Here is a 46,675-nt window from a genome sequence, read left to right as displayed (position 1 = left end):
TGGACTATTTGTCGTCAAACGGATGCTATCTGGAAACGCCCCGCTTTCCAGGATTGTCAGCCCGCCGCCCACATGAATGCCTGACAGGCTGCTGTCTACAAATGCATCCTGCCGGATTGTTGTGACGGAATCCGGAAGAATCATTGTCCCCGTCAGCTTGCCGCATCCCTTGAAAATTCCGACGCCAATCTCCGTCAGGCCCCGATTTAGCGTAATTTCCTCAAGTTCCGTACAATCCTGAAACGCATAGCCGCCGATTTTTCGCATGGAATCCGGCAACCGGATTTCTTTTATACTGGTACAATTGCAAAATATATTACTCCCCATTTCTGCGATCCCTTCACACAGCGTAACCTCTGTGATACCAGTACAATTATCAAACGCCCCTGTATCAATGCTGCAGCTCCCCGGAATCACAATTTTCTGCAAACCTGCGCATTTTCCAAATGCATAAACTCCAATGTATTTCAGCTCCCCGGGAAGCGTCAGGTCCGTCAAAAGCGGGCAGTTATAAAATGTCATCTGCTCAATGCGTGTTATGCCGTCTGGCAGATTGATGGATTCAAGCTTTTTACAGTTCCAGAAAGCACGCGTCCCCATTCCGGCAAGCGTATCCGGAAGCGTTATTCTTGTTATATCAGAACACCATTCAAATGCATTTTCTCCAATTGTTTTAACAGTATACTCATTTCCCTCCCATGCTATTGTCTCCGGAATGGTAACTTCTCCAGAAGGCCGTGTTCCTTCCCATGTGTCCAATTGGACATATTTGTTTTCATTATCTGTAACCGTATATGTATATCCATCTTTATTAAACGCCGCTTGCTCATACCTCTCATCATTTAGCAGGATATTTTTATGTCCAATGCCGGCCATACGAGCCGCTACTACCCTGCTGGTACATTTAACGGTAACCGACTGACTGTATTTTTCCTTCTCCGCATTGGTATCCCAAAACGCCCCATTATGGATAAATGTAATACTGTCCGGCAGTGTAACGCACAATTCTTCGCTGCAGTTACGTAACATCCATATGGGTATTTCCGTCACTCCTTCCGGTATCACGATCTCTCTCACGCCTGTACATCCGAAAAACGCTGAAGACCCAATCTTATTTACCGAAACCGGAATCTGAATCTCTGTCAATTGGGTACACTCTCTCAATGCTGCTTCCGGTATAGAAGTAACGCTTTCCGGTATATCAATTTGCGCAAGGCTCCTGCAGCCCCAAAGAAAATACCCCCCTCCTAAGGAAGCCATCCCTTCCGGTAATTGTATACTGGCCAGGTTTGCGTTGTAAGCAAACACCGAACTGCCATAAGCAATATTCGGATTTGAAATGACCACGCTGGATATCTGCGTTTCACGAAAAGCCTGATCCCCTATCCGAGATACAGAATCCGGTATTTCCAATTCTCCTTTTATCTGGGAACACCAGAAAGCGCTGTTCCCAATTTCCTTTAAGTTCGGAGGCAATGTTAATTCTGCCATCTGCAGAGTGCCACAGGCTCTAAACGCCTCCTGGCCAATGCTTTCAATCGTATCCGGAAACGTAACCTTCCCCAAATATTGATATGCAAACACAGAATCCCCAATTGAGGCTACCGTGTAATCCTTCCCGCCATATGTGACAGTTTCCGGGATTCTAATTTCTTCGTTCACCTGAATCTCATTTTTCCATTCCACAAGCTGCATTTTTCCCGGTTCAATTTCCTTATAGACAACGCCATCTATCTCCACGTTTTCTGTAAGCATCCCCCCCTCCGCATGTACTTCCAACGCTGTTCCATACGGCATATTTGACGCAAACAGACAGAATACAAGCGAAAAAACAGCGAATTTTTCTCCTATCTGCATTATTTTTGAGCACAGAATCTCCAGTTTGCCTTTGCATAAATTTCCGTTCTTCATTTAAACGTTTATCCTCTTTTCCTAAAAATTTTACTTTTTCTTAAATTTTATAATATTATATATAACTGAGACCAAAAAAGTAAACTGGCCAAAAGGATAGATTTTTATTTGAATTGTTTCTACTTCCAAAACTTCCATCGGCGCCCTGTGTTTCCACCTCTCCGCTGATACTCCTGTAACGCCCAGTCCTTATCCTTCACCTCTACCGCACCGGATATCTTCAATACCTGGGGCAAATCTCCTGTGATTTCCACGCGATACGCCGGGTCTGTGGTAAGGAACACCGCACGTCTATCTCTCTGCTCTGCCGCATTTACAGGCGTCAGACACGCCCCGTCCGCGCACAGCTCACAGACGCACGGCCTTCCCTCCAGCGGGTCAAATCGCAGCGCACGGATCTTTTTCCCCTGAGGCAGCCGCAGCGTAAGCTCCAGCTTTCCATCCGCAAGCTTTGTCTTTACTTTTACCGTCTCTTCCTCAGAAAATCCATTTCCCGTGTCCACATAAAGCGTACTGTCCATCCACACCTCTTGGATACGCCGCCTCCGGATTTCCTCCAGGTTCACGCCCACCTCCGGCACCGCATAATCTGCCAGCCTGTTGGCTTTTACATATTCCTTTTCAAAATGCTCCGCCCAGGCGTGGAATAATTCCGCGTCCTCTTCTTCAATCCCATATTCTTTTAAAAATTCCTTTCTGGGAAGCTGCTCCTCAAACCACGCCGCATTGGTATAAATCTCGTTTATCGTCCTCCAGATAATAAACTCTGCCGGAACCGGAAAATCAAACGTCCACTCTCCATCTATCACAGACACAGACCCTCCGTCCCGGAAAATGTTATCCAGAATCAAATCAATGTTTGCAGGGCAGACATACGTATAATCCCCCGCCCCTTTCCGGCTTCCAAAAACGGCTGAGAACGCCTCCGTCTCTTTCTCCGATACCTCCGTCCGGTCTGTAACGCAGAAATCGTATACTTCACGCACCAGTTTTTTCACATGCCCCGGCTGGCGGTTCTGAATCGCCATGTTTGCCTCATACCCCAGGCTGTTTCCGGTAAGGTACGGATATGTGAGATTTCCCGGCTGATATGCACCTTCCAGAAGCTTTAGGGAACTTTCCTTTCTTTCCTCGTTTCCATGCATCCTCTCCAGGTGCGCCTTTGCCTGTTCTGTCAGCGCACTTTTCGTCACCCTCATTCTGCCGCCTGCCCGCTCAATTTTTGTGGCAATGGCAAAAGCATCCGCCCTGTCGCGGTTCATTTTTGCATAAAGAACCTCTGTTTCCCTCTGAATCGGCCGTTTGCTCATCTCAATCAAGAACGAATTGGCGAACCTATCCATAACGCCTTCTTTCCGAAACGTCTCCGCCATTTCCTGCTCCGGAAAAAGCTCAAAACGGTTTTCCGTAAAATTCCAATTTTTTCTGCCGTATTTCTGGCTCACCAGCGTTTCGTCCGTAAATACCTCGCATGGAAATTTATAGTCCGGATATGGGTAATAAAATTTGTAATGCTTCAGCCCGCAGGTATACATCAATTCCACCCACTCGCTTTTTGAAAACGTCCGCACCGACTCATTGCCCGGATAGCCCTTCAGCCCATCCATATATGCATTCGTATGATCCTCCGGGGCGCCTGCAAAGTATTTCAGTCCCAGACGGTTTTCGATGGCAATCAGCAGAATTCCATCCTCTTTCAGAAATCCCGCAATATAAGACAAAAAGTCCTTATAAGGTTTCTCTCCCGCCGTAAAACTCATGGCGTACTCAAACACCCCATTCAGGACAATGTAATCAAATTTCTCAGGAAAAACCATATCATTTTGATTTCCCACCATAATTTCCAGATTTTCTTTTTCGTGATTCCTGGCAAAATTAATGTCTGCCCGCCGTTTGGACAGTTCCACAGAAGTCACCTTTCTTACCCTCTCGCAGAGAAGCCCGGTAAGCGCCCCGCAGCCGCTCCCGATTTCCAGGCATGTCCCGTCTTTTCGGAAGGGATACCAGTTCAGAATATTTTCACGCACCTCTGACAGATGGTAAAGAATGGGAAATTCCACCTGTCCCAGCTCAGAAAGCTTCTTTCCTTCCTTCGCAATTTTCAAAATTTCGTCTTCAATATCTCCATCTGAATAATGGTTTTCACCGCTGTAATACTCTAAATTTAACTTTGCCATAACCACTCCTCTTACCGTAATGAAACTTCTGAATTCATATCGTAATACCCCACCGTATTTTTATCGGAAATCACGGTCAGGCTGCATACATCATAGAGCCTGTGGAACACCTGGAAGTCTCCGTCCTGATAACCGGTGCACCCCAGGGAAACCAGATATTCCCCTCCCTGCAGATCCAGACGCTGAGTAAATGTCACTTCCCGGATATCTCCCGGCTCCATCGGCGGAACCTGGACTTTCTCATAGGTTGTATTTGTCCCGGTCAGTTCAATTCCCTGCAGGTTCTTTATCGTAAAGGCAAAAATCGGCTCCTTCACTTCTTTATGAGCCTGAATTTTCATCCGCACGGAAAAAACCGTACCCTTCATAAACGTATTTGTAATCAGCCCGTTCTCATCCAACAGCGCATAGTCTATGATTTCCGCACTCTTCTCCCCATATTCAATCAGCTCCGGGTTTACCTGGATCGATTTTTTCCAATCCTTATCTTTCGAAAACTTTGTAATATCATTCGCGTCCTCGTCTGTCTCCAGTTCTGACGGTTCAAACTGATTTACCAGCACCTTCTTATAAATATCCACTGTCTCTTTGGGAGTTCCTTCAAAAATTTTCTCTCCCTTGTTCAACAGGATTGCCCTGTCGCAGTACTTGGTAATGCTGCCCAAATCATGGCTCACGAAAAGTATCGTTTTCCCCTGCTGCTTGAATTCTTCAAACTTCCGGTAGCATTTTGCCTGAAAAAACACATCCCCCACCGACAGCGCCTCGTCTACAATCAGGATTTCCGGGTTAATGTTAATTGCAACTGCAAACGCCAGCCGCACGAACATGCCGCTGGAATAAGACTTCACCGGCTGATGCACAAACTCTCCGATATCTGCAAAATCCAGAATCTCCTGCATTTTCTCGTCAATCTCATTCCTGGAGAATCCAATCATCGTGCCGTTCAGATAAATATTTTCAATCCCGGTATATTCCATATTGAAGCCAGCGCCAAGCTCCAGGAGCGCCGAAATCCTTCCGTCCACCTGAATTTCCCCGCTGCTTGGGGTAAGCACCCCGGTAATCAGCTTCAACATCGTGGACTTGCCGGAACCATTCGTCCCGATAATGCCTACCGTCTCGCCTTTCTTCACCTCGAAATTGATGTGGTTCAGCGCATAATGTTCCTGATAGCATTTTTTTCTCGTCAGACCTAGAGACTCCTTCAGCCTGTCTTTCGGATTATCATACAATTTATAAATCTTGGTAACGTCCGCCACCCGAATTGCCGTCTCACTCATGTTCCTTTCCTTCCCGCTGGTTTTGCTTTCCTAAACAGCAGGCCGCCGCTTCACTGCTTACAACACATCTGCAAAGTGTATCCGCAGCCGCCTAAAAATCCTCGTCCCAATCAAAAACATCAGAACCGTAAAGCCCCAGAAATATAATGTCAGTCCCGGACGCTCCCAGAACCAGACCTTATTGATCAACGCATCCCTATATCCATAAACAATATAATACATTGGATTTAATTTAAAAATCTTCGCTACAATTCCCGGCAGGCCAATTGACTGTAAATCCCACATAATCGGCGTTGCCCATACGCCTACCTGCAAAATGATATTGACAATCTGAAGCAAATCCCGGAAAAATACGGCAACTGCACTGGCGGCATAGCAAATTCCCGATACCAGCACAAACATACAGAATGAATAATATAGAATCTGCAGCCCGTACACACCGGGAAACTTCCCGTAACAACTATACAAGACTACCGCCACACATACAAAAAATGTATGGATAAACAATGCCGAAACTGCTTTTACCATCGGAAGAATTTCGATTTTGAATACTACTTTTTTCACCAGGTAGCTGTATTCCATCAGCACATTCGTACCTCCGGTCATCGCTTCCTGAAAATAAAACCAAGGCACCAGCCCCGCCAGCATCCACAAGATAAAAGGATACCCATGATACGCACTTGTATCCGTCTGCTTTAAACCTACCTGGAATACAAACCAGTACACCAGCACCGTCACAATCGGCTGCACCAGCGCCCACACAATTCCCAGATAGGAACCCGCAAATTTTGTTTTGAAATCATTCTTCGCCAGAGTCCGGATTAGCTTCCGCTCTGTCACTAAATTTTTAAGCATAGGACACTCCTGTAAATCATTTCCATCTTTTTGCCAGATAACCGTAGTATAGCAAAGAACTACTGATACTTCAAGACAGTTTCTTCCGGCTGTTCAGCTACTTATAAACTCCTGCTATCGCTCCGATATTTCGTGATAATCTTTATGTACACCCACATATTTATAAGCGGGGCGGATAATCTTTCCGCGGTTCACCAGCTCTTCCAAACGGTGTGCGCTCCATCCTGAAATCCTGGCAATCGCAAAAATCGGCGTAAACAGTTCCATCGGAATATCCAGCATAGTGTACACAAGCCCGCTGTAAAAATCCACATTGGCGCAAATAGGCTTAAACAAATGTCTTTTCTGGGCAATAAGTTTTGCCGCAATCCGTTCTACAGTATCATAAAGCCTGAACTCCTCTTCCATCCCCTTCTCCTGCGCAAGCCTGTAGGCATATTTTTTCAGCATGACTTCCCTGGGGTCTGAATTCGTATAGACTGCGTGTCCCATTCCATAGATTAGGCCCGCTCTGTCAAAGGCCTCTCTGTCCAGGATTTTCTGAAGGTATTCTGTCAGTTTCCCTTCATCTGCATAATCTGCGCAATTTGCTTTTAAATCCGCAAACATCTGCATGACCTTTAGATTCGCGCCCCCATGTTTGGGACCTTTCAAAGACGCCATAGACGCGGCGACTGCCGAATAAGTATCTGTTCCTGAGGAAGTCACCACATGATTTGTAAACGTACTGTTATTTCCCCCGCCATGCTCTGCATGAAGTACTAATGCTATATCCAGCACACATGCCTCCAGCTCTGTATACTGTCTGTCTTTTCGCAGCATATACAAAATATTTTCAGCAGTGGAAAGCTCTTTCTTCGGCGGTCTTACCACCAGTGTCTTATTTAATTGGAAATGCCTGTACGCATAATAGGAATAAACCGCCATCATCGGCATCTTGGCTATCAGCTGCAAAGACTGACGAAGCACATTCGGCACGGAAACATCGTCTGGATTTTCATCGTACGAGTACAGAAGCACAATGCATTTCTGCAATGCATTCATCAGGTTTTCCGGCGGGGATTTCATAATCACATCCCTTACAAAATGCCCGGAAAGCTCCCTTAAGCTTCCCAGGATTTTAATAAAGCTCTCCAGTTCTTCCGCCCCCGGCAGTTCCCCGAACAAAAGCAAATAAGTCGCCTCTTCAAACAAGAAACGCTTCTTCTTGTTCCCGTTTATCATTTTTTCCACATCATAGCCCTGAAAATACAGTTTTCCGTCAATCGGAGTTCTTACGCCTGCCCCATCCTCTTCCATGGCAACCACATCGGAAACCTCCGTGAGCCCTGTCAGCACGCCTCTTCCGTCAGAATCACGCAGTCCCCGCTTTACATCATATTTTACATATAGCCCCTGGTCGATACTCCCGGATACCATACAATTTTTCACAAGCCCGGCAAATTTTTCGTCCAGCTCAGCTCCCAGTTCCATCATTGATTCATCTCTCATAATATCCACCCCGTTTCATCCATACACATAGCAGTCCACAAAAAACATGACAAAGAAATTCCTGAAAACTCCTTTGTCCTGAGAGCTATTATATTATAGCATCCTCGAAATAGCAATCTCTTTTTGGACAGCGGCCCGCAAAACACTGTTTATTTTTTCAGTGGAAACGATTATTTTATTACCTGTTTGACTTTCACCCCTGCTTTTTTCAGTATTTTCTGATACTTTTTCAACTGCTTGGGCGGTACTTTCACCTTCAGGCTAGATTTGCTGCCTTTAAATGCCTGTTTACCTATGGAACCAAGCTTTGTTGACTTGATCGTTACTTTACCAAGTTTCTTACACCCATTAAATGCGCTCTTTCCGATTGTTGTCAGTCTTGATTTTGATGTCTTACCGATAGTAACTGCCGTAATCTTATTGCAGCCCGAAAATGCACTTGTTCCGATTGTCTTTACGCTGTCCGGCAGGATAAGCGTCTTCTTTAATGCAACACATCCTTTGAATGCGCTTGCTCCGATCGTCTTTACATTTGTTCCAATGGTCAGGTTCGTCAAATCCTTATTGTTCTGCATTGCCTTTGCCCCAATGGAGCTTACTTTATACTTTACACCGTCCGTACCCGTGACTGTATTGACCGTAACCTTTTTCGCCTTGGATTTTGCCGCTGTCAGTTCCACTTCTTCGCCGACTTTTGTTACTTTATAAGTAACTCCGCTAACCGTAAAGGTTTTGCCTTTTGCAAACGGTGCCTGGCTTTCACCGGTACCCGGTCTGCCTCCGCCTCCTGAATTGTCGCCGCTTCCCGGATTATTACCATTCCCTGAGTTACCACCGCTTCCTAAGTTATCACCACTTCCTGAGTTATCTCCGTTCCCCGAGTTATCACCATTCCCTGAATTGTCGCCGTTCCCCGAGTTATCGCCGTTCCCCGAGTTGTCGCCGCTTCCTGAGTTATCTCCGTTCCCCGAGTTGTCGCCACTCCCTGAGTTATCTCCGCTTCCTGAGTTATCTCCATTCCCCGAGTTATCACCATTGTTGTCATCACCATCATCGGGATCGGAACCGGTGGGTGGGACGTAGTTATAATGCATTGTCGCTTTTGACACTGCCGCTGCTATATCGCCTGATTTACTTATACTATTCCACTGCGCTTCAGTGCCCATATAGTATATATCACTCAGAGAACACGATGAAAATGCAGCCGTCGCTATTGATGTTACGCTGTCCGGAATTGCGACAGTGGTAAATCTGTAGCACGACGCAAAGGCTGATGCTCCTATACTTTCCGCACCTTGGGGAATTTCCACTCCGACAAGCATCTGGCAATTCTGAAACATCCCTTCACTAATACGTTCTATTTTTTTTGGCAATGTTACACGCATCAGATAATAGCATTGCGTAAACATATTGTCTCCTAGCTTTACCTGCTTGCTGCCAGGAGCAAATACCGCACTTGTCATTGCCTGACATTGAAAAAATGCGGCGGTGCCCACTTCCCCAATACTGCCGGGTAAGTCTATAGAGGTAAGGCTTGTGCATGCGAGGAACGCATTTTGGCTAATTGTTTCCACTCCTTCTGAAACGGTCACTGAACTAAGGTTCGAACATTCGCGGAATGCACTGTCACCGATGGTTTTCACACTGGAAGGAATGGTTAGGGAAATAAGCGAAGAACCTCGGAATGCGCTGTTGCCAATGATTGTCACACTGGGAGAAATCTCTCCGCTAAGAACCCCGCAATTCCAAAAAGCGCAGGAACCGATACTGGTAACACCATTCCCGATAATGACCTTCCTGATTCGGCTGCTGTTACCGCTCCACGGCTGTTCTTCGGTACTGCTGAAATCCGGCATAGCCCCTTTGCCGGAAATGGTTAATGTCCCCGCCTTTGTGAGATTCCAGCTAAGCCCTCCGTCAAGAGTTCCTGCTGCAATTGATACGTTCGCTTCCGGATCATTCGGCGGGACATATCCTTCCGGATAGCGAGTGATATAATGGCTTGTATTGCTCATCACTTCTTCCTTAGATATCGCCCGTCCCCAATGAACTTTACCTTTATGGTCTCCGATACCGATGTTTCCTTCGGCAACAATGACGCCTGCATCGTTCACTTCAAGCACGATCACGGTATGGGTATCGTTGTTTACCCTCAGGATATCTCCGACTTTTATATCTTCAAATGTAAACTTACCTGCTTCGTACATCCTGGCCGGCAGACTGCCAAACGCCTCATCGCTGAGTATAAAAGCAAAAGCTACGCAGCCTACGGCACTGATATTATGCCCATCAAGAGTTCCGCCTTTCCAACAGTAATATCCCTTCGAATCCGAATAAGGCTCATCGTCGGTCCAAGTTGTCCCCTCCCTATACCCATCCCGCTCCTTCAATGCAATCATAGCCTCATAGACTTCCGTCGGGACAGGAAGCGTATTATCACGGGCTGCCGGCCCGGATATAGATTGTTCCGCAAGAACATCCGCATGCCGCAAAGGTTCTTCCTGCCGTGCATGTACCACTGACTGGGAAGAAACACATAAACAAAGTGCTAAAGCAATTGAAATAATTCGTTTTTTCACCTTTCCAACCTCCTGATTTTAGTTTGGGAAAACTTTTTATTGATATATTTCTCCTTGTAAATATATGGTCATTCTTTTGCTTTGTCAATAGGCATAACAGGCTTCTTGTCATCCTTATATTGATATTTTTAAGTATATCCGGGAAACCTTCCAATCATTCCAATGACAAACCGGTGTCCCCTGAACCCCTGCCATTCTCTGCAGAAACTTTTTATATAGAGTTTCCGGAATACCTTTTCCTTGGCGAAAAAGACGGCATTTATTATATCGCCGCTTTTCCTACAGATGTTCAGTTTGATATGGACAATGAAGAAAACACAAACCTTTACTACAAAATACGGGAGGATATTGATACTATTTTGGAAACATTTATAATGAAGTAAAAACTTCCTGAAAAGTATTTCTCCACGAAAAGATTTTTGATAGTTCCACGCCATTCTTCAAAAGAAAATGGCGTGGATTCTTTTGTTGTCACATATTTATATTCTGTGTTATACTATGAAGTATCAAAACACGTACAAGGAGAATTTTATTTATGAAAAACACGACCTTGGTGATTATGGCTGCCGGACTCGGAAGCCGTTTTGGCAGCGGCATTAAGCAGCTTGAGCCTTTCGGCCCCAACGGCGAGATTATTATGGATTATTCCATTTATGACGCATTAGCGGCCGGCTTTAATAAGATTGTATTTATTATCCGGCGCAGCCTGGAAAAAGATTTCAAAGAAGTCATCGGAAACCGCATTGAGAAAATCGCAAATGTGGTTTATACTTACCAAGAACTTGACGATCTTCCGGCAGGCTTTACTGTTCCCGAAGGACGCACAAAGCCCTGGGGAACCGGACAAGCCATCCTGTGCTGCAAGGATATTGTAGATGAGCCTTTTATCGTAATCAATGCCGATGACTACTATGGCAAGGAAGCCTTTGTCAAACTCCATGATTACCTGATAAACCCTGCGCCCGTTTCCGAAGCGCTAAATTTCTGCATGGCCGGCTTTATTCTTGGCAATACCCTAAGCGACAATGGATCTGTGACCCGGGGAATCTGCCATGTAAATAGTAAAAAGCACCTTCTGGGCGTAAAAGAGACCCACGATATTTACAAAACAGAAAATGGCGCCGGGGTTCCTAACGGAACCGGCGGTTTCACCCCTATTGATCCTAAAAGCATCGTATCTATGAACATGTGGGGCTTCACCCCTGAGCTCTTTGATATCCTGGAAAAAGGATTTTCTAATTTTCTCTCAGATATCACCAGAGATGGGCTGAAAGCCGAATATTTGATTCCTACTGTTGTGGACTCACTCATTAAAAACGGAACTGCGCAGGTAACTATGCTGGAAACAAACGACAAATGGTTCGGTGTTACCTACCGCGAGGATAAAGAAAATGTAGTAAAATCCCTGCGCAAATTAATTGACGCCGGGATTTATCCCGAAAAGCTGTTCTAAATTCTAAACCTGCGCTTTCCAAAGAACCAGGCCTAAAACAGTGAGTTCTATGATTCTAATATAGATGAGGAGTAATTTATGAATTTGCATAAAAATTTTGGAAGACGGATTTTAATATCTCTTGTTTTTGCCCTTACTTTTCTGCCGGTTCCGGGAACCGCCCTGGCCTCACAGCCTGCGGCGCCGAAACAGTCTCATTCACTGGAAGAGACTGTTTCTTCCATAAACAGCCTCGACAAAGAGACGGCCGCTCTGTTATCTGAATCCACAGATCCCGTGCTGCCCTCTTCCGGACTTCCGGCGCTGCCTTCCTACAGAAACAGTGCGGAGTATCCTCTGGCACGTGCCAGCCTTCCCACCCGGTATGATTCCCGCAGCCTTGGACTGGTAACCCCGGTCAAGAACCAGGACCCCTGGGGTTCCTGCTGGGCTTTCGGTACGCTTTCCGCCGGGGAATCCAGCCTGATTAAGAAAAAACTGGCGGACACCAGCATTGATTTATCCGAAATGCACCTGACCTATTTCTTTTTTCAGTGCCCTGCCGATCCTCTGGGACTGACAAAAAACGATACCGTCCGCAACAACACCGGAGAAAATTTCCTTAATACCGGAGGAAACAATTTATTTACCATGTTCGCCCTTTCAAAGTGGCTGGGAGCCGCGCCGGAATCCCTGGTGCCCTATTCCAACACGTCCTCCATCAATCCGGCATATGCTTACCAGGATACGGCGCATCTGCAGAATGCCCGTTTCGTAAACACTGCAGACATGAACTCCGTTAAGAACCTGATTATGCAATATGGGGCAGTTTCCACCTCCATTTACTACCATCCGACTTTTGAAAATGAGAACGGCGCGTACCTGTTTCCGGTTTCCAATTTCTCCACGAACCACATCGTGAGCATCGTCGGCTGGGATGACAATTATTCCCGCGACAACTTTGAAGTAATTTTCCAGGGTCGGAAAATTAAACCTTCCATCAACGGAGCCTGGATTGTGAAAAACAGCTACGGTACTTCCGGCGGCGACCAGGGATATCTGTATATCTCTTATCAGGACGCCTCCTGTATGCAGACCAGCGGCGATTACCTGAGCTATGCTTTCGATATGGAACGGGCTGACAATTACGACCACAACTACCAGTATGACGGTTCTTTCGGCTCCGGCTATATTTCAGCTATGAACGGTACTTCCATCGCCAATGTTTACAAGATAAATGCAAATTCCGGAAAGAATGAACAGCTGAAAGCTGTCTCTTTCTCTCTGTTTTCCCAAAACGTGAACTACAGCATCCAGATATACAAAAATCCTTCTTCCGGCAATCCTTCTTCGGGAAGCCCGGTATTCTCCACCCCCCAGACTGGGACTACCACCTACAGCGGCTACTACACGATTCCGTTAAAAGAACAGCCTGTATTTAACCAGGGGGATACGTTTTCCGTAGTGATTACCCTGAAATCCAGCGCTGGAGGAAGCATCGATTACTTTGTAGACCAGACATCTTCCTCCAACGCTGAGCTGCAGTTCGTTTCAAACTCTTCAAAGAACCAGAGCTTTTACAAATCCGCCGCTACCGACGATGAATGGATTGACCACCACTCCCTTGGTTCCGGGAAAACTGCCCGCATCAAGGCATTTACTGTAAACACCACAAAACCCGCCACTAAAGTGGAGCTGATTACCAATACCCTGAAGCGCCCCGCCCTTTCCTACCTGAAGCGGGTGAGCAGCAGCAAAGTACGGCTGAAATGGCGCTCCGTGAAAAATGCTAAAAAATATGAAATTTACCGCAGCACGAAAAAGAACAGCGGCTATCGTAAAATTGCCACTACATCAAAGACCACATTCACCAACTCCAGACTAACGCCGGGCGCTTCCTACTACTATAAAATACGGGCACGCCGGACGATAAATGGAGCGCCTGCATACAGCAAGCACAGTTCCGCGAAATCCGTCAAGCTGACACTTTCAGCGCCGCGCCTGATTTCTGCAAAGGCCTCCGGTAAAAAGAATGTAAAAGTGAAATGGACGAAAATTTCCGGTGTCAAAGGTTATGAAGTCTTCCGCTCCACTTCCAAAAAGCGAGGGTTTAAAAAAGTCAAGACACTGGGCAAGACTTCTTTCACCGATAAGCCTTCGAAAAAACGCGCCTACTACTATAAAGTCCGGTGCTACAACACCGTGAACAAAAAGAAAGTTTACAGCGGCTTTTCCTCTGTTATGAAAAGCCGCTGACAAAGAAGAACACTAAGCGAACATTGACATGATTTCTGAATACGTTTTTAAACCGACTCTTTTATATACCTGAAAAATACCCCTCAATCACATCCAGCGTCTCCCCGATTTCCTCCTCTGTGTGCGCGTCTGACAGAAATATCGCTTCAAACTGGGACGGCGCCATATGTATTCCCTGATTGAGCATATACCGGAAGTACTCTGAAAACGCTTTTGTATCTGACTGTTTTGCCGTGGCGTAATCGGTAACGGGATGCTCCGTGAAGAACATACATCCGAGAGACGCCACAGAATTAACCTGATATTCGATTCCTTTTTTCAGGAGTATTTTCCGGATGCCGTCAAACAGCATTTCCCCTTTCCGGCACAGGCGGGTATAAATCTCCTGATCCTCCCAGAGAGTTCGAAGCTGAACAAGCCCCGCCGCCATAGCAACCGGATTCCCACTCAGGGTGCCCGCCTGATAGACCGCTCCTGCCGGGGCTACCATTTCCATAATCTCTTTTCTTCCGCCGTATGCACCCACGGGCATACCTGCCCCGATAATCTTTCCATATGTGACCAAATCCGGACGAACACCATAAAAGCCTGCCGCGCCGCAGAAACCTAAACGAAATCCCGTGATGACCTCATCAAAAATCAAAAGCGCGCCGTGAGCGTCGCACAAATCACGAAGTCCCTGCAAAAATCCCTCCTTTGGAGGAACCACACCCATGTTGGCGGCCACTGGCTCGACAATCACCGCCGCTGCCCCGTCCCTGCTCTCTTCCATAAGCTGCCTTACACTATTTAAATCATTGTAGACGGCAATCATCGTATCCTGTGTGCACCCTTTCGGTACTCCGGCGCTGTCCGGCACGCCGCTGGTCATGACGCCGCTTCCTGCGCTTACCAGCATCGCGTCCGTATGCCCGTGGTAGCAGCCCGCAAATTTGATAATTTTCGTCTTCCCTGTATAGCCTCTTGCCACACGGATAGCGCTCATAACTGCCTCTGTACCGGAATTTACCATACGGATCATCTCCACATGTGGAATCCTTTCGCAGATAAATTCCGCCATTTCCACTTCTCTTTCTGTGGCGCATCCGAAGCTTAAGCCATTTTCACTGGCACGAATCACTGCCTCCCTGATTTTCTCATGGTTATGTCCCAGAATCATAGGTCCCCAGGAACCGATGTAATCTGTGTAGGTATTTCCGTCCGCATCAAAAACCTTACATCCCTCAGCCCTCTGAATAAAACGGGGCGCTTCTTCCACAGAGCCATAAGCTCTTACCGGGCTATTCACTCCCCCCGGAATCCTTTTTACAGCTCTTTCAAACAATTCTTCTGATTTCATCATTATCCTATTCTCCCTTCCTCTATGAAACGGGCGATTTCCTTTGCAAAATAAGTAAGATAAATATCGGTTCCCGCCCGGTATGCGCCTGCTGCCATTTCACAAATGATTCTGTCTTCCTCAATATACCCAAGCCTGGCTGCGGCTTTTACCATTGCATACTCTCCGCTTACAGAATAAGCAGCCACTGGAAGCTGTACCCTTTCTTTCACTTCCCGGACAATATCAAGATAGGACATGGCAGGCTTGACCATGATAATATCCGCGCCCTCTTCCACATCCAGAAATGCTTCTTTTATCGCTTCTCTACGGTTATGGAAATCCATCTGGTAGCTCTTCCTATCGCCAAATGAAGGAGCGGAACCTGCCGCATCCCGGAAAGGCCCGTAAAAAGCAGACGCATATTTTACCGCGTAGGACATAATCGGCGTTTCTTTATGTCCGGTTTCATCCAGCAGCGTGCGGATAGCCCGCACCCTCCCATCCATCATATCGGAGGGCGCTACCATATCTGCCCCTGCCTGTACATGGGAAAGCGCTGTTTTTGCCAGAAGCTTTAAGGTTCCGTCATTCTCCACATCATGACCGCGCAGAACGCCGCAGTGTCCGTGAGAAGTATATTCGCACATGCACACATCAGTAATCAGATACATGTCACTTCCTATCTCTGCCCTTGCTCTTTCCAACGCCCGCTGAACGATTCCATCCTGCGCATAAGCCTGGCTTCCCACCTCATCTTTATCGTCGGGAATCCCAAAAAACATCACTTTATCGACTCCCGCATCCAGAAGTTCCTCCAGCGCCTTTGGAAACGTGTCAAGGCTATAGCGGTACTGTCCCGGCATCGTAGGAATTTCTTCCTTAATGTTTTCCCCTTCTTTTACAAAAATAGGATAAATCAGAGAACTTTTATCTACCCTTGTCTCCCGAACCATCTTACGCAGGATTTGGCTTCCCCTTAATCTCCTGGGTCTGATATTCATATCCATCTTCTAACACCCCTCTTTAAAATTTATTCTTTTTCTTTAACTTTATCACCAGCTCAAGCACACTGTCTATCGTTGCTTTTTCTGCCATATAAGTTTCCATGCCGTACGCGTCTGCAGCGGCTTTTGTCTGCTTTCCGATACAGGCTGCACGCACTTTCGTATAATCAAGCCCTGGTGTGGCTTCCACAAATCCTTTCACGGTCGATGCGCTTGTAAACACTGCACAGTCAATCGTTCCTGCCTCAAATTCCTCTCTCTGGTCAATGATTTCCTGTGTCTCATAAAACGTATCATACGTAGCAATATCGGAAATCTTAAGTCCCGGTTTTTTCGAAAGTTCATCAAGAATTTCTTTATTTCCGATTTTCGCCCTTGGAACCAGAATATGCTCTCCCTCCCGGCATGCCTCACGCAGCGCTTTTCCAAGAGACGCCCCGTCAAAGACTTCCGGCACTAAATCCGCATACAATCCGCGCTCCAGAAGCGCCTTTTTCGTGCCGTTTCCAATAGCGGCGATTTTCACCCCGCCCAGCTTCCGGATGTCCGTACCTGATTTTTTCATCTCCTCAAAGAAAACCTTCACCCCGGTAGGGCTGGTAAAGGCAATCCACTGGTAACGCTCCAACTGACTCAGGGCATCATACAGCGCCTCCTGCTGTTCCAGAGGTTCCGTGCGGATAGCCGGAAGCTCCAGCACTTCTGCGCCCAGGAGCCGAAGCTTGGAAACCATCGTAGAAATCAAATCCCTTGGACGTGTCACCAGCACTTTCCATCCTGCCAGTGGAAGCTTTTCATACCATGCAAACTCTTCTGCAAGGGCGCAGACCTTTCCCACTACGATAATGGCAGGCGTTTCAATCCCCCGGCGTTTTACCTCCTCTTCCAGCGTTGATACTGTCGCCACAATCCTTTTCTGTCCGGCTGTCGTTCCTTTCTGCAGAACCGCCGCCGGCATATCTTTATCCATTCCGGCTTTTACAAGAGAACCGCAAATATCTCCAAGGGCGGTTACGCCCATCAAAAAGACAAGCGTTCCTTCCGTATGTACCAGCGCCTTAAAGTTAATGTCATACGCCTGCCCCTGCCTTTTATGACCTGTAATGATATGCAAAGACGACGTAAAATCCCGGTGCGTTACCGGAATTCCATTGTATGCAGGAACAGCGATAGGCGAAGTGACTCCCGGCACGACTTCATAAGGAATCTTCTCTTGTGCCAGAAGCTCCAGTTCCTCCCCGCCCCTGCCGAACAGGAAGGGATCTCCTCCCTTCAGCCGCACGACCCGGTATCCTTTCTTTGCTTCCTCTACAAGAATCTGATTAATCTGCTCCTGGGGCATCGTATGATTGGAAGCCCTTTTTCCCACATAAATACACCTGGCTGTATCGGGAATCTTTGAAAGTACCCCATGCCCCACCAGGCTGTCATAAACAACTACTTCTGCATTTTGCAGCGTTTCCATCCCTTTTAAGGTAAACAGGCCGACGTCTCCCGGCCCGGCGCCCACCAGCCAGACTTTTCCTGTTTTCATTCTGCCTGCTCCTCCTTTCTCGCTCTGCATGTTTCCCGCAGTCTCTGCGCAAGCGCAATGCCAAGCATCTCTGCCTCCGCTGTCTTTCCGGTAACCCTGCCTTTTTTATAATTTCCGGTCTCTTCTTCATAATAGAGTCCCAAAAGGGTAAGCGTCCCCTCTTCCACTACTGCGTGTGCCGCCACCGGAGAAGAACAGCCCCCATCCAGATATTTTACAAAAGCCCTCTCTGCCAGCGCCGCGCACACTACGTCCGCATCCTGAAAGCCCTCCAGAAAAGAAATATCCTCGCCAGCCCTGCCCTGTACCGCCAGAATCCCCTGCCCCGCGGCGGGAATCATTTCTTCCGGCTCAAAATATCGGGAAATCCTGTGGGCAAGCCCCAGCCGTTTCAGTCCCGCCGCCGCCAGAACCAGGGCGCCGTATTGCCCCTCCTCCAGTTTCCTTAGCCGTGTCTGCACATTTCCCCGGACACTTTTGCATTCCATATCCGGATACAGTTCTTTTAGCTGCAGCGTCCTTCTTAAACTGGAACATCCCAGCGGCTTTTCCGGATTCAGCTCCGTTTCTCCCTCCGGCAGAACCAGAACGTCTCTTGGATCCTCTCTTTTTGAAAATGCCACAAGAGGGAGATCCTCCGGCACTTCCATGGGCATATCCTTCAAACTATGTACGGAAAGGTCACTATGTTTCTCCAAAAGAGCCTTATCCAGCTCCTTTACAAAAAGCCCCTTTCCCCCGATTTTATCCAGCGTTCGGTCCAGAATCTTATCCCCGGTCGTTTTCATGGTCAGAATTTCCACTTCCATATCCGGATGCTTCTCCAAAATAAAATCCCGCACCATCTCGCTTTGTACGACTGCCAGCCTGCTGTCCCTGCTTCCAATCACAATTTTTCTCATCGATGCCTCCCTGCCGCCTTCCCGGTTTATTATCCCTATTCCTAACGATTCAGTTACCTTCATGATTATCTTTATTCTCTATACAGCTGTTCCAGTCCTTCCACACAGTTTTTAAACGCTTCCTGTTCCAGCGAATCCCTGAGTCCAAAAATCATTTTATTCACTACTTTTGCGGCAGCCGTATCAATAGCATTTAAAAGCTTCTCCCTGTCGGCGTCCTCCATCGGGGTTTTCCGAAGAATTTTCATAATGCGCAGGTTCAGATCCTCCACAGCTTCTTTCTTAATATCCCGGATTCTGGGAATCAAATCATGACCGTCATACCAGTTGTAAAATTCCTCCTGCTGTTCCGCAAGGATCACGCCCGCTTTATCCATCGACGCCTGCATTTTAGGAGAAAGTGTGTTAATTTTAAAACTGTCTATATCATAGAGCGTGACATTCGGAAGCGTCCCTGCAGAAGGCTCGATATCCCTGGGGACTGCCAAATCAATCAAAACCATATGTCCCGGAATATCCTCTTCCTCCAAAAGCTGCCTCGTCAACGTATAATTCGGGCTTGCCGTCGCGCTGACCGCCAGATCGCACTTCGGCAGAAATTCCATTCTGTCCCCGTAGTTAATCCTGTCGCAGCCCTTCGGAATGCTCACGATACCGCTTCGGTACTGCCTCACGGTTACGGTAACATCCGCCCCCGCTTCTTTAAGTGCAAGCGCCGCCAGTTTTCCCATTTCCCCGTTCCCGATTACCATACAGGTCTTTCCCCGCAGAGAAAAACCCTGGTTTTCCAGACAATCCAGCGCCTGATGGATAACCGAAATATTTCCCCTGGAAAAACTTACTTCTGTTTTCACCCTCTTTGCGGCCGTCACTGCCATGCGAAACAGCACCTCCAGCACATTATCCGTACAATAAGCTTCCCTGGCAAGCGCCAGGGCGTCCTTCACCTGGGTAAGAATCTGATCCTCCGCCAGAATCTGAGATTTCAGCCCGCTGGCAAGGTAAAAAAGATGCTCTACCGCCTCTTTCCCTGTCCTCTGTACAAAATACTCCCGGAATTCCCCCGGAACTTTCTCTTTCTCCCGGCAGAGAAACTCATACAGGGAACCCTGCCACTCCTCCTGCGCGCTTGCCCAGATTTCCATCCGGTTGCAGGTAGACAAAATGATACATCCCAGGACGCCCTGCTCGCTTTTCAGGCGTTCCATAGCCGTGGCCGCATTCTTTTTCGTAAAGGAAAAGCCCGCCCGGATGTCCACAGAAGCCCTGTTGTAGTCAATTCCAATCATGGAAATACCCATCGTTTTCAATCTCCCATATCTTTCGTTTCTCCGTCCGCGCGCCCATACGCTTACCTGCGCCCGGATTTTGCTTTTTCCATCTTAGCATAGAATTCTTTGGGGTTCAACTATGGATACGGAATCGAGCGCCAAATCCCAGTTGACAAAACCCTCAAGTATGCTACAATGAAAAAAGAATTGAATGTATAGGGTGCCTGCACTTCTATAAAGAAGTCCGGGAGAATAGGAAAGTTGAGTGAAAAGCTCACACGGTCACGCCGCTGTATGGACGGAGCTGCATCTCATTTACGCCACTGGGAAACTGGGAAGGCGGGATGCAGCGTTGATGCCGAGTCAGAAGACCTGCCCTGTGCACGCGATTTACACAGGTTACGAACGATGGCCTTGTGTAAGAACATGCTGGCTCATAGCATTAGTTTTGTCGTGTCGGAAAACTGATGGAACCTCTTGTTCTTCTGATAGCCTGTCGGAGAAATCCTGCAGGTTTTTTTGTTTCATAGAAAAATATTTTCCTATGAAACAAAAGCGATGCGCAGCTGCGCGCGCAGAACAAAAGTATACAAAGCACACTTTTGTTCTATTCAAACTATTTTTGTAAAATCAGAAAGGAGAAGAAAATGAGTAAAAAACAGAAACAAATCATCGCTTTGGCAGGTGTTTTCGCACTCACCTTCGGCATTGTCCCCAAAGTAAACGCCATGCACGTTATGGAGGGCTACCTTCCGGGAGGATTCTGTATCGCATGGGGCGCGCTCTGCCTGCCTTTCCTTGCGGCAGGATTTCTATCTATTAAAAAAACCTTAAACGAACACAGAAACCTGATTACCCTGCTGGCTATGTCCGGTGCTTTCGTGTTCGTCATTTCCTCGCTGAAAATTCCGTCTGTGACAGGTAGCTGCTCCCACATGACAGGAACAGGTCTTGGCGCGATTTTATTCGGGCCTTCCGCAGTTTCCATTTTAGGCCTGATCGTCCTGCTCTTCCAGGCAATCCTTCTGGCGCACGGCGGGCTTACCACGATTGGAGCCAACACTTTTTCGATGGCGATTGCCGGACCTTTTGTTTCCTACGGAATTTACGTTCTGTGCAAAAAGATGAACATCAATAAAAAAGCCGGCGTCTTTCTTGCCGCTACACTCGGCGATCTGTTTACATACTGCGTAACCGCCTGCCAGATGGCGCTGGCGCACAATGCGGACACAACGTTCGGCGCGGCTCTTGGCAAATTTCTGGTCGTCTTTGCGCCGACACAGGTTCCTCTTGCCATTATTGAAGGAATCCTCACAGTCATCATCGTTATGGGACTGGAAACTTATGCAAAACCGGAGCTTCGTGCAATCGGATATATAAAGGAGGCGAAATAAAATGAAGAAAACCGTTATCGCAGCAATCATTGCCGTTCTCTTAATTGCGTTTGTGCCATTATTTGCACTGAAGGACGCCGAATTTGGCGGCTCCGACGACGCCGGAAGCCAGGTGGTAGAAGAAGTCGATTCTTCCTATGAACCGTGGGCGGCGCCTGTTCTTGAAAAGATTCTCGGCGGCGAGCTTCCGGGCGAGGTAGAAAGCCTTCTCTTCTGTGTGCAGACGGGTATCGGCGTGGGCATTATTGCCTTTGTCATGGGACGTTTTGTTGAGCGCAAGAAATGGATGAAAGAATAACCGCATTTTCCTGGTGAAAGGAGTTTCCTATGATAATCATTGACAAGCTTTGTTACAATTCCAGGCTTAGATATGAAAATGCCAGTGAAAAGTTTGCCTTTGCAATGATTACACTGTTCATTTGTGTAATGAGTCGTTCCATTGCCGTGGCATGTATTGTGTTATCCGTTACAGGGATTCTTACCGTCTGCAAGGGGGGAATCCCTGTTTCCCGTTATCTCCATTTTTTAACGGTTCCCCTGGCATTTTTACTAATGAGCACCCTTGCGATTCTGCTGCACATCCGGCGTACGCCTATGGACTTCTTCGCGGTTCCCATCGGCGGCTGGTATCTCACTTCCAGCGTACATTCTTTTTTGTATGCCTTGCAGTTGATTCTCACCGCCCTGTCAGCAGTTTCCTGCCTGTATTTTCTTTCTTTTACAACGCCAATACCGGACATTCTGGAGGTGCTGCGTAAGCTACGCTGCCCGAAGCTGCTGATTGAACTGATGCTTCTCATTTACCGTTTCATTTTTGTACTCCTGGAAACTGCCTCGGCCATCCGCACTTCCCAGGACTGCCGTCTCGGAAACCGAGATTATAAAACAGCCCTGAAATCCTTTGGTATGCTTGGCTCTATCCTGATGATACGGGCGGTCAGCCGCTCTAACCAGCTATATGACGCTATGGAAGCCAGATGCTATGACGGCTCTATTCGGGTTTTATCCGAGGACAGGCCCCCCAAGAAAAAAGTAATTGCTGCTATTATCTTATTTGACACCGCATTGTTTTTATTTGCTCTGTGGAGGAGATTTTTCTTATGAAAACCAACGATGATATTATTTTAAAAGCTGAAAATCTGTATTTTTCCTATGACGCTGAAACTTCCCATTCCTTAAACGGGCTTTCCCTGGAAATCCGGCGTGGGCAGAAGATTGCTTTTATGGGAGCAAACGGCAGCGGAAAATCAACTTTTTTCCTCTGCTGCACAGGTATCCACAAACCGCAGTCCGGAACGCTTTATTTTCACGGAAAAGAGATTTCTTATACCAAAAAAGGTCTGCTTGATTTAAGAAGCAGAGTGGGAATTGTGTTTCAGGACCCTGACCGGCAGCTTTTTTCCGCCAGCGTCTACCAGGAAATTTCTTTCGGAATCCTGAATCTTGGCGTTTCGGAAGACGAAGCCAGACAGGAAGTCGAACATGTGATTGAAACCCTGGAAATCACCCCGTTCCGCCATAAACCCACCCATGCGTTAAGCGGCGGGCAGAAAAAGCAGGTATCCATTGCAGATATCCTGGTCATGCACCCGGAAATCATCATTCTGGACGAACCTGCCGCCGCCCTGGACCCCAAACATACTACTATGGTAAATCAAATCGTAGACCAGATGACCGAGGAAGGCATCACGGTTCTGATGGCCACCCATGATGTAAACTACGCCTACCAGTGGGCGGATGAAGTCATGCTGTTTCATGAGGGAAAAGTCCTTATGCACGGAACCCCCGCCCAGGTATTCGGAAATCGTGCTGCGCTCCATGCGACCAATCTGGAGCCCCCCGCAGTTCTGGAGCTTTTTGAAAGCCTTTGCAAAAAGGGAATCCTCAAAGCTTCCCTGCCGCTTCCAAAGGATTTACATACCCTGGAGTCCTACATTGCAGATATTAAAACAAACCCACACTACGGAGGAAAGAAAACATTGTCTACAGAAACAAAAAAAGCGATTCTGGCTGTCAGTTTCGGAACCAGCCACAACGACACAAGAGAAGTCACCATTGACGCCATTGAGCGGGATATGCAGAACGCCTTTCCCGACTACAAACTGTACCGGGCATGGACCAGCAAAATGATTATTAAAAAGCTCAAAAGCCGTGACAACATCCATGTCCATACTGTAAAAGAAGCAATGGAACAAATTCTTGCAGACGGTATCACAGATGTCGTGGTACAGCCTACCCATGTCATCAATGGGATCGAAAATGATTTGATGAAGGAAGACGTCCTTTCCTTCCGTGAGAATTTTCACTCTATCTCTTTCGGAGCCCCTCTTCTTACCAGTGAACAGGACAGTCTCCGGGTCATTCAAGCTGTCATAGAAGAATTTCCTGATTTAAAGCAGGAGGAAGCGCTTGTGCTGATGGGGCACGGAACCACCCATTATGCCAATTCCATCTATGCAGCCCTGGACTACACATTCAAAGACAAAGGCCACAAAAATATCTTTCTCGGCACTGTAGAAGCTTATCCTTCCATGGAAACGCTGATGAAAATGGTAAAAGATTATAATCCGTCTAAAGTCATTCTGGCGCCTTTTATGATTGTAGCCGGAGACCACGCCAAAAACGATATGGCCGGTGATGACCCGGATTCCTGGTACAGCCAGTTTGCGGCGGCAGGCTTTGAGGTAGAAGCTGCATTAAAGGGGCTTGGCGAGTATCCCGGTATCCGCCGTCTCCTGGTGGAGCACCTGAAAGCTGCGGATTCTGAGTAAACCGGGAGGTTTTCTATTATGTTGAAAAAAATCAATGATTTTCTCGCGGGAGTGCCCATGACGGCCGCAGGCGGTATCTTTCTTGTTATCAGCCTTGCACTGTCGCTTACGGGGATAACGCTTCCGCTTGACCCCGCCTGGGGAACGGTCATAATCTGCGGCATACCGCTTGTATACCTCTCTGTCTGGCGGATCCTCTGCAACCCTGGAATCAGCAAGATTTCCTCTGCCCTGCTGATTTCTATCGCTATGGCGGCGGCAATTGCCATCGGGGATTTATTTGCCGCCGGAGAGGTCGCTTTTATTATGGCTATCGGCGCTGTTTTAGAGGAAAAGACCACCCAGCGGGCAAAGAAAGGGTTAAACAGCCTTATCCAGCTCGCCCCGCGGCAGGGACGCAGGTTATCGGACGGAAAGGAAGAAATGATTGCCGCAGAGTCCATCCTGCCGGGCGATCTCCTGCGGGTTCTTCCCGGCGAAACCATTCCTGTAGACGGTGAAATCCTCTCAGGGACGACCTCTGTTGACCAGTCTGTTATGACGGGCGAATCCCTACCCGTCGATAAAACTGTGGGGGACAGCGTTTTTGGCGGTACGATCAACCGTTTTGGAACGGTAGACATCTGTGCTTCTAAAGTCGGTGAGGACAGCTCGCTGCAAAAGCTTATCCGTATGGTAGCGGAAGCGGAAAAGAAAAAAGCGCCGATGGCGCGCATTGCCGACCGGGCGGCGAGCTGGCTTGTCCCTGTAGCTCTGTTGATAGCGATAGCCGCCTTTGCCGTCACAAAAGATATCGTCCGCGCAGTGACGGTACTCGTCGTATTCTGCCCCTGCGCGCTGGTGCTTGCCACGCCTACGGCGGTCATGGCCGCTATCGGACAGGCCACAAAGCACGGCGTTATCATCAAATCCGGCGAAGCCCTGGAAAGAATGGGCAAAGTTGATACCGTTGCCTTTGATAAAACAGGTACGCTTACGAATGGAAATCTTACCGTTAAGGACATTTCTCCTCTTTCAGATACGCTGGACGAGACAGAGCTTTTACGCATCGCCGCTTCTGCCGAACGTTATTCCGAGCATCCTCTTGCCAAAGCCATTACCGCTTATGCCAGACAGCAAAATACAGAGCTGCTCGAAGCGGCAGATTTCCGGATGCTTTCTGGGAGAGGGATATCGGCAGTTATCCGGGGAGAAAAGATATTCTGCGGCAGCGCAGCTTTTCTTAAGGAACAGCAAATCGAAATCTGCGCTATGGCAGAACAGATACTGGAACAATTCAGAACGGAAGGGAAAGCGGTCATTCTAGCGGCAGATCAAAGACGGCTGCTCGGCGCTGTAACGCTCTCTGATACGCTGCGTGATACGGCAGCGTATACGATTAAGAAGCTGCGCAAAACAGGCACGCACGCTGTTCTGCTTACCGGCGACCATAAACAGACGGCAGAATATTTTGCAAAGCAGGCTGGTATTGAAGATGTCCGCGCAGAACTTTTGCCTGAACAGAAGGTATCGGAAATCACAGCTCTCCAGGCGGCTGGACGAAAGATTTGTATGATTGGCGACGGCGTAAACGACGCTCCCGCGCTAAAGACCGCCGACGTCAGCGTCGCTATGGGCGCAATGGGCAGCGATATTTCCGTAGAAGCGGCAGATATTGCCCTGATGAGCGATGATATCTCGAAAATCCCATATCTGAAACGGCTGTCCGACGCCTGTGTGAAAACCATCAAGCTCAGCATTTTTCTGTCCCTCTGCATTAATTTCCTTGCTATCACGCTCTCAATTTTGGGACTGCTGACGCCGACCACAGGCGCGCTGGTGCACAACTGCGGCTCCTGCCTTGTCGTGCTGATCGCCGCGCTTTTGTATGACCGGAATTTTCTCTACTAAACAATAACCGCTTATCGTTATTGCGGACTTCAATACGCTCTATAAGGGAATTTACAAGAGTTAGGGTAAGCTCCTTAATCGTAAACGGTACATATATAATGCATACCTGTACAAAACTGGAGCAAACCTGTATGATAGAAACAGATTTGCTCCAGTCTTATTATTTCACTTCAGATTCCTTTTACAAAATCCCATACTTCCAAAAGATACACTCCAAGTCTGCCCGGCTGATTTTCTCCGCCAGATAATATCCCTTGACGGTTGCCTCAACCCCCTCAAAGAAAATATCAAAATTGAACTATCCGCCGGTATCATAATATTTCCGCAGTTCCGCAAAGTCACGCTGCAGCCTTTCCGGCAAATCTTCCCGAAGTTCTATGATTTATTAAATATAAAGCTCGTTGCTCTTTCTCTCTGAACAGGCTTTTTTTATTGCCAATGCCGCAATTGAAACCATGGCTGCATTTACTTTACGGGCTGATTCAGGACATTCTGTAACGCATCGCATACAAGAAATACACTTCTTACTGTCCGCCGTTTTCAGATTCGCCCTGCTGATCGCCTGCGCCGGGCAATTTTTAGCACAAATCCCACAGCCTGTACAGTGCTTGTCTGCCTTGGGAACCAGACCAGCTCCTCCTGTTTTTTTGTAGGGCCGATTACCTGGTATTTGCAGTGCAGATGTACAGCCAGCTTTCTTAAGCTTATCAAAGATTTTTTCTCCAAAACTTTGCAGTTCACGTCTATCCTGCTGGTCGGGCCTGCCAGTGGCATACTGATGCATGATAGAATGCTCCGCAACTGCCCCAACAGCAGCAACCACATGGAATCCGCTCTGCTCGGCAATATCATTCAGTTCTACGAGTGTATCTTCATATGCACGATTGCCATATACGCAAACAATGATGCAACGTGTTCCGTTTCCATAAATTCTTTTGATCCTCTCGGCTGCGAGGGCAGGTACCCGGCCACCGTAAGACGGGACAGAAATGACCGCAACGTCATCCCCGGTAAAATCAACCACAGAGAAATCGTTCTGTGCATTGGTCAGATCAATTTCATTAACAGGGATATCCCACTGCGACGTAATAGTTTCTGCAATCTTCCTGGTTCCTCCGGTTGGACTAAAAATGATTTGAATGACTTTCATGATATACCTCCTGTAACTTTTAGAACTACACCAATTATAATCATGTGGAGGTGTAATGTCAACATTTACAGGATGCCTTTTGTATGCTACACTATAAAAATCAAAAAAAGGAGGACGTTCCATGCATATCAGCACAAAATGTTCTGTTGCGGTCCATTGCCTTGTTTTCATTTATGAATATGGAAATGTAAAAAAAGTGACCAGTGAGCTATTGTCACTATCTACAGGCAGCAATCCTGTCACAATACGGAACATCCTTAGTTCCCTAAAAAAAGCCGGCGTGATATCAATAAAATCCGGGACTGGCGGTGCCGCCCTGACTGCCCCATTGCAGGAAATAACCTTATACCGGATCTGTAAAGCAATAGAGCCGGATTTTATGAAAAAACTGATTGGCATCCATGCGATGCCTTCCCCTTTCTGCCCTGTTGGGAAAAACATCCATAAAGTATTGGACTGCTCTTATCAAAAGATTCAGGATGATTTATGTAACAGTTTGCAAGCCATCACAATGGAAAACATCATTGCAGATTATCACCGGAATACACAGGATGGGTGAAAAAGCAAATAAGGAGTATTCTGTCTGCCAAACAGGAAACCCCGGAGCTATTCTCTTCCCAGCTCTGTGGCTTTCAATTTACGGTCTTATTTCCATCCCATGTGCGATTTTGTTTTTGAACACAAAGAAAGACAGCGCAAAAAACATTTCTGCCTTCTACGCTGTTTTTCCACCTTTGCAACGCCCATAAAGTTGTATTTTGATGTATTTTCAAATTACTTCCTTATGTGGCGTTAGCAAATGACAGCCCCCTTTTTACGAAAGGTTACTTCCAGTAATCTCTCTCATTGTCAATCATATACAGCAGGGCGTTACAGATACATGCCGCGATATTGCTCCCGCCCTTTCTTCCCCTGGCGACAATGTAAGGCGCGTCAGTCTCCATAATCAGCTCCTTCGACTGCACAACATTTACGAAGCCTACGGGAACTCCTATAATCAAATATGGGGAAATTTTCTTCTCTTCTACCAGTTCATAAAGCCTGATCAGAGCCGTCGGCGCGTTTCCTATGGCGAAAATCAGGGGTTTTCCCATTTTGGCCGCCTTATCCATGCTGGCAACTGCCCTGGTACTGCCCTGCTCCTTTGCTTTCGCCGCCACATCCTTGTCTGACATAAAGCAGTACACCTCGCCCCCGTATTTCGCCAGCGCTTTCTTATTAATCCCCGCCTTTGCCATCTGGGTGTCCGTCACGATACAAGCCCCGTTTTTGATTGCATCCACAGCCTTTTCCACTGCGCCCTCTGAAAAGCACAGGCTGTCCGCATACTCAAAATCTGCGCTTGTATGGATACATCTCTTTACGATTAATTCCGTTCCGGGAATCAGCTTTTTCTCTCCTAATTCTTCCGTGATAATCTCAAAGCTCCTGGTTTCTATCTCTTTTGGTTTTACATTTTCAAGCGGCGCTTTCATCTAAATCCCCTCCTCAAGAATTTCATAAATTTTCTTCATATCCAGATGCTTCCTTAAACCGTCCGCCAGCAAATCATACTGGGTTTCCTTAAACTGCGCGAAGTCCACGCCTGTCATTTCAGAAACGTCAATGCCCTTTTCCTTTCCGATGGCTTCTACTACCCTCTTCGCCACCTGCTCCCGGTCAAAAATACCGTGGACATAAGTACCGTACACATTTTTACAGAAGGCCCCGTCCTGCTTTTTCTCTCCTTTTACCCCGTCCGTGATTTCGGTAAACGGCCGCGCCCCTTCGTGCAGCCTGCTCTCTCCCATATGGATTTCGTAGCCTTCCAGCGCTGTCCCCGCCAGCGTTTCCAGCGGGCCTTCTTCCGCCTCAAAGACGCCGGTAACCCTCGTCCTCGTCTTTGCCCCCTGAAACACCGTATCCATCGGGAGAAGCCCCATGCCTCTCATCTCCCCTCCGGCTTCCACATGCTCCGGGTCTTTCAGCGTCTCTCCCAGCATCTGGTAGCCGCCGCAGATTCCAAACACAATCTTTCCGTCCGCAGCCGCTTTCAGCACCGCGGCCTCCAGCCCGTTCTGACGCATCCACTGCAAATCTTCCATCGTATTTTTCGTGCCCGGAAGAATCACCATATCCGGGTTTTTCAGCTCATACACGCTTTTTACATAGCGCACGGAAACCCCCGGAATCACTTCCAGCGCATTAAAATCCGTAAAATTGGAAATCCTCGGAACCCGGATGACGGCAATATCAATCAGTTCTACGTCCTGTTTTCCCGAAAAACGCTCCGTCAGGCTGTCCTCATCCTCCACCTGGATTTTCAGATAAGGCGCTACTCCCGCTACGGGAATTCCTGTCTTTTCCTCCAGCAGCTTCACCCCCGGCTCCAGAATAGTCTTATCCCCACGGAATTTATTAATAATCATTCCTTTTACCAGCTTTTTCTCATCTTCTTCCAGGAGCATCAGGGTTCCTACAAGCTGTGCAAACACGCCGCCCCTGTCGATGTCCCCTACCAGAAGCACCGGAGCCTTTGCCATTTTCGCCATGCCCATATTTACGATATCTTCCGCCTTCAGATTAATTTCCGCAGGGCTTCCCGCCCCTTCTATCACGATAATATCGTATTCTTTCTCCAGCTTACCGTACGCCTCCAGCACTTTGGGGACGAGCTGCTTTTTGTACTGAAAGTAATCCCTGGCGCTCATCGTGCCGAGGACTTCCCCATTTACAATCACCTGGCTTCCCACATCATTCGTTGGCTTTAATAAAATGGGATTCATCAGAACCGAGGGCTTAATGCCTGCTGCCTCTGCCTGCATGACCTGGGCTCTCCCCATCTCCAGCCCTTCTTCTGTAATAAACGAATTTAAAGCCATATTTTGGGACTTAAAAGGCGCTGCCCGGTATCCGTCCTGTTTAAAAATCCGGCACAAACCCGCCGCAATCAGGCTTTTTCCCGCATTGGACATGGTGCCCTGAATCATAATCGCTTTCGCCATAACGATGTTCCTTTCTTTCTACTCCATGATTTCATGGAGCGTCTTTAAAAGTTTTTCATTTTCCTCCCGTGTGCGCACGGCAATTCTGTAAAATCCCTCTCCAAGACCTTCATAGTTGCCGCAGTCCCGGATGGAAATCCCCCTGTCCATGCAGTCCTTCCAAAGCCCCTTTTTCGCCTTAAAAAAAATGTAGTTTGCGCTGGAACCATAAACAAAAACACCTGTTTCTTTAAGCTTTTCCAGCAGATATTCCCGCTCCCCGGCAATTTTTTCCATAGTAACCCGCACATATTCCTTCTCCTTTAAGGCTGCGATGCCTGCAGCCTGCGCCGCCACCGACACATTCCAGGGCTGCATCACTGCCCGCATCTGCGCGAGCAGCTCCCCGTTGCTGCACAAGCCGTACCCCAGACGGATTCCTGGCATCGCATATTTTTTGGTAAACGCTTTTAGCACAAACAGATTGTCATACACATCCAGCCAGGGCTTCAGCGTATACCGCTCCGGTTCCCTTACAAAGTCCACAAAGCATTCGTCCACTACAAAAAGGGCATTTGATTCCCTGCATTTATCTGCAAGCTTTCTCAAAAACTCCACCTCAGTCAGAACCCCGGTGGGATTATTAGGATTGCAGAAAAATACCATATCCACATCGCCTGTAATCTTATCCGGCAGACTTTCCTGTGGGACAAATCCCTGTTCCTCTTTTAAATAGCAATAGGCAATTTCACATCCGACAGCGCGCAGAGCCTGCTCATACTCTGCAAAAGCAGGCGCAAGCAACAGCGCTCTCCGGGGCTTTCTTGCCAGAGCCAGCCCAAAAATCAAATCTGCCGCTCCGTTTCCGCAGATAATCCCTGAAGCCGGAACTCCCTCTTCCTCTGCCAGCGCTTCCCGCAATTTCCGGCACTGTACATCAGGATAATGACAGATAAACCCTGCCGCTTCTGCCACTGCCTGTTTTACCCTCTCCGGCGTGCCATACGGGTTACAGTTTGATGAAAAGTCTATGGCGTGAGGATAGCGGTAAATATCCCCTCCGTGAATATGTAGCTTTGTCATGTCCCTTCTCCTTTAACACATGGCAATAACCGCCATGATTCCCATCCTCAGAGCTGCAAAAAGAAAAGCTCCCAGCACGGCGCTTCGATACAAAAGACAGTTCGCTCTTCTGATATCTTCATACTCTATTGGGCGGTCTGCATCTCCAATCGTCGGTTTTTCATAAAGCCTGCCAAAATACCAGGCATCTCCCGCAAGCTGTACATGCAGGGCGCCCGCCATCACTGCCTCGGTCTGGGCGGAATTGGGGCTTGCATGGTTATACCTGTCCCTGAAAAAGATTTTCCCGGCATTTTTTCCGTCAAACCCTCCCATATAAGAAACGGCAATCATCAGCCATGCAGAAATCCTGGAGGGAAGATAGTTCACCGCATCGTCAAGCTTTGCCGCATATCTCCCAAAGTTCAGATACTTTTCATTCTTATATCCCACCATAGAATCCATCGTATTCACGCTTTTATAAAAAAACATCAGAGGAGCTCCGCCGAGCGCCATATAAAACAGTGGTGCAATCACCCCGTCCGAGGTATTTTCCGCCACCGTCTCCACGGCCGCCTTCGTAACGCCCTCCGCTGTCAGGTTTTCCGTGTCCCTTCCTACAATCATCGAAACGGCGTATCTGGCTCCCTTCAGATTCCCCTCTTCCAGCTCCCTGTAGACCCGCATACTCTCCTCTTTCAGAGATTTCGCCGCTATCATCTGATAGCACCAGAAGGTTTCCAGCGCCAGTCCCAGTCCTGTGTGCACATGATACGCCCCATACAAAAGCAAAAGCGGAATCCCCCCCCCAAACACGCTGATGAGGATTACCAGAAACAATCCCGCTATCCTCTCTCCTCCCGGCGTATCCGGAAATATCTTCCGCAGCCCTTTTTCCAAAAAGGAAATCCCGTTTCCGATCACCCGTACCGGATGATACAGCCACCGGGGATCTCCTGCGGATAAATCTATCAAAAAGCCCAAAATCAGAGCCAATGCTGTCCACTTCACCATTTAAAACTGTCCTCTCTCTACCGAACGGATTTGCCTTTTTTTATCCCAAAGCCCACGCTCCAGCGTCAGTTCATAATATTCTCCGTTCTTTATCTGCCACTTGAAATACTCCCCGGATGGGACGGCAAACCTGCACAGGATACTCATAACCGTACCGCCGTGGACAACCATAGCCGTCTGACGTCTCCCCTTTGCCCACGCATCCTCCACACACTGTTCAAAACCTTTTTCACAGCGTTTCCTGAACGCTTCCTGACTCTCTCCCTGAGGAAACGGCAGAGTCCCGCCGCTGTCAATCCACGCCTGATAGCGGGCGTCTCCGGCCAGCTCCTTATAATTTTTATTTTCAAACGCCCCGAAGTCACATTCCGCCAGCAAATGATTCCTCCCGCACGGAACACCGGGATAAATCTCCCCTGCCGTTTCCAGGCACCGCCGCATCGGGCTGGTATACACATACTCCGCCGGAGGGTACTTTTTCTCCCGCAGCAGACGGATTCCCTCCCGGCATAAAGGTTCATCCGTCCGGCTTCCTATATATCTGCCCAGCATATTCCCGTATGTTTTCCCGTGGCGTATCAGAATCACCTTAAGCATCCTTGAGTACCGTCCCGATTCCGCACACCACCCGTATTACCTGGCTGCTTTTTGCCGCAATCTCGGTGCAGATGCGCCCCGCTGTTTCCCGGTACTTCCTGTCGAACGCATCTACGGGAACCACGCCGCATCCCAGCTCATTCGAAATCAGCAGAATCCGGGGATTCGAAGCCTGAAGCCTGTCCGCAAGCCCCGCAAGATCCCATTCTTCTTTCAGTCCCTTTTTCACCCATTCATGAAAATGATACATACACCTGCACTGGAAAATTTCTTCAAAGGATGCCAGCGCCCCATCCGTCATCTCCGCATCTTTCAGCCCGAACCGGAGCTTCGCATATTCCTTTTTTCCCTGAAAAGCGCCGCCTGTCACCAGCTTCATAAGTCCTGTTTCTCCTTGTCACATTCTTGTAATCATTTCTCCTGCCACGCTGGAAAACGCAATCACCAATTCGCATATCTGCGTGTGAAATCCCGCTAAATCCCCTGTAATGCCCCCAAACTCTTTCCTTGACATCTTATAATAATACAGATATTCCAAAGCAGCCCCCAGCACGGCGCAGCCCCCGATGACCGGGTTGTACCACAGCATCAGAGCGGTACAGACAACTGCATAAAAGATAGAAACTGCTTTCACACAAGTTTTCTGCGCCCCGTCGGAAAATGCCGCTGCAAGCCCGGTATTCTTTGCCATCGGAAAAGCGGCAATAGAAAATCCCGCCAGCGCCCTGGACAAGACAAACCCTATACACACCACCGGAAGCCCGGTAAGCGTCAGCTCATGATATATGCCCAGATACGCCAGAAAATACACTACAGCCGTGAGGATTGCAAATGCTCCTGCATGGGAATCCTTAAGGATTTCCAGCTTTCTCTCCCTTGACTGATACGAATGCAGAGCATCCGAGGTGTCAAGAAGCCCGTCCAGATGAATCCCGCCCGTCACCATGACAGGGATCAAAAGAAGCGCCACGGCATAAAAGGTACGGCTGTTCACAAGCCGTATCCCCCAATAGCCCCACATCCAGGAAAGCCCCCCGATGATAGCGCCAATCAGCGGAAAGAAGCACATGATATACCTCATATTTTCCTTTGTCCACTCGCTTTTCGGCATCGGTATTTTTGAATACATGGAAAAGGCAATTTTAAAACTGTTCCATAATCTTCCCATCATTCTATCCTTTCCGCACCAGGGGAATCCCGTATACCACCTCTGTCACTCTGGCGGCGAGCTTTGCGATTTCCCGGTTCATCTCTCCTAAATATGCCTGGTATCGGGTTGTCTCCGCATCGTAATCTATGCCGTCGGAAAAGATTTCATTTGTGACAATCACAAGCTGTTCCGCCTGAGCATCTACCTTCCTGATGCCTTCCAGAATCTCGGAAACCGTATCCTCCTTTGCTCCGTCCTCCCGGAACATTTCATTTGCAGTAAGGTTTGACATGCACTCCAAAAGCACACAGGCGCCCTCCGGTATTTCCACAGTTTTCAGTCCCGTATAGCACTCAATCGTCGTAAAGTTTTTCTCTGCCCGCATCCTCCGGTGCCTGTCAATCCTTCTGCGGCTCTCTTCATCAAAGGGAAACATCGTCGCGATATAAATTCTGTCCCTGTCCCCAAAATCCATAACAACCTGTTCCGCATAGGCAGACTTTCCGCTTCCGCTTCCCCCTATAATCAATGTTATCATCGGCTTCTCCTAATCCAACGGCTGATAAGCCTCCATTCCCCAGTCTCCAAAGTCATCCATGCTGTGATAAACTGCCAGCCCTGTGTCCAGAAGCGGGAAAAGATTCAGCGCGCCCGTTCCCTCGCCCAGACACATATCGCAGTGCAGAGGCGCTTCCTTTCCAAGCCGTTCCAGAAGCAGCGCGCCCGCCGGTTCCTTTGACACATGGGACGCCAGCATATAGTCCTTTGCCAGCGGGCACATTGCCGCCGCCGCCATCGCCGCCGTAGCGGAAATCACTCCGTCAATCACGACTGGAATATGGAGCGCGGCTCCTCCCAGATAGAGTCCCGCAAGGGCGGCAAGGTCAAAACCGCCTACCTTTGCCAGCACGTCCACCGCATCGTTTTTGTCCGGCTTATGAAGCGCTACCGCTTTTTTTATCACGTTGATTTTCCGCATCAGCCCCTCGGTGGAAAGCCCGGCTCCCCTCCCGGTCATCTGCTCAACCGGAAGCTCCAGAAGCACAGACGCCACCGCACTGCTGGTCGTAGTGTTTCCGATTCCCATCTCCCCGGTAGCAATCATCTGGTATCCCTTTTCCTTCATCATCTCCGCTACTTCGATTCCCGTCTCAATGGCGCGTATCGCCTGTTCCCGGCTCATGGCGGGCTCTTTTGCCATATTTTTCGTCCCATAGGCGATTTTGCGGTTCAGGATGCCAACCTCTGCGGCAACACCCACATCCACAGGAAACATATCGCACCCCACGCTTCTGCACATAATGCTGGAGGCCGCCTTTCCCGAAAGAAAATTTTCTGTTACCAGAGCTGTTATCTCCTGCCCGCTCTGTGTGACTCCTTCCTCCACCACGCCGTTATCCGCGCACATAGGAACCAGCACCCTTTTCTCCAGGCGGACGTTCGGATTTCCTGTCATCCCCGCTGCCTGCACCACCATATCCTCCAGCTTTCCCAGGCTGTGGAGCGGATGCGCAATGCCATCCCAGCGCTTTCTGCTGTACTCCATCGCCGCCTCGTCAAGAGGTACGATTTTCTCTAACGTTTCCTGCAAATTCATGTGTCTCTCCTCCTTACTTCCGCTTTTAAAACTTACGGCACGCATTTAAAAATGCTTCTGCGAGCTTCGTATTCCCATAGTAATAAAAGTGGGGAAAGCCCGCCAGCATCGTATCGGTGCTATGCATACATTCCCATCCCCGGCTGCTCTCCGGCTTCTGTGCATAGAAATCCGTCCCGCAGTTTGTCGAGTCAAAATAATGAAACTCATGGGCAGGACAGGCGCCAATCTCCTCCCCAAATACTGTCCCTTCCTTTTTGCTCGCAGAAATATATCCAAAACGGGAAAGCTTTGGCGTTTTATATGCCCTTCCATGAATAGCGCCCACACCGTTACAGGGATTTCCCTCTCCATCTTCAAACGTATCATGCAGGTACATAAAGCCTCCGCACTCTGCCATCACAGGCATTCCCTGCCCCAGCTTCTCCCTGATTTCTTCCCGGAGCGCGGCGTTTTTTTCGAGCCGCCTGCCGAAAAGTTCCGGATAGCCTCCGTACAGCAAAAGCCCGTCCAGATTTTCAGGCAGCCTGCCGTCCCTGAGCGGCGAAAACGGTATTAACTCAGCCCCCAGCTCTTTTAAGAGTTCCAGATTATCCTCATACGCAAAACAGAACGCTTCATCCCTTGCAAACCCGATGCGCACTTTTTCCTGTCCCTTTAACATGCTTTTCCCCGCTTCAGCACAGTCTGTTTCCTCATATTCTCCCGCGCTCTCCGCCAGTTCCAAAAGCCCGTCCAGATCCAATGTCCCTTCCAGAATCTGTGCCAGACGGCAGAGCTTTTCCCGAAATCCCTCCACCTCCTCAGGCATTACCAGCCCCAGATGTCTGCTCTCAATCACACACTCCTCCACCTTCGGCACATAACCGTACACCCGGATTCCCAGTTCCTCTTCTGCCATCTTTTTCACCCGTGGATAAAGCATAGGGGACATCTGATTTAAAATCACGCCCTTTATCCCGCTGTCCTTCCGAAACCGGATAAAACCTTCTATGTAAGGCAGTATGGAAACACTCATACCCTTGCAGTTTACGATCAGGACAGCGGGGGTATCCGTAACCCGCGCCAGGTCGTAAGCACTTGCCTTTGTGGTTGTCCCTCCCACTCCGTCATAATAGCCCATGACTCCTTCCATCACCGCCAGACTGCAGCCCTTACTGTTTTTCGCCAACAGATGCCTTATTGTCTTTTCATCCGCAAAAAAGGTGTCCAGATTCCGGGACTTTGTGCCGATAACTTTTGTATGGAACATCGGGTCAATGTAATCCGGCCCGCATTTAAAGGACGCCGGGGTCAGTCCGCGGTTTACAAACGCCTGGAGAATCCCACAGGTAAGCAGCGTCTTTCCGCTGCCGCTCGCGCCTGCCGCCAAAAGAAAACGGGGTATTTTCATAACTATTCCTTCTTTCCTATTCCTGCCGCCTTTTTCCTGTGCACGAAATAATCGTAATCGGGTTTTCCCCTGTCATCATGTGATAATTTCCCGCCGTTTTCGCCCTGCTGACCGCCGCCTGAACGATTTCCGTATCTTCCACAGGCAATGCTTTCAGACAGTGCAGCGTCTCTGAAACGGTCTCAAGGGCAATACAGTTTATCACTATCCTTACTTCCGGGTTTTTCTCAAGAAGCAGCTCCATGATTTCCTTCATCTTCCCCGAAGAGCCGCCGATAAACACATGGGTCGGCGGCTGCAGGCCCTCCATCGCAAAAGGCGCTTCTCCCTCCACGATTTCCAGGTTATCCGCTGCAAATTTTATCTTATTTTTCTTCAAAAGCTCCACTGCCAAAGGTTTCTTTTCGATGGCATAGACTTTTCCCTCCGGCATCCGCACCGCCATTTCCACCGCGACAGAACCCGTGCCCGCGCCGATATCGTAGCATACGGAATCCTTTTTCAGCCCCAGTTTGGAAAGAGAAACCGTCCGTATTTCCTCCTTCGTCATAGGCACCTTATCCCTGATAAATTCCCCGTCCCGGATTCCATGCGTCGCCGGAAGCTCTTCATAATCCTCATTCTCAATACACACCACGCTGAGCGTATCCGCCTGATATCCCACAAAGTCCTGCGGCTTCCCGTGAAGGATTTTTTCTTCCCGATAGGAAAGCCGCTCCCCGGTATACATGGTCACGTTTCCAAGCCCGTATTCCAAGAGTTTCTCTGCCGCAGACGCAATCCCGCCCGTGGTTCCAAGAATAGAAAATACTTTACGATGATGTTTTACAAGGGACGCCAGATTGCTTCTCCTGCCATGCGCACTGGTGATGACCGCGTCGTCCCACGGCTTCCCGATACGGCTCATAAAGTACGCCACCGACGAAATCCCACATATGATGTGTACCTGTTTTCCAAGTACCGCGAGCAGTTTCCTTGCCCCGCTGTAAAAGCCGACGTCTCCCGACAGAACCACCGCGATTTTCTCATATTCCGGATGGCACGCTATGTAATCTCTAATTTTCGCGCTGTCATACTCCTGATATGTGTCCTGCCCAGCCTCCGCACAGGCTTCCACCATCCGCTTCGCCCCTATGATTACATCTGCTTCCCGCAGAACCCTGGACGCCTCTTCCGTGCGGCTTTCCCTGCCTCCCATGCCGATTCCCACAAGAGAGACTTCAGCAGTGGACGGAATTGAAAACTTTTCACACAGCAACCTTTTACATGCATTCACGGAAATCCCTGTTTCCTTCAAAGGTCTTCCGATAATTACCGGAATACAGCCGCACTCCCTTGCCGCGTCCAGCTTTTCCTGAAAGCCCCCGGTATTTCCCGACCTCTTGGTAACCAGATATCTACAATCCAGCTGACGCAGCATCGCCGCATTTAGTTCTTTCGAAAAAGGCCCCTGCATACAGATTAAATTCCGCCCCTTAAATCCAAGCCGCGTACATTCTTCCGCCACCTGCGGAAGCGAGAGCACTCTTAAAAAGACCCTGTTCTGATAATCCGGTAAAGCCGTATACTTCGCCGCCTCCTTGCTTCCCGTGGTTACAAGAACATTGCCCTCCGTCTGTTCCAGAATGGCAGCCGCCGCCTCCACGCTGTCAGCAAAGATGCACTTCCCGTCCTCCAGATCTCCCTGATTTTCCCTCAGCACCCTCACATAAGAAGCCCCTGTCCTCTCACATGCTTTTCTTATGTTCTCCGTGACCTCGACGGCGTAGGGATGCGTAGCGTCAATCACCAGCGGAAGATTTTTTTCTCTCATCAAAAGCTCCATGCGTTCCTCATCCAGCCGCTCATGAGAAATTTCCAGGCATCCACCCTCCGGCAATAACTCCTCCCCGTATTCCGTAGCCACGCATATATATGCGGGAACCTTCCGCTTACTGAGGAACTCTGCGAGCAGCCTTCCCTCTGTTGTCCCTGCAAAAACAATTACTTTACACATGCTTCCCCCTTTTTGGGCAGCAGATCAGATAAGGCGGCCTGCTACACGCAAATTTTGTTTCAAATCCTATATCCCCTCGGAGTAACCATCTTCCCTCCGATTTCCACTGTCTGGGAATTACCGATAAATACCGTGGTGAACATATCCACCTTCGTATCCCTCAGCTCCTTTAACGTCAGAACCCTGCTCTCTTCCCCGTCTCTTCCGATGTTCCAGACAATCCCGCAGACAGTCTCCGGCGCTTTATATTCCATCATCAGCTTACATGCCTTTTCCAGATAGTCATGGCGCTTTTTGCTGGAAGGGTTGTACAGGCAGATCACAAAGTCTGCTTTGGAAGCCTCCAGAAGCCTTGCCTCGATTTTCTCCCACGGAGTCAGCAGATCGCTTAAGCTGATCAGGCAAAAATCATGAATCAGCGGCGCGCCCAGCACTGCCGCCCCGCCTGTCGCCGCAGTAACGCCGGGTATCACCTGAAGCTCTACCTCCGGATAGTTTACGCCCGTCTCATACATCAGCCCCGACATTCCGTAAACGCCCGCATCCCCGCTGCAAATCATCGAAACGTTTTTTCCCTTTTTCGCTTCCTCAAACGCCAGGATACAGCGGTCGACCTCCTTTTTCATCGGCGTCGTCATGAACTCTTTTTCGGGAAAATGTTCCCTTACCAAATCCACATACACCGTATAGCCGATAATTACATCGCTCTTCTTCAATGCTTCCGCCGCTTCTATCGTCATCTTTTCGTAGGCTCCCGGCCCGATGCCTACCACATACAATTTATTCAAATTCCACCCTCCAGTCTTTCACGGCAAGCGCAGCAGTAACGCCGTCCCGCGCATATTTTCTGCCGATTAATCTTCCTGCTTTTCCGTCTGTGCTGCTTCCCAAAACCGCTGCTCTTTCACATACATTATCCACCCCGGTCACTTTCTCCACAAATCCGGAAGCCGTAAACGTACCTTCCGCCTGCCTTAACTCTTCCGCCGTATAGGTCAAAAACGGCAGGTTTCTCTCCCTGCAGTATTCCAGGACTCCTTTTTCTTCTTTTTTCAAATCAATGCTTGCTACCTGCGCCACTGCTGCAGGAGAAACAGAAATCTCCTCACATGCCCTGCGGATTACATTTTCCACTGTTTCTTTTGGCGTTCCCTTTTTACAGCCCACGCCCACCGTGATAATTTCCGGAACCAGATAAAGCGTATTTGTAAAAAGGCGTTCCCTGTCATTAAGCGTAACGAAAATCCCAAGCTCCGGCCTTTCTTCCTGCGCTTTACAGAGACATAGTCCGCGCGGCAGTTCCCCCTCGCAGAAAAAATCTGTGCCGAAACCGACTTCTTCCCCTGCAAGCAGCGCGGCAGAAACCTCCTTTGCCAGCTTCATATCAGAAATCCGGCATCCGTTTTTCTTAGCAAAAACATCTACGGCAAATTTCCGGTTTAAATCGGTTGCCGTCGTCACAACCGGCTCGGCACCGACCAGTTCCGCAATCTCCCATGCCAGCTCATTCGCCCCTCCGAGATGCCCGGACAGAAGAGAAATCGCATAATTCCCTTTCTCATCCACAACCACAACCGCCGGGTCTGTTTTCTTGCTTTTTACGAACGGGGCGATACTCCTCACTGCAATCCCGCAGGCCCCTACAAAAACGATGGCGTCGCTGTCGGCAAATCTCTTTCCCGTCCATTCCCTTACCGATTCCGTAACAGGCTCCGAACACGTTTCCACGTTTCCCAAATCCTTCACACTCTTCTGGCATGTCGGTTCTTCTGAAGAATTCTGTACTTCCGTCCGGCATACGGATTCCTCCGCCGGATTTTGTACTTTCTCCCGGCATTCAGATTCCTCCGGCATTTCTTTTACATATTTACTCTTCCGGTAAGACTTCACCTCATAGAAACGCTCTTGTAAGTCCCCGCAGATTCTTTCTCCTAAGCAGCAGCCTGTCCGACTAAAACTAATGATTGAAATTTTCATTCTACTATATCGCTTCCCTTGCGGAATTCTGTAGTAAATCCAGGGTCGTACAGCTTCGAACGCTCATAAGAATGATGGGCGACCACATCCCCAATAATCATCAGCGCCGTTTTCGTGATATTATTTTCCTTTGCAGTCTGCGCCAATGTTTCCACGGTGCAGACAAAAGACTTTTCATCCTCCCAGGTGGCCTTATACACAATCGCCGCCGGGGTATCCGGCGCATATCCCCCGGCAATCAGCCTCCCGGAAAGCTCGTCCAGCATTCCGGCGCTCAAGAACACCACCATCGTGGCATGGTGCGCAGCAAAAGACTCAATGCTTTCCTTCTCCGGCACAGGCGTCCGTCCCGCCATACGTGTAATCACCACGCTCTGCGACACACCCGGAAGCGTATACTCCAAGTTCAGGGCTGATGCAGCGCCGCTAAAAGAACTGACGCCCGGACAGTAATCATACGCGATTCCTCTCTCATCCAATACATCCATCTGCTCCCGGATGGCTCCATAGAGACAGGGGTCTCCTGTGTGGAGACGCACTGTCATTTTCCCTTCCTTCTCTGCCTGGAACATCACCTCCAGCACTTCCTCCAGCGTCATTTTGGCGCTGTTATAAATCCGGCAGCCGCCTTTTGTCTCATCCAAAAGCACAGGATTGACCAACGAGCCTGCATAAATAATGACATCCGCTTTCTCCAAATATTTTTTTCCCCGGACGGTGATTAAGTCTGCCGCCCCGCTGCCTGCACCTACAAAATGTATCATATCGTATCCTCATTTCTTTTCTCTTTTATAACTGTTCAGTACCTTCACAGTTCCGATGCAAAAATCCATGAAAATCGTCTTTAACGATGGAATTTTTGCACTCTTGAATCATATTTTCACGGTCTCAGCAGCAAGTGCTTCGACCTGTTCTGAATCAGTTACTCTCTTTTACAATAATCAGGGAGTAATACCCCGCTGCTTCCGGGATTTCCTCTGCTGATTCGTAAATTTTTTCTGATTCCATTCCGCAGTTTTCAATCATCACCGCCTGCTGCCCGCTTTTTAAAATACTCTCTCTGACCTGTTTCATTTTCTTTCCTGTTTTCATCAGAACTTTCGTACCCGGAAGCTTTAAAATCCCCTCCAGCTCTTCCGCTTTGTAGGTAGCCGGAATCACGTGAAGCGGCTCCGCCCTCTCCACAAGCCCCATATTCAGCCTTGCCGCCACGGCACAAAAAGAAGTGATTCCGCTGACAATCTCCACCTCATATCCTCTTTCCAGAATCCTTTGATGGACATACAGATACGTGGAATACACCGTCGGATCCCCCAGCGTAAGAAAAGCTACCTGCCGTCCCTGTTTCAAATGAACTTCCACATCGTCCGCCGCCTTTTTATGGTTTTCCTCCAGCACGGCGGCGTCTTTTGTCATAGGCATGGCAACCGGCAGCAGGATTTTCTCATCCAGCCCGCCGTACACGCTTTTGGCAATCTGGTACGCCACACTATTCTCCGTATCGTTTCCCGGTACTGCAATCACTTCACTTTCCTTTATCAAACGCAGCGCCTTTAACGTGAGAAGCTCCGCATCTCCCGGTCCTACCCCTAATCCAAACAGTTTTCCACTCATCTTTCATATCTCCTTATATTTCTTTTTCCCACGGACATTGAGTCGGACAAGCGCTGTCTGGCTACGTTCGGCATGTCCCGGACTCCGGTATTCCATGCTGTTTTCTCAGAAACTGTGCCAGCTCCTGTACATTCTCCGTCTCTCCCAGATAACCATATTCATTCGAAAAAAGCACGGCTCCCAGAAGCATCCTGCCGTAAACTCTGTGATTCAGGTAATACAAAATCCTCCCTGTCATCTCCTTCATAGTTTCCGTTAAAAGCTTCTCCCTCTTTATAATTCCCAGCGCCTCATCTGTGGTAACTGTATCCAGGATTTCTTTTGCCCCTTCCAGAGAGATTCCCGCCCGCAGGGCATTGCCCGCCAGCACCTCCGCCCTGGCGTCCGCGCAGCGCGAATGCGTATTCATAATCCCCGCCGCAACCTTTGCAAACTTTCCGATATGAGAGACAAATAAAATCCCTTTAACTCCCATATCCAGCGCCATATCCAGCGTCTCTCCTACATAATTACTACATTTCATACTATCTGCAAAAGGCAGCTCCATATGCTCCTTCAAATAAGCCGCGCCGTAATTCCCCGGCGTTACCAGAAGATACTGCGCGCCATTCTCCACCTTCTGACGCATCTCCACTTCAATGCTCCGAACCAGCGCCGCCTCACTCATGGGCTCTACGATTCCGGAAGTCCCCAAAATCGAAATGCCTCCCTCAATTCCAAGCCTTGGATTAAACGTTCCGGCCGCCGTCTTCGCCCCGTCCGGCACGCTCACCGTCACGAAAAGACCTCCATCATAACCCGCCGCATCGCAGATTTCTTCCAGTTCTTTCTCTATCATGGCTCTGGGTACTTTATTAATCGCCGCGCTCCCCACAGGCTGCTCCAGTCCCTTTTTCGTAATCCTGCCTACGCCCTCTCCTCCGTCAATGCAGATACCCGGCGCATTCCTTTTTTCAACCTTTGCATAGATTTCCAGCCCGTCCGTCCTGTCCGGGTCGTCTCCCGCATCCTTTTGGACGGCACAGGAAACCCAATTCTCTCCTCTCGTCATATGCAGGATTTCCAGATTCAGCGAAATCCCTTTCGGCGTCATAAGCTCCGTATACCGACAGCTCTCGTCCAGCAGAAGCATCCTGCCCGCCGCCTTTGCCGCCCCGGCCGCACACGACCCGGTCGTATAGCCAAACCTCATTTTCTTATTATTTTTAATGCTGTAATACCCTTCCAGACCTGTATGCTTCCCGGCCATTGGGCTCCTCCCCCGCTTCTTCCTCATAGTGCGGCATGTCACAAATCATTTCCCCTGCCAACATGAATCAACAGAAAAAGAAAAATCCGCAGTCCTATAGACAACGGATTTTCATCTTATGATTTATGAAAACATCCGGTTGCCGCAGACTGCTTTCATGATTCTCTGAAAATACTATGTATCTGGCTCTACAGTAACGGACTTGCGCAGGAATTTCACCTGCTTCCATAAGTCATTTTCAGTTTCAGTTTTCTTTCACTTTTTTCATTATATGATTTCCCACTGCAAAAGTCAACGGGAAGATACGAGGAATGTTTGTAGCGGTTTGCATTTGCCCCTATTTTTGTACCGTCGATATACACCGCTAACCTTTTATCCCAAACCGCACTTCGCAGTCCTTCCGGTAAAACGATATTCCATAGCAGTCAATGTTCCTGTACCCCTCCGCGCGCAGCTCCTCCGCATATTTCTTATCGGAAATCTGCCCCAGCGCTTTCTCTGCGTCTGATTCCAAATTGTCAATCTTATCAGAAACCTTGACTTCCAAAATAAATGCCCTCCCCCGCAGCGACGGGCTTTTCACTACCAGATCCGACCGGCCGTTCCCAGTCTCCCTGTTTGATTTCACCAGGTACTTATCGCTCTGGCTTAAAATCCCAGTCAGAAAGCCGTGATAAAAATTTTCTGCGCTGTCATAGAAACTGATCACTGAAAAAAGCTGCCCGCTCAGGATTTCGCCCATTTTTTCCGCATTTCCCTCTTCCATAGAACGGTACAAATCCCGGAAATCCTGCTTTTTAACAGTCTCCCGAAACCACCCTAAAATGGTGTTCTGATAAATGGTCTTTACTTCCGCATTCGGAATCCGCGCCCGCAGGAAAATTGACAGCTCCTTAAAATACTCGCTCTCCTTCGTCAAATATCCAGTAAAATACAAAAAGTTCCACAAATTCTCCCCACTGCTGCACATATCCCCATAGGTTACTTCCTCATGCACCTGAATATCCATAGTCTTTCCCGCAAGAAGCATTTCAATCTGCTCCCTGGTTTCCATATCTGCCCTGCGGATGAGATCCTTTATAATGTCATTGGAACTGGTATTGATCCAGTATGGGCGCGGAAACGCCTGAACATCCGTCCGCAAATCATACAGGAAATTGATCACGCTCCAGGGATTATAAACCTCCGTATCGCCAAAGGTATAGCCGTCGTACCATGCTTTCATATCACCAAACCGGCTCTCCACTCCGTAATATTCCATCATCCCCAGCACTTCCGCCTCCGTGAAGCCAAAATGCTCACTGTACTGCTTATCCAGCACGGAAATCATCTTTAAATGATTCAGTCCTGTAAAAATACTCTCCTTAGAAATCCGCAGGCATCCTGTAATCACCGCCAGCTGCAGATAGTCATTTGTCTTTAATGCCGACTCAAAAAGAGAGCGGATAAAGCTGACCATTTCTTCATAAAATCCCTGAAAATATGCGTTTTCAAGTGGAACATCATACTCATCCAGTAAAATTACCGTATGCTTCCCTGTCGCTTGATAAAGGCATTTGCTCAAAAATTTCAGCGAGCCGGAATAATCATCATATCCCGCTTCTTCATTTGCCAGCTTCTGAAACATTTCTTTATCCCCGGCGTCAACCCTTTCGCTCTCCAGAATAAAACTATGTCTTTTGAATTCCTCCGCGATTTCCCTTTTCAGTTTTACGTACGCTGATTCAAAAGCAGGCTGCTTCGCTGATTTTAAGGTCAGGCTGATAACCGGATACTTCCCCATCTGCCCGGCATATTCCCCGCCCGCGTCCATAATCTTAAGCCCCTGAAAAAGCGTCCTGTTCTGCGCGTTTTTCTCCTGGTCTCCAGTGTCCTCAAAAAAATAGCGGAGCATACTGAGATTCAGCGTTTTTCCAAAGCGTCTGGGACGGGTAAATAAATTTACTTCGCATTTCAAATCTAGAAGATCTTTTACAAGCATCGTCTTGTCCACATAACAATAACCTCCCAATACCAATTTTTCAAAATTATCTACGCCAATTGGCAAAACTTTTTTCATTCAGCCACCTCCACTATAATCTGAAATACCTGCTTATCTTCCCTCTGCGCCCACTTAATTTTTATTATACTTTATCTCTCCCAAATGTACAATCATTTATCTGCAGACAAAAAAACTGGCTTCCGGTATTTTTCCGTCAGCCAGTTTTTCTATTCTTTTATGCTATCGGTTCAAAATCCGCAACTCCGTGTTTACAGAGCGGACAGATGAAATCTTCCGGAAGTTCATCTCCCTCGTACACATAACCGCACACTTTGCAGACAAAGCCTTTCTTCCCTTCTGTATCAGGTTTCGGCTTTACATTGTTCTGATAGTAGGTATATGTCATGGTTTCCTTATCGGAAAGCACTCTTGCTTCTGTCACGGCGCAGATGAACATGCCGTGCGTATCAAGGTCGATGTACTGCTCCACCTTCAGCGACATAAAGGAGTTGATATATCTCGGCAGAAAAGCAAGTCCATTATCCGAGCGCAGCGGCGTTTCGTCCGCAAATTTATCCACCGTCCTTCCGCTCTGGAAGCCGAATCTCTCAAAAACGCTGAACGGCGCGTCCACGGACAGGCAGTTCACGTTCATGCACCCTGTCTGCTTAATCACATGATGCGAATAATTCTGCTTATTAATCGTCACTGCAATCCGGTTCGGCGTGTTTGTAACCTGCGATACCGTGTTGACAATCAGCCCGTTATCCTTCTTGCCATCGTTGGACGTCACCACATACAGGCCATAACCAATATTGAAAAGCGCAGTCAGATCATTCTTATTCGCCGTCTCATCGCGCT

General features: G+C 48.5%; 39 protein-coding genes, 1 pseudogene and 1 riboswitch (1 of these 41 running past the window's edge). Of the genes and pseudogenes, 10 read left to right on the top strand and 30 right to left on the bottom strand.

Features of this window, described 5'->3' with window-relative positions; genetic code table 11:
- The 6 genes from NFR99_RS05620 to NFR99_RS05595 all read right to left on the bottom strand — a co-directional run.
- Positions 1–1,911 (bottom strand): leucine-rich repeat domain-containing protein (locus NFR99_RS05620; protein WP_251353169.1); only part of this gene is annotated, 1,911 nt, incomplete at its 3' end.
- A 119-nt stretch (positions 1,912–2,030) separates the two neighbouring features.
- On the bottom strand, positions 2,031–4,088 hold the full coding sequence (locus NFR99_RS05615; protein ID WP_251353168.1) for an SAM-dependent methyltransferase: 2,058 nt from the start codon (positions 4,086–4,088) through the stop codon (positions 2,031–2,033).
- A gap of 11 nt (positions 4,089–4,099) precedes the next feature.
- A complete protein-coding gene (locus NFR99_RS05610; protein ID WP_251353167.1) occupies positions 4,100–5,371 on the bottom strand; it encodes an ABC transporter ATP-binding protein in 1,272 nt (423 codons plus the stop codon).
- Positions 5,372–5,428: 57 nt separating this feature from the next.
- The gene (locus NFR99_RS05605) at positions 5,429–6,226 is read right to left on the bottom strand and encodes an ABC transporter permease (protein ID WP_120483598.1); all 798 of its coding nucleotides are present in this window, start codon (positions 6,224–6,226) and stop codon (positions 5,429–5,431) included.
- A 114-nt stretch (positions 6,227–6,340) separates the two neighbouring features.
- Positions 6,341–7,717 (bottom strand): citrate/2-methylcitrate synthase, encoded by a 1,377-nt coding sequence (locus NFR99_RS05600; protein WP_243126614.1) that lies wholly within the window; start codon positions 7,715–7,717, stop codon positions 6,341–6,343.
- Positions 7,718–7,887: 170 nt separating this feature from the next.
- On the bottom strand, positions 7,888–10,296 hold the full coding sequence (locus tag NFR99_RS05595) for a leucine-rich repeat protein (protein WP_251353166.1): 2,409 nt from the start codon (positions 10,294–10,296) through the stop codon (positions 7,888–7,890).
- A 535-nt stretch (positions 10,297–10,831) separates the two neighbouring features.
- Here NFR99_RS05595 and NFR99_RS05590 point away from each other — a divergent pair.
- Positions 10,832–11,749 (top strand): nucleotidyltransferase family protein, encoded by a 918-nt coding sequence (locus NFR99_RS05590; protein ID WP_251353165.1) that lies wholly within the window; start codon positions 10,832–10,834, stop codon positions 11,747–11,749.
- A gap of 78 nt (positions 11,750–11,827) precedes the next feature.
- Positions 11,828–13,984, top strand: a complete 2,157-nt coding sequence (locus tag NFR99_RS05585) for a lectin like domain-containing protein (RefSeq protein ID WP_251353164.1) — start codon at positions 11,828–11,830, stop codon at positions 13,982–13,984.
- Between the two features lie 61 nt (positions 13,985–14,045).
- Here NFR99_RS05585 and hemL read toward each other — a convergent pair whose 3' ends face one another.
- The 5 genes from hemL to hemA all read right to left on the bottom strand — a co-directional run bounded on the left by hemL (position 14,046) and on the right by hemA (position 20,046).
- Positions 14,046–15,326, bottom strand: a complete 1,281-nt coding sequence (gene hemL, locus NFR99_RS05580) for a glutamate-1-semialdehyde 2,1-aminomutase (protein WP_251353163.1) — start codon at positions 15,324–15,326, stop codon at positions 14,046–14,048.
- On the bottom strand, positions 15,326–16,312 hold the full coding sequence (gene hemB, locus NFR99_RS05575; protein WP_199735686.1) for a porphobilinogen synthase: 987 nt from the start codon (positions 16,310–16,312) through the stop codon (positions 15,326–15,328). Before hemB ends, hemL begins: the two co-directional genes overlap by 1 nt.
- A gap of 16 nt (positions 16,313–16,328) precedes the next feature.
- Positions 16,329–17,843 carry a uroporphyrinogen-III C-methyltransferase gene (gene cobA / locus NFR99_RS05570; protein WP_251353161.1) on the bottom strand — a complete coding sequence of 505 codons (1,515 nt, stop codon included), beginning with the start codon at positions 17,841–17,843 and terminating at the stop codon, positions 16,329–16,331.
- The gene (gene hemC, locus NFR99_RS05565) at positions 17,840–18,745 is read right to left on the bottom strand and encodes a hydroxymethylbilane synthase (protein WP_251353160.1); all 906 of its coding nucleotides are present in this window, start codon (positions 18,743–18,745) and stop codon (positions 17,840–17,842) included. The genes cobA and hemC overlap by 4 nt, the downstream gene beginning before the upstream one ends.
- A 71-nt stretch (positions 18,746–18,816) precedes the next feature.
- A complete protein-coding gene (gene hemA, locus NFR99_RS05560) occupies positions 18,817–20,046 on the bottom strand; it encodes a glutamyl-tRNA reductase (RefSeq protein WP_251353157.1) in 1,230 nt (409 codons plus the stop codon).
- A 171-nt stretch (positions 20,047–20,217) separates the two neighbouring features.
- Positions 20,218–20,410: riboswitch (cobalamin riboswitch) on the top strand.
- Between the two features lie 253 nt (positions 20,411–20,663).
- Here hemA and NFR99_RS05555 point away from each other — a divergent pair.
- The 6 genes and pseudogenes from NFR99_RS05555 (at position 20,664) to NFR99_RS05530 (ending at position 26,071) form a co-directional block, all read left to right on the top strand.
- The gene (locus NFR99_RS05555) at positions 20,664–21,410 is read left to right on the top strand and encodes an energy-coupling factor ABC transporter permease (RefSeq protein ID WP_135975756.1); all 747 of its coding nucleotides are present in this window, start codon (positions 20,664–20,666) and stop codon (positions 21,408–21,410) included.
- 1 nt (position 21,411) lies between these two features.
- The gene (locus NFR99_RS05550) at positions 21,412–21,708 is read left to right on the top strand and encodes an energy-coupling factor ABC transporter substrate-binding protein (RefSeq protein WP_251353155.1); all 297 of its coding nucleotides are present in this window, start codon (positions 21,412–21,414) and stop codon (positions 21,706–21,708) included.
- Positions 21,709–21,737: 29 nt separating this feature from the next.
- A complete protein-coding gene (cbiQ, locus tag NFR99_RS05545; protein ID WP_251353153.1) occupies positions 21,738–22,514 on the top strand; it encodes a cobalt ECF transporter T component CbiQ in 777 nt (258 codons plus the stop codon).
- Positions 22,511–23,119 (top strand): annotated as a pseudogene (locus tag NFR99_RS15465) (energy-coupling factor ABC transporter ATP-binding protein); the annotation flags it as partial. The gene cbiQ and the pseudogene NFR99_RS15465, both read left to right, overlap by 4 nt.
- 270 nt (positions 23,120–23,389) lie before the next feature.
- Entirely contained in the window at positions 23,390–24,181 is a 792-nt protein-coding gene (locus tag NFR99_RS15460; protein WP_251353172.1) for a sirohydrochlorin cobaltochelatase, read from the top strand.
- An 18-nt stretch (positions 24,182–24,199) separates the two neighbouring features.
- A complete protein-coding gene (locus tag NFR99_RS05530; RefSeq protein WP_251353146.1) occupies positions 24,200–26,071 on the top strand; it encodes a heavy metal translocating P-type ATPase in 1,872 nt (623 codons plus the stop codon).
- Between the two features lie 385 nt (positions 26,072–26,456).
- Here NFR99_RS05530 and NFR99_RS05525 read toward each other — a convergent pair whose 3' ends face one another.
- Positions 26,457–27,221 (bottom strand): 4Fe-4S dicluster domain-containing protein, encoded by a 765-nt coding sequence (locus NFR99_RS05525; RefSeq protein ID WP_251353144.1) that lies wholly within the window; start codon positions 27,219–27,221, stop codon positions 26,457–26,459.
- A 121-nt stretch (positions 27,222–27,342) separates the two neighbouring features.
- On the opposite strand from NFR99_RS05525, the gene NFR99_RS05520 reads away from it, so the two are divergent.
- Positions 27,343–27,780: an RrF2 family transcriptional regulator gene (locus NFR99_RS05520; RefSeq protein ID WP_251353142.1), complete on the top strand. Its 438-nt coding sequence runs from the start codon at positions 27,343–27,345 to the stop codon at positions 27,778–27,780.
- On the top strand, positions 27,773–27,970 hold the full coding sequence (locus NFR99_RS05515) for a hypothetical protein (protein WP_251353140.1): 198 nt from the start codon (positions 27,773–27,775) through the stop codon (positions 27,968–27,970). Before NFR99_RS05520 ends, NFR99_RS05515 begins: the two co-directional genes overlap by 8 nt.
- 75 nt (positions 27,971–28,045) lie before the next feature.
- Here the strand turns inward: NFR99_RS05515 and NFR99_RS05510 are convergent, their stop codons facing one another.
- The 18 genes from NFR99_RS05510 to NFR99_RS05425 all read right to left on the bottom strand — a co-directional run.
- Positions 28,046–28,696, bottom strand: a complete 651-nt coding sequence (locus tag NFR99_RS05510) for a precorrin-8X methylmutase (RefSeq protein WP_251353138.1) — start codon at positions 28,694–28,696, stop codon at positions 28,046–28,048.
- Positions 28,697–30,205 (bottom strand): cobyric acid synthase, encoded by a 1,509-nt coding sequence (locus NFR99_RS05505; RefSeq protein ID WP_251353136.1) that lies wholly within the window; start codon positions 30,203–30,205, stop codon positions 28,697–28,699.
- Positions 30,206–30,223: 18 nt separating this feature from the next.
- A complete protein-coding gene (locus NFR99_RS05500) occupies positions 30,224–31,267 on the bottom strand; it encodes a pyridoxal phosphate-dependent aminotransferase (RefSeq protein ID WP_251353134.1) in 1,044 nt (347 codons plus the stop codon).
- Between the two features lie 12 nt (positions 31,268–31,279).
- Positions 31,280–32,260 (bottom strand): adenosylcobinamide-phosphate synthase CbiB, encoded by a 981-nt coding sequence (gene cbiB, locus NFR99_RS05495; RefSeq protein ID WP_120483635.1) that lies wholly within the window; start codon positions 32,258–32,260, stop codon positions 31,280–31,282.
- Entirely contained in the window at positions 32,261–32,857 is a 597-nt protein-coding gene (locus tag NFR99_RS05490; RefSeq protein ID WP_120483637.1) for a histidine phosphatase family protein, read from the bottom strand.
- Positions 32,850–33,236, bottom strand: coding sequence for a bifunctional adenosylcobinamide kinase/adenosylcobinamide-phosphate guanylyltransferase (locus NFR99_RS05485; protein ID WP_120483639.1), 387 nt, complete (start codon positions 33,234–33,236; stop codon positions 32,850–32,852). Before NFR99_RS05485 ends, NFR99_RS05490 begins: the two co-directional genes overlap by 8 nt.
- A gap of 18 nt (positions 33,237–33,254) precedes the next feature.
- Positions 33,255–34,025 carry an adenosylcobinamide-GDP ribazoletransferase gene (locus tag NFR99_RS05480; protein ID WP_251353171.1) on the bottom strand — a complete coding sequence of 257 codons (771 nt, stop codon included), beginning with the start codon at positions 34,023–34,025 and terminating at the stop codon, positions 33,255–33,257.
- 4 nt (positions 34,026–34,029) lie between these two features.
- On the bottom strand, positions 34,030–34,545 hold the full coding sequence (locus tag NFR99_RS05475; RefSeq protein ID WP_251353132.1) for a bifunctional adenosylcobinamide kinase/adenosylcobinamide-phosphate guanylyltransferase: 516 nt from the start codon (positions 34,543–34,545) through the stop codon (positions 34,030–34,032).
- A gap of 9 nt (positions 34,546–34,554) precedes the next feature.
- Entirely contained in the window at positions 34,555–35,604 is a 1,050-nt protein-coding gene (gene cobT / locus NFR99_RS05470; protein ID WP_135975765.1) for a nicotinate-nucleotide--dimethylbenzimidazole phosphoribosyltransferase, read from the bottom strand.
- A gap of 25 nt (positions 35,605–35,629) precedes the next feature.
- The gene (locus NFR99_RS05465) at positions 35,630–36,997 is read right to left on the bottom strand and encodes a cobyrinate a,c-diamide synthase (RefSeq protein WP_135975766.1); all 1,368 of its coding nucleotides are present in this window, start codon (positions 36,995–36,997) and stop codon (positions 35,630–35,632) included.
- A 16-nt stretch (positions 36,998–37,013) separates the two neighbouring features.
- The gene (gene cobK, locus NFR99_RS05460) at positions 37,014–38,993 is read right to left on the bottom strand and encodes a precorrin-6A reductase (protein WP_251353131.1); all 1,980 of its coding nucleotides are present in this window, start codon (positions 38,991–38,993) and stop codon (positions 37,014–37,016) included.
- A gap of 59 nt (positions 38,994–39,052) precedes the next feature.
- Positions 39,053–39,781: a precorrin-3B C(17)-methyltransferase gene (gene cobJ / locus NFR99_RS05455; RefSeq protein ID WP_120483651.1), complete on the bottom strand. Its 729-nt coding sequence runs from the start codon at positions 39,779–39,781 to the stop codon at positions 39,053–39,055.
- A complete protein-coding gene (locus NFR99_RS05450; RefSeq protein WP_251353128.1) occupies positions 39,774–40,970 on the bottom strand; it encodes a cobalt-precorrin 5A hydrolase in 1,197 nt (398 codons plus the stop codon). The genes cobJ and NFR99_RS05450 overlap by 8 nt, the downstream gene beginning before the upstream one ends.
- A complete protein-coding gene (cobM, locus tag NFR99_RS05445; RefSeq protein WP_120483654.1) occupies positions 40,967–41,734 on the bottom strand; it encodes a precorrin-4 C(11)-methyltransferase in 768 nt (255 codons plus the stop codon). Before cobM ends, NFR99_RS05450 begins: the two co-directional genes overlap by 4 nt.
- A 154-nt stretch (positions 41,735–41,888) precedes the next feature.
- Entirely contained in the window at positions 41,889–42,584 is a 696-nt protein-coding gene (gene cobI, locus NFR99_RS05440; protein WP_120483655.1) for a precorrin-2 C(20)-methyltransferase, read from the bottom strand.
- A 61-nt stretch (positions 42,585–42,645) separates the two neighbouring features.
- Positions 42,646–43,833 (bottom strand): cobalt-precorrin-5B (C(1))-methyltransferase CbiD, encoded by a 1,188-nt coding sequence (gene cbiD, locus NFR99_RS05435; protein ID WP_251353120.1) that lies wholly within the window; start codon positions 43,831–43,833, stop codon positions 42,646–42,648.
- Between the two features lie 364 nt (positions 43,834–44,197).
- Complete coding sequence (locus NFR99_RS05430) at positions 44,198–45,892, bottom strand: AAA family ATPase (protein WP_251353118.1); 1,695 nt, start codon at positions 45,890–45,892, stop codon at positions 44,198–44,200.
- 157 nt (positions 45,893–46,049) lie between these two features.
- A protein-coding gene (locus tag NFR99_RS05425; RefSeq protein ID WP_251353116.1) for a flavin reductase crosses the window boundary here: on the bottom strand, positions 46,050–46,675 show its 3' portion. Its footprint extends 1,165 nt past the window's final position; 626 of the gene's 1,791 nt are visible here — the last part of the coding sequence; the start codon falls outside the window, past its right edge; it ends in the stop codon at positions 46,050–46,052.

This window comes from Hominisplanchenecus murintestinalis (assembly GCF_943193015.1).
Taxonomy (GTDB): Bacteria; Bacillota; Clostridia; order Lachnospirales; family Lachnospiraceae; genus Hominisplanchenecus_A; species Hominisplanchenecus_A murintestinalis.
The sequence above is the reverse complement of the archived record's forward strand: the minus strand, read 5'-3'. Positions and strand labels throughout refer to the sequence as shown.

What these genes read in the sequence shown, in the direction of transcription:
- NFR99_RS05615 (WP_251353168.1), bottom strand. Translation starts at nt 4,088, where the DNA reads ATGGCAAAGTTAAATTTAGAGTATTACAGCGGTGAAAACCATTATTCA.
- NFR99_RS05610 (WP_251353167.1), bottom strand. Translation starts at nt 5,371, where the DNA reads ATGAGTGAGACGGCAATTCGGGTGGCGGACGTTACCAAGATTTATAAA.
- NFR99_RS05605 (WP_120483598.1), bottom strand. Translation starts at nt 6,226, where the DNA reads ATGCTTAAAAATTTAGTGACAGAGCGGAAGCTAATCCGGACTCTGGCG.
- NFR99_RS05600 (WP_243126614.1), bottom strand. Translation starts at nt 7,717, where the DNA reads ATGAGAGATGAATCAATGATGGAACTGGGAGCTGAGCTGGACGAAAAA.
- NFR99_RS05590 (WP_251353165.1), top strand. Translation starts at nt 10,832, where the DNA reads ATGAAAAACACGACCTTGGTGATTATGGCTGCCGGACTCGGAAGCCGT.
- NFR99_RS05585 (WP_251353164.1), top strand. Translation starts at nt 11,828, where the DNA reads ATGAATTTGCATAAAAATTTTGGAAGACGGATTTTAATATCTCTTGTT.
- hemL (WP_251353163.1), bottom strand. Translation starts at nt 15,326, where the DNA reads ATGATGAAATCAGAAGAATTGTTTGAAAGAGCTGTAAAAAGGATTCCG.
- hemB (WP_199735686.1), bottom strand. Translation starts at nt 16,312, where the DNA reads ATGGATATGAATATCAGACCCAGGAGATTAAGGGGAAGCCAAATCCTG.
- cobA (WP_251353161.1), bottom strand. Translation starts at nt 17,843, where the DNA reads ATGAAAACAGGAAAAGTCTGGCTGGTGGGCGCCGGGCCGGGAGACGTC.
- hemC (WP_251353160.1), bottom strand. Translation starts at nt 18,745, where the DNA reads ATGAGAAAAATTGTGATTGGAAGCAGGGACAGCAGGCTGGCAGTCGTA.
- hemA (WP_251353157.1), bottom strand. Translation starts at nt 20,046, where the DNA reads ATGGGTATTTCCATGATTGGAATTGACTACAACAGGGCTTCTGTGGAC.
- NFR99_RS05555 (WP_135975756.1), top strand. Translation starts at nt 20,664, where the DNA reads ATGAGTAAAAAACAGAAACAAATCATCGCTTTGGCAGGTGTTTTCGCA.
- NFR99_RS05550 (WP_251353155.1), top strand. Translation starts at nt 21,412, where the DNA reads ATGAAGAAAACCGTTATCGCAGCAATCATTGCCGTTCTCTTAATTGCG.
- cbiQ (WP_251353153.1), top strand. Translation starts at nt 21,738, where the DNA reads ATGATAATCATTGACAAGCTTTGTTACAATTCCAGGCTTAGATATGAA.
- NFR99_RS05530 (WP_251353146.1), top strand. Translation starts at nt 24,200, where the DNA reads ATGTTGAAAAAAATCAATGATTTTCTCGCGGGAGTGCCCATGACGGCC.
- NFR99_RS05525 (WP_251353144.1), bottom strand. Translation starts at nt 27,221, where the DNA reads ATGAAAGTCATTCAAATCATTTTTAGTCCAACCGGAGGAACCAGGAAG.
- NFR99_RS05520 (WP_251353142.1), top strand. Translation starts at nt 27,343, where the DNA reads ATGCATATCAGCACAAAATGTTCTGTTGCGGTCCATTGCCTTGTTTTC.
- NFR99_RS05515 (WP_251353140.1), top strand. Translation starts at nt 27,773, where the DNA reads ATGGGTGAAAAAGCAAATAAGGAGTATTCTGTCTGCCAAACAGGAAAC.
- NFR99_RS05510 (WP_251353138.1), bottom strand. Translation starts at nt 28,696, where the DNA reads ATGAAAGCGCCGCTTGAAAATGTAAAACCAAAAGAGATAGAAACCAGG.
- NFR99_RS05505 (WP_251353136.1), bottom strand. Translation starts at nt 30,205, where the DNA reads ATGGCGAAAGCGATTATGATTCAGGGCACCATGTCCAATGCGGGAAAA.
- NFR99_RS05500 (WP_251353134.1), bottom strand. Translation starts at nt 31,267, where the DNA reads ATGACAAAGCTACATATTCACGGAGGGGATATTTACCGCTATCCTCAC.
- cbiB (WP_120483635.1), bottom strand. Translation starts at nt 32,260, where the DNA reads ATGGTGAAGTGGACAGCATTGGCTCTGATTTTGGGCTTTTTGATAGAT.
- NFR99_RS05490 (WP_120483637.1), bottom strand. Translation starts at nt 32,857, where the DNA reads ATGCTTAAGGTGATTCTGATACGCCACGGGAAAACATACGGGAATATG.
- NFR99_RS05485 (WP_120483639.1), bottom strand. Translation starts at nt 33,236, where the DNA reads ATGAAGCTGGTGACAGGCGGCGCTTTTCAGGGAAAAAAGGAATATGCG.
- NFR99_RS05480 (WP_251353171.1), bottom strand. Translation starts at nt 34,025, where the DNA reads ATGGGAAGATTATGGAACAGTTTTAAAATTGCCTTTTCCATGTATTCA.
- NFR99_RS05475 (WP_251353132.1), bottom strand. Translation starts at nt 34,545, where the DNA reads ATGATAACATTGATTATAGGGGGAAGCGGAAGCGGAAAGTCTGCCTAT.
- cobT (WP_135975765.1), bottom strand. Translation starts at nt 35,604, where the DNA reads ATGAATTTGCAGGAAACGTTAGAGAAAATCGTACCTCTTGACGAGGCG.
- NFR99_RS05465 (WP_135975766.1), bottom strand. Translation starts at nt 36,997, where the DNA reads ATGAAAATACCCCGTTTTCTTTTGGCGGCAGGCGCGAGCGGCAGCGGA.
- cobK (WP_251353131.1), bottom strand. Translation starts at nt 38,993, where the DNA reads ATGTGTAAAGTAATTGTTTTTGCAGGGACAACAGAGGGAAGGCTGCTC.
- NFR99_RS05450 (WP_251353128.1), bottom strand. Translation starts at nt 40,970, where the DNA reads ATGAAAATTTCAATCATTAGTTTTAGTCGGACAGGCTGCTGCTTAGGA.
- cobM (WP_120483654.1), bottom strand. Translation starts at nt 41,734, where the DNA reads ATGATACATTTTGTAGGTGCAGGCAGCGGGGCGGCAGACTTAATCACC.
- cobI (WP_120483655.1), bottom strand. Translation starts at nt 42,584, where the DNA reads ATGAGTGGAAAACTGTTTGGATTAGGGGTAGGACCGGGAGATGCGGAG.
- cbiD (WP_251353120.1), bottom strand. Translation starts at nt 43,833, where the DNA reads ATGGCCGGGAAGCATACAGGTCTGGAAGGGTATTACAGCATTAAAAAT.
- NFR99_RS05430 (WP_251353118.1), bottom strand. Translation starts at nt 45,892, where the DNA reads ATGAAAAAAGTTTTGCCAATTGGCGTAGATAATTTTGAAAAATTGGTA.